Source organism: Plantactinospora sp. GCM10030261, from assembly GCF_042666615.1.
Lineage (GTDB): Bacteria > Actinomycetota > Actinomycetes > Mycobacteriales > Micromonosporaceae > KBS50.
This window is the reverse complement of sequence record NZ_JBHTDD010000011.1, coordinates 1-57,515: the sequence shown is the minus strand read 5'-3', so window position 1 is coordinate 57,515 and position 57,515 is coordinate 1. Positions and strand designations below refer to the sequence as shown.

Below are 57,515 nucleotides of genomic sequence, written 5' to 3'. Positions count from 1 at the left end.
TCGACCAGTCGCAGTCCAAGGTTCGGGGCCATCCGGCGTACCACCGTCCGGATCCGTTGATCAGTGGGTGGTGCGGACGGTGCCGGAGGTGGCCGTGAACCGGAGGCTGACGGCGTCCGCGGTTGGCTGTTCGCGGGTGGGGCGGTCATCCCACGTTCCGCCCGCTGGCCTCTCGACGCGACAACGAGCGATATCGGAATGGAGAGCATGGCCGCCATCCAGCTCACCCGCTCGACCCATCGCCAACCACCCCAGGCGTCCAGGCGGGTCCACGAGGGGAGCAGGTCCTCTCGGAGGAGGACCGCGACGAGCACCAACAGAACTGTGACTGAGCCGGCCATCCACGCAGTCCGGGTAGCCGGACGTCGGGTCCTCATGCGGCCATTATCGGTCGCCCGCGGGCTCGGAGAGAGTAAGCCGTTAGGGTCTCGGCCCGCCGGCAACGGCGCCGGTCACACCCGAGGGTCATCGGATCGCCGCACCGATGCGGGGTGTGATGTATCGCCGAAGCGGCAGTGCGATGATCAGTGCGACCGCCACCAGGAGTCCGCTGACCCACACCGGCCCGACGGCGCCAGCATCGGCGCCGAGCGTCGTAGCCGCCACGGCAGGGCCGCCAGCAGCACCGATGTTGAGCGCCGCGGTCGCATACGACCCTCCCATGGTGCGGGCGTCCGCCGCCTCATAGAGCACCCGGGAGATCAGGGTGCTGCCCACCGCGAAGGCCAGTGTGCCCTGGACGAATACGAGGAGCAGAAGCGCCACCGGTTGGGAAGCCAGGGTCGCCAAAGCGATCCAGCCGAGCAACAGCGACGGGCCACCGACCGCGATCACGATGCCGGGATGATGATCGGAGAGCCGTCCCGCGAGGATGACGCCGACGAAGGACCCCACGCCGAAGAGCACCAGCACGACCGAGACCCACAGTTCACCCAGGCCGGCGGTGTCAGTCACGATCGGTGCCAGGAATGTGAACGTGGCGAAGGTGGCAGCGTTGACAAGGGCACCGAGCAGCATGACAAGGACCAGCCTCGGCCTCGCGAGCTGGGCGATCTCGGCCCGCAGGGAGGACCCTGCCGGAGTGCCCTGATCGGTCCTTCCGGGTGGTGCCGCGATGCCCTTGACGATGCCGACGGCAGCCGGAAGGCAGAGCAGTGCGATCGCCCAGAAGGTTGCTCGCCAGGTGAACAGCGAGCCGAGTACCGCTCCGCCGGGAACCCCAGCGATGGTGGCAACCGTCGTTCCCGAGAGCAGCACCGCCAGCGCACGCCCTTTCTGATTGGGTGGGACGAGGGTGGTCGTCGTGCTCAGTGCCACGGCCAGGAAGCCCGCGTTGGCCAGGGCAGCGATGACCCGGGTGACAAGCAGAACCGTGAAACTCGTCGTAACGGCACCCACGACATGGGCCACGGCGAAGACCAGCACGAAGCTCAGCAGGCTGGCGCGGGCAGGCCACTGGCGCGCGAGTGCCGCCATCAGCGGCGCGCCGACAAGCATTCCGACAGCGAACGCCGAAGTCAGCAGCCCGGCGGCCGCGACCGACACATCGAGGCTTGCGGCGATGTCCGGCACCAGGCCGGCGAGCATGAACTCCGAGGTGCCCATGGCGAAGACCGCCAGGGCAAGCAGATAGAGCGGCAGAGGCATCACGAGCTCCGAGGTGAGGACGAACGAGAAGGAGACGTCTCGTCACCGCGGCCAGCCACTCAAGGCGTGCGCGCATCACCCATGCAGCGGAGACTGCCGGGAGGTGGGCGGAGAACTCAGCGGTTCAGGGGGCTGACGGCGTGACCGAAAGCCCCCACCGTGGATGCCTCAGGGCTCGACATGGCCCGAACGATACTCACACCCGCCGGCTACCCCGCAACCGGTTTCCGGGGTGGGCGTCGTCGAGCGACGCGTCAATCGCGTGCCAGGAGCCGTCACTCACCACACCTCCCGCGACCGACTTCGAGACGCCGCCTACCGCGCCGGGTCGTCGAGGTCACCGGCGAGTTCCGCCGGGGCCCGCATCCGCCACGCGTCGGTGACCAGTTCGCGCAGGCGGTCACCGTCCACCTCCGCCAGCCGCACCATGACCAGGGGCGCCCCGTCGTACGCGGATGTGGTGAAGAACAGCCGGGGCTCGCCGAGGAGCAGCGCCTGCTTCTCGGCCTCGTCGCCGACGTACAACACCGCGATGTCGGTCCGGATGACCCGCGGCCTGCCGGGTCTCCGCTCCGGATAGGACCAGACGAATCCCTTGCCGGCGACCCGGAAGTCGAAGCCGTCGCTGTCGATCTCCACCACGTGTGGCAGCGCCGTCGCCAGCCGGCGGACGTCCTCGGCGTCAGCCATTGGGCACCGGGTCCTGCATGCCGTACAGGTTAGTGCGGTGTCCAGTAAATGCGGAACGTGATAACGGTTGGTGGCCTCCTGTTGTATACCGTGTGTGATGTCTCGTGGGGTGACGGTGGTGGTCTCGGTGTCCTTTGCGCTGCTGTAGCCCACGCAACACCGGAGACCACCTGGTAAGATACCTAACAATCGATGTATGGTGGCTGGCCGGCGTGGTTACCGTGGGTTGCTGTTGCGTGGGCTACAGCAGCGCAAAGGCCGCAGTCGGGTCGCCTCACGAACCTGTTCTCGGTGACTGTGGGTGTCTCCGTCCGCCAGGTCCGGTACACACCGGAACCCGCAAACGTCCATGGACACCGTTCGGCGGGTGGGTTCAGACGGGCAGTGCCGCGACGGCGGCGGCGACGGTCACCAGCAGCGTGGCGGTCGCCGTCGCCGCGAGCCGCTGGTCCTCCCGCACCACCTCGGCGAGTGTGGCGCTGGTGATGATGAACCGGTCCATCAGCCAACTCACCAGGTAGAAGCCGATCATCGCCAGCACCGCGGTGACCGCGAAGCCGACGAGGCTGCTCGCCCATCCCGCGAAGTCACCGGCGATCGCCGTGTGCAGCACGAGGCCGAGCGCCACCGTGAAGCCCGCCGCGATGGTCGCCGCGGCGAGGTTGCCGTGCGCCAGGTGCCGGGTAAGCCGATCGAACTGCGGCACCATGCCGTTGACCCGATACGCCGCGTACAGCGTCAGCAACCCCAGCGCCGTGAAAACGACGGTGGACACGACGCCCTGCCCCAGCGTCGGCGCGTCGCCGGACAGCGCCGCCGCGATCACCGCGCCGCTGGCGACGAAGAACCCGGCGCGTACCAGGCTGAACGCCTGCTCCGCGCGGTCCTGCGGATCCGTCATGTCGCCGTGGCCGATCACCCGGTTGAGCACCGGCCACAGCGCGCCGAGCAGCAGCGCCGCCCAGAGCCCGCCCCCCAGGAGCCAGGCCAGGTCGAACCAGGGCCGGCCGGTCGATCCCAGCAGCGGCCACATCGCGACGCCCTGGCCGATCAGCAGGCCGCAGCGCTGGACCAGGTACGAGCGGTTGTGGCGGACGAACAGTTGCTCGTGATCGTCGAAGTGGGTCAGCACGTTCACCACCGACCACAGTGACGCCACCAGGACGCCGAAGATGACGATCTTGCCGGCGGCGAGGCCGTAGTCGGTCCACGCCGCCGTGGAGAAGTAGTCGCTGACCATGGGTCCTATCCCTGGGCCGTGATGACGTGTGGGACGAAGAAGCTCACGTTGTCGGTGATCGGCCCCCGGCTCTCCCGGAAGCAGAGCCCGGCGGCCTCGTTGTCGATCATCCACACTCCGGTGAGGGCGTGGAAGGGACCGCCGACGCCGTCGAAGACCGGGAGTTCGGCGAACTCCTGCAACACGTGGCCCTCGGCGCCGTACTCGCCGCCGTTGGCGGCGACCACCTCGCCGCCCCGGATCACCGTCACGTTAGCCCCCTCGCGGCCGAACAACGGCTTGCGCACGCAGTTGTCGCGGAATCCCGGTGGCTCCTCTCCCTCGAAGTAGGCCGGCAGCAGGTACCGGCTACGCACCGGGTCGTCGCGGAACATCTCCCACAGCACCGGCAGGATGCCCTTGTTGCTCCACAGCAGTTTGTACGGCGGCTCCACCCACGTCGTGCCGGTGAGCTGCCGCATGCTCCACAGGGCCGTCCGACCGAACCGCTCGTGCAGCATCCACTCCCACGGGTAGAGCTTGAAGACCACCCGCATCGGCTCGCCGTCCTCGTCGAGGAAGTGGCCCATCGGCGCGAGTGTGGTCTCGTCGAGCGTCGCGTACGACTCGTCGAGGGTCTCCAGCCTGACGTCCTCGATGTACTGCATCTTCACCCGGTAACCGGCCTGCTCGGCAGCGGCGGCGACCAGGGCGGTGTTCATCCGGTCCTCGCCGGACGACTCGGCGGCCGTGTGGACGAAGTGGACGAGGTCGACCCGCTGCCCGCGCCCCCGCTGGAACAGTTCGAGGTTACGTTTCCAGGCGGACACCAGCGCCTCGAACGCGTTGTTCCACTGGTCGCCGCGCACGGTCGGGTGGAGCATCAGCCAGTTCCACTGGGCGCCGGTCGACTCCGGGAAGCAGGTCGGGGTGTCGGCGTTGTATTCGAGCAGCTTCGGATGGGCGAGGCGGGGATCCCTGGCCACCAGGGCCGGATCGTTGCCCCACCGCAGGTCCATCCGGCCGTACACGCTGGGGTGGTAGAAGACCGGGTCGTCGTCCTCCCAGCTCTGCACGATGGCCGGCACCGCGAACGGCGGGATTCCCAGCTTGCCGAAGAGGCGCTCCGCGATCACCCGGTCCCCGGCCTCGACCAGCATCGTGGTCAGCTCGTTGCACGCCGCCGCCAGGTCGTCGGTGTCCCGCTCGCTGACCTGGTAGTAGGCGTGCTCCACCCAATACGACATCGTGCCGCCACCCGGAACGCTGGTGTCGGAGTAGACGACCCCGTCCTGCTTGATGATCGCTTCCCAGCCGGTCCGCCCCACGCAGGGGTGCCGCTGCAGCATCAGCTGCCGCCGCTCTTGGTGCCGCTGGTGCCACCGCTGCCGAAGCCACCGCTGCTGACCGTGCTGCCGCCGACCTGGCCGGTCCGCGGCAGGCCGGCCGCGGCCCGCGCCGACTGGTTGGACGGATCGATCCGGGAGGTCTTGTGGTCGCCCGGCACGGCCGCCCCCGTGGTGTAGCGTCGCGCGGCCAGGTAGTACCAGAACGGCGACGCGCCGACCCGGGTGTCGTCGCACCGGTCCGGGTCCACCACCCGACCATTGTCGTCGATGCAGTGGACGTACCGCTGCGACCCGCGGGAACTGTCGTCGTCGTCATTCCCGCAGCCGGCGAGCCCGGTGGCCAGGAAGGCCGAAACCGTCGCCGCGAGGAAGGCCGGCGGCTGCTTCGAACGGTACGGCGGTGACATCGCTTCCCCCATGAATGTGACAACCGTGTTGCAGGGCCTCTTGGTACCACAGCCCATCCACCCACGGAATCGCCCCGACCGGCACGTCGGCGACCACTCGCGTCGGGGCGCTGGATCCGGATGGGTAGGTTGATCCCGGTGCGAGCGGCAGGCGAGAGGAGCGTGGTGGCCGATGGGAGCCGACAGCGTGACGCCGGTGGCAGCGGGCGGGGTCGCACGCGACGCGGGGTGGGTCACCGTGACGGAGGCCGCGGACCCCGACGACGCCTCGGCGTTCGGCGTGGAACTGGTGCTCAACCTCCACGGCTGCGCCCCGGACACCGTCCGCTCCCCCGACCGGCTCGCCGCCTACGTGCGGGACCTCTGCGAGCTGATCGGCATGCGCCGGTACGGCGACCTGTTCGCCGAGCGGTTCGGGCTCAACGAGACGAAGACGACCGGGTACTCGATCGTCCAGCTCATCGAGACCAGCTCGATCACCGGCCACTTCAGCGAGGCGCGAAACGCCGCCTATCTCAACATCTTCTCCTGCAAGGAGTTCGACATCGACGCCGCGACGGCTTTCACGGCCGGGTTCTTCGGCGCCACCTCGGTCGAACGACACGTGCTGACCAGGCGGTGACGGCGTGGACGCCCGACCCGAGGTCTTCATCGAGCGCGCCCTCCCGTACGGCCGTCAGGGGGTGGAGATCGCCATCGCGGTCACCGCGACGGTGTACGACAAACACAGCCGGTACGGACACATCCTGGTGCTCGACACCGAGTTCTTCGGCCGGATCCTGGTGATCGACGGCATCCTACAGACCACGGTGTCCGACGAGTTCGTCTACCACGAGATGCTCGCGCTCGCCGCGGCGGTCCGGCACGGTGCACCGCGCACCGCGCTCATCGTCGGCGGGGGTGACGGCGGCGCGCTGCGACAGGTCCTGCGCATGTCCACGGTGGAATCCGTCGTGCAGGTGGAGATCGACCCGGTCGTCGTCGAGGTGAGCCGGACGTACCTGCCGGAGGTCTCCGGCGGCGGCTACGACGACCCGCGAACCAGCCTGGTGCTCGGGGACGGGGCGGAGTTCGTGGCCCGCACCCGGGACCGGTACGACCTGGTGGTGCTGGACCTGACCGACCCACTTCCGGACAGCCCGGCGGAACGGTTGTTCGAGACGGACTTCCTCGCCCGGTGCCGCGACGTCCTGACGCCGGGCGGCGTGCTGAGCCTGCAGTGCGGCTCCCTGACGTTCCAACCGGACGAGGTGGCGACGATGTACCGGCGGGTCGCCGGCCTGTTCGACCACGTCGCGCTGCACCACGCGGTGGTGCCCGGCTACCAGCTCACCAGCTTCGGGTTCCTGCTGGCGGCGGACCGGGCGCAGCCCGGCGACGCGGCCCTGGCCGCGGCCTTCGACCGGATCGCCGGCACCTCCGGCTACCTGTCACCGGAGACCTACCACAGTTCCCGGGTCCTCCCGCCGTACCTGCGGCACCTCACCGATGGTTGACTCGCCTCCCGTGGCAGGGAGTCGGATGCGGTTGCACGTGGGCTGCGCGATGTGGACGCACAAGTCCTGGCAGGGCCGGTTCCTGGCGCACCCGCTGGCGGCCCAGGAGCGGCTGCGCGCCTACGCCGGCTGGTGCACCGCCGTCGAGGGCAACACCACCTTCTATGCCACGCCGGCCCGGGAGACGGTGGCGTCCTGGGCGCGGCAGACCGAGCCCGGGTTCCGGTTCGTGCTCAAGCTGCCGAGGGCCGTCACGCACGACCACCGGCTCGCCGGTGGCGACACGGACCTGCACGCGTTCCTGGACGCGATCGAACCGCTCGGCCCCCGGGCCCACGCCCTGTGGATCCAGCTTCCGGCCACCTTCGGGCCCACCGACGTACCCGCGCTCGCCCGTTTCCTGGGCGGCCTGCCCACCAGCCACCGGTACGCCGTCGAGGTCCGCCACCCCGCGTTCTTCGACGATCCGGGGGCGGTGGGGATGCTGGAAAGGACGCTCACCCGGTTCGACGCGGAATGGGTCTCCTTCGACACCACCGCCTTCTTCCGCACCCAGCCGGCCAGCGACGCCGAGCGGGAGGCGTGGAGCCGCAAGCCGCGTACGCCACTGCGGACGCGGGCGCTGACCGACCGCCCGATCGTCCGTTACCTTGGCCGGGACGACCCCACCCGGACCGTCGAGGGCTGGCGGCCGTTGCTCGACGTGGTGAGCGGCTGGCTGCGCGAGGGCCGTTCGCCCACCGTGTTCGTGCACACCCCCGACAACGCGGATGCCCCCGCCCTCGCCCGCCGGTTCCACGACGAGGTCCGCGCCCGCCTACCCGGGGTGGCGCCGCTGCCCGAGCCGGCACCGGTCGGCCCGGCGACCCTGTTCTGAGGCCCGGCTGACGCCGGGCCCCGCAGTCCGAGCCGGAAGCGGGGTCACACTCGTCTGCGAAGCCAGCCGACGAGGGCCGTCACCGCGAACAGCACCACTCCGATGACGAAGAGCCAGAACAGGCCCTCCACCACGAGTCCCACGACCACCAGAGCCAGCCACACCAGCAACAGGGCGACGATCAGTGCGATCATTCGCGCCATGTTCCCGTCCCTTGTCTCCACAAACCCTCCCTGACCGGCAGGGCCTGGCTGGGCGGCCGACAGGTCGGCCGGCACCGGCTGCGCAGCCCGGGCGCGGGGACGGCCGCACGGTGGCGCCGGTGTGGGTGTGCTGCCATCATCACCGGCATGCCACTCGCCCGCCGTACGCTGCTCGGCGCCGGTCTGTCCGCCGCGACCGCCGCCCTCACCGGTTGCGGCCAGCGTGACGGTGCCGACGCGCCCGCGCCCGGCGGCGGCGCGACCGACGCCGCCCCTGGGAGCAGCGCCGGGCTCGGCCCAGCGGGGCCGGCGGCGAGTGCGGGCGTTGGCAGCGCCGGCCAGGCCCGCTACGCCCCGGAGTTGACAGCGCTGCTGCGGCGTCACCTGCCGGACGCGCCGCAGACCGTCCGGCACCGCGGCTTCCCCGGCGCCGTCGCGCTGGTTCTGGTCGACGGGGCCACGACCGCGCACACCGCCGTCGGAGAGGCGCTGCGGTACGCGGCCGGGCCGAAGCTCCTGCCGGCGACCCGGCGGGTCCCGATGCGCCCCGATTCGATCTTCGACCTGGCCTCGGTCACCAAGGTCTACACCGCCATCCTGCTTCTCCAGCAGGTCGACAAGGGTCGCGTCGACCTCGCCGCCCCGGTCCGCGACTACCTGCCGGACTTCACCGGCATCGGCAAGGACCGGGTCACGGTCGAGATGCTGCTCACCCACACCAGCGGCCTACCGGTCGGCGCTGCCGTCACCGGCCTGCCGGACAGCGCGTCCCGATGGCGGGCGGTGCTCACCACCCCGCTGATCGCCGGAGCCGTGCCCGGCGACACCTTCCGCTACTCCAGCGTCGGTCTGATGGCTGCCGGCAGGATCGTCGAAAAGGTCACCGGACAGCGTCTCGACGAGGCCCTCAAGGCCAACCTCACCGGGCCACTCGGCCTGCGGGACACCGGCTTCAAGCCCACCTCGTGGCTGTCCGGCGACGGCAGGGTCAGTCGGCTCGTGGCCACCGACGCCCGCTCGTCCCGCGGCCTGCTCCGCGGCACCGTCCACGACGACGTGGCGAACCGGCTCGGCGGCGTCGCCGGCCATGCCGGCATCTTCGCCTCCGCGGCCGACCTCGCCGTCATCGGCCAACTCCTGCTCGGCGGCGGCACCTACCGGGGCACGCGCGTCCTCGCCGCCGGCACCGTGCGCCGGATGCTGACCGACCACAACGCCGGAAAGCGCGCCGTCGACCCCGAACGCCCCAATCGCACCGCCGCCCACGGTCTCGGCGTCGTGCTCGACCAACGCTGGTTCATGGGTGGACTCGCGTCTCCCCGCGCCTTCGGGCACACCGGTTTCGCCGGCCCCTCCCTGCTTGTCGACCCCGACCGGAAACTTGTCCTCGCCCTGCTCACCAACCGGGCCCATCCCAACTGGAGCTGGTCGGATCCCGACCCGGTCCGGGCCGCCGTCGGCGACCTCCTGGCTCGCGCCGTCACCTGACCGACCCGCTTGACCCGGCCGCCGCCCGGCCAGCCTGGGCAGGCCCCGCCGGGCGCACCCGGAGGCCGAACAGATCGGCGGCGTTGCGCCAGGCCACCCGTTCGGCCACCTCGTCGCTGAGATCGGCGGCCAGGACCGCGCCATACGCCGCCGCGGGATCGATCAACGTCGCGTCGGTCCCGAACAGCAGGCGTCGGGTGTCCACCGAGGCGGCCACGGCGGCGAACCGGCCGGCCTCGGTGTGGGAGAAACACGGCTCGAGCCATAGCCGGTCGACCGAGTTGGCCGCGTCGACCGCGTGTCGCCAGCCGTCCGCGCCCATGTGCCCCGCAATGGCTCGCAACCGGGGCAGGTCGGAACACGCCTGCGCCAGGTCCAACGGCGTCGCTCCCCAGGTATGCACGAGTGCCGGCAGGTTGTGTTCGGCGGCGAGAGCCAGTGCCTCCCGGGTCTGCGGCGATGCGATCGGTGATCCTGTGTACTCGGTATGGATCTTGACGCCAACGAACCGTCCGGTGGGTAGCAGCTCCGCGAGATCCCGTTCGGCCTGTGCGAGTCGACGCGGGTTGATCGCCAGGTAGCCGAGCATCCGGTCGGTGCGCCCGAGCACGTCCGCCATCGCCCGGTTCCCGCGCTCCGGGTCGTAGACGATCGCTTCGGTCGCCGAGACGATCGCGAGGTCGATGCCGTACCGGTCCATGACGGCGAGGTTGGTGGCGGCCGCGCCCACGTCCATCGTGAAGAACCACGGACCCCAGTGCGCGTGGACGTCAATGATCACGCGGATCACCCAGGATGCGGCGCGCGTTGCCACCCGCCACGGCGGTCACCCCCGCCGGATCGAGCCCCGAACGGGCCAGCCGCAGCCGTGGCACCGCGGCTTCGTAGAAGGGCGTACGGGAGCCGTAGAGCATCCGGTTGACGCCAAGTTCGGCGGCGACGAGCTCGATCGCGTCGGGCGAGTTGAGCAGACGCGTCGAGGTATGGAAGCCAGGCTCGTCGCGGGCCGCCACGACAAAGTCCCCCAGGTGGTAGAAGTGCGTGTCGAGGAAGACAACCGTGGCGCCGGCCAACGGGCGCCAGAACTGGCGTACGTCCCCACCGGCGAGCAACACGAGGCCGGCTTCGGTCGCTCGCCGGGCGACATGCCGCACGGCCGGATAGTCGGCCGCCACTCCCTGTTCGTCCGGAAACAGGCGAACGGCCCGGACACCGCGGTCGGTGAGCCGGACGATCTCACGCTCGGCACCCAGTGGATCGCGTAGATCCACCACGCCGACCGGCAGCACCGCCGGGCTGTCGAGTCCGGTCACCTCGTCGTTGCCGGTGACCACGTCGAACAGGGCCGCCCGCAGGCTGGCGACCGCCGCCCCGCCGATGCCGTTCGTCCGCAACACCTCCGCCACCTGGCCGGGTGTGCCGGTCGGTCCCGGTCGATCCGGGTATCGGCCGATGAGGACATCGACGTCCAGGGTGATCGCCGGCAGGCTGGCTGCGCTGAACGGGTTGCCGCTCACAGTGCCGCCAACACGCGCAACACCCGCTCGCGATCGTCGGCGGGCAGCGTCGGACCGAAGGGATCCACCGCGTACCGGTCCGGGATGCGCTGCTCCGCGGCCGCGATCCAGAGCATCCGCTGCACATAGCCGTCCATCGGATCCGTGAACGTCACTCCAGCGAGCCGGTCCAGCCGTTCCGAGGCGGTCACGAACTCCGCGTACTCCTTGTCCGCGAACGCCCGCAGCACCGCGGCCGTGACGGGCACGGCGGCGGCGGCGAGGCCGACGAGGGCCGCCTGCGCCCCCCACATCAGGGACGGCCCGAACATGCGGTCCTCGCCGGTGACCGCCAGCCGGCCGGCCCGGTTCGCGGCGGACAGGACGCGCTGGCAGGCCACCGCATCGTGCAGCCGGGCAACCTTCACCCCGGCCACTCCCGGGTGGTCCAGCAGACGGGTGACCACGTCGGCCGGATACGGACGTAGGTAGAGGTCGAAGGCCAGCATCGGGAGGCCGGCGGCTCGCCACACCGCCTCGTGATGGCGGATCGGATCATCGGTCTCGGGGAACACCAGCACACCCGCGGCACCGAGCTCGGCTGCCTGGACGGCCTGCCCGGCCACCTCCTCGGTCCGCTCCCCTGCTCGGCCGCCCACCCCGACGACGACCGGGACCCCGGTGCGGACCGCCTGCCGGATGATGTCGGCGCGCAACGGCTCGGCGAGGAACGGACCGCGTCCGGTGTGGGCGAGCACCGCGAGCGCGTCCGCCCCGTCGGCGACCAGCCGGCGCAGGTACGCTCCGACGACCGTCGGGACGACGGTTCCGGTCGCCGTGCTCGGTGTGGCCGCCGCCGCGACGAGCCGCCAGCGGAGCCGGTCACGCAACGCCACCGCGCGGGCGTCGATCACGACGCCACCGCGGCCCGTACGGCCCGGGCTATCTCGTCGACGTGCGCGTCGGTGTACCGCTCGTTCCAGTCGATGACCACCAGCGTCTGGCGCAGCAACCGTTCCGCCCTCGGTAACGTCCCCCAGCCGTAGGTCGGGAGGCGATCGGCGGGCGGCACCGTCAGTGGATACCGCGAGGTGCCGTACACCGGCGTGTCGGTCAGCGCGGGCGCGCAGTGCAACGGCTCGTCGAGATAGCCGGCGCGGGCCGGCACCCCGGCGGCCGCGAGCTTCCCGGCGACATCCTGGTTGGACAGTGGCGGATCGAGGACGATCGGGAACAGCCACCAGGCGTGGCTCGGGATGTCGACCGGCAGTCGCACGCCGGGAAGATCTTCCAGGGCGGCGACGAGCCGGCCAGCGGTCCGGCGCCGCGCCGCCAGCACGTCCGGCAGTTTGGCCAGTTGCGCTCGGGCGACGGCGCCGGCGAGTTCGGTCATCCGGTAGTTGAGCCCGAGGGCTTCGTGCCGGCGGGCACCGTCACGCGGCCAGCCCTTGTCGGCGAACAGCCGCATCCGGCGGGCAAGGGTCCCGTCCGCGGTGATGACCAGTCCACCGTCCCCGCAGGTGATGTGCTTCCACTGTTGGAGGCTGAAGCAGCCCACGGCGCCTGCGGTGCCGACGAGTTGGCCGTCTGGATAACGGGTGAGCCAGGCCTGGGCGCAGTCCTCGATGAGCGGGATGCCCGCCGAGTGCGCGACGGCACGCAGGTCGGCGGCGGCGCCGAACAGGTGGACGGCCAGGATCGCGCGGGTCCGCGGGCCGATCGCCGCGGCCACCGCGGCGGGGTCGAGGTTTCCGGTGGTCGGATCCACGTCGGCGAAGACCGGGACGGCGTTCTGTGCGAGGATCGGGGCGACCGTCCCGAAGTCGCTGATCGGTGAGGTGATGATCTCGTCACCGGGCTCGGGGGCGACGGCCGCGACCGCCAGGTGGAGGGCCGCGGTGCCGGAACTGCACGCGACCGCGTGGGACACCCCGAAGCACTCGGCCATCTCCCGTTCCAGCGCCCGGACCTCGGTGCCCCAGACGGAGCTGAGCATGCCCGACTGGAGGACCCGGGTGACCGCCGCGATCTCTTCCGGGCCAAGTGTCCGGCCGGTGGAATCGGCCATGCTGGGATACGACACGCACCCCTCCCCAGCGATTGCGAATACCGGCCCTGACCGTAATAGTAGGCTGTCGGTCACGCAACCCCACAGGAGGCTTCGGTGTCCATCGAGATCGGGATCGTCGGTCCGCATGACCTGGTCGACGAGGTCGCGGACACCTGCGAGGAACAGCCGGGGATCATCGCGCGACGGCTGGACTACGACCATGAGACGCAGGCGCCCGCGATCGTCGAGGCGCACGCGGGCCAACTCGTGGCCTGGCTGTTCACTGGTGTGGTGCCGTACACGCTGGCCCGGGAGGCCGATGTGCTGAGCCGACCGGCGGTGTTCGTGGACTACACCGGGGCGACCCTGCTCCAGGCCGCCGTACGGCTGCTGCACGAGGGCCACGACGTGACCCGGATCTCGATCGACACGGTAGCCGTCGGCGACGTCACGACGACCTTCGCGGATGCGGGGTTGCCGGTCGACCGGGTTCGCGTCCTGCCATACCGCAGCGGGCTCGGTTCGGATGACCTGATCGCCTTCCACCGCCGCCACCGACGGTCCGGCACCACCGCCGTGACCTGCTTGAGTTCGGTGCACGAGGCCCTGAGGCAGGAGATGCCGGCCTTCCGGCTCGCGCCGTCGAGCCACGCGGTGCGCACAGCACTGCGTCAGCTCATGCTGCAGGCCAGCAGCCAGGCACAGGAGGACGCGCAGATCGCGCTCGGTCTCGTCGAGCTGCCCGATGCCGACGGGTTGCTGCGGGAGGTGGCCGCCCTCGGCGGCACGCTCGCGGGGTTCGCCCACGGCACGCACCTGATCGTCACCACCCGAGGGCCGTTGCACGAGGCCACTGCCGGCTTCACCACCCTGCCGATGCTGCGACGCCTCGTCGACCGGTACGACACCGTGCGGATCGGCTTCGGGCTCGGCAACAGCGCGGCCGAGGCGGAGAACCTCGCCCGTCGGGCGCTGAGCCGGGCCCGGCGGATCGGCCCGACGGCGGCCGTGCTCGCGCTCCGCGGGGACACGGACATCGTGTTGGACGCCACGGTGCCGATGCCGCCGGCGCGGGAGCAGAATCTCGCCGTCATCGCCCAACGCGTCGGGTTGTCCGTGCCCACGCTGCTGCGGCTGCGTCAGGTCCGCGACGCCACCGGAGTCGAGCCGCTGACCAGCCGCGACGTGGCCCGACATCTCACCATCGCCCAACGCACGGCCCGCCGGATGCTGCACCGGCTGGAACTGGCCGGTCTCGCCGAGCGCACCGGCAACCTCGCCTCGGGCGGCAGCGGACGCCCGTTGACCCTCTACCGGCTGACCCTGTGACCTCGGCTGGCCGCGATCCCGTCAGCGGCCCCGGGTGACCGCGACCGCGGCCCAGTCAGGACCTCGGGTGACCGCGACGGCCCAGTCAGGGCCTCGGGTGACCGCGACCCAGTCAACGACCCGGGTGACCGTGACCCGTCAGCGCAGCCAGTCGTCGAGATGGCCGGCCACGAAATCGTCGTCCCGCAGGTGGGGGTAGGCCCGGTGGATCCGGTCCAGCTCCGCCAGTTGCCCCGAGGACAGCTCCTCGGCGGGATCCAGGCACCAGCGGCCGGCCAGCAGCCCCTGCCGGCGCAGCACCTCGTGGATGCCGGGGATGCAGCCGTGATAACCGTTGGCGGCATCGAAGATGGCGGCGTTCGCGTCGGTGAGGTGACCGTCGAGAGTCAGCAGCCGGCGCAGAGCGGCATCGTCGCCATCGCGGGCCAGCCTGGCCTCGGCGAGCAACGACACCGCGGTACGCACCCACACCGCCCATTGGCCGAGCAGCCCTCCGACGAACTCCACCTCGACCGATGACCCGTCGACCACGACCCGGTGCGGCGCCACCAGGTCGGCCAGGATGTGGTCGTCGTTGCCGGTGTAGAGCGCCAGGTCGCCAACCCGACCCGCGGCGCACACACCGTGCAGCACGTCCAGGGTCCGGTATCGGTCGAACGGCGCCACCTTGATGCCCACCACCGTCTCGACGCTGGCGAGCCGAGCCCAGAACTCGCGGGACAGGTGACGTCCGCCGACGGCCGGCTGGAGGTAGAAACCAATCACCGGAAGCACCTGACCGACCGCCCGGACCCGGTCGATCAACTGGTCCTCGTCCAGATCCGGCGCCGGCGACAGCAACACGAGGTGGTAGCCGAGCGCGGCGGCCAATTCGGCCTCGGCCACCGCCTGGTTGGTCGGGCCGCAGGCGCCGGCCACCAGCACCGGATCCGCTCCGGCCGCGGTCTCGGCGGCCAGTTCGAGCACCGGCCCCAGCAGGCCGACCGCCGGGTCGTGGATGGCGAACTGCGTGGTGTGTACGCCAACCGCGATCCCACCCGCACCGGCGGCCAGGTAGTAGCGGGTCAGCGCTCGTTGCCGCCGTTCGTCGAGGCGCCGCCGCGCGTCGAGGGCGAGCGGGTGCGCCGGGATCACGCATCCGCGCCGGAACCGTTCCAACGCCGAGGCATGGTCCGTGGCACCGGTCACTGAAGCAGTCAACGCGTCGTCTCCCTAGAAGTTGCCGTCGCGGCGCTGGAAGCTGGTGGGCTTGCCGTGGGTGGGCAGTCCGGCGGCGACCCAGTCCGCGGTCAGCGCGACCAGTTCGGCCAAGGGCACGTCTGGGTAGCCGAACAGGCCGTGACAGAGCTGGGCGTTGGACAGCAGCGCGGTGGGCGCCTCGGTGCCGGTGAGGATCGGGTCACGACCCAGCCGGTCCCCGAGCGCGGTCGCGACCTGGCGGATCGAGACCAGTTCGGGCCCGGTCAGGTTGAGCACGAAGGGTGGGTTCGCCGCGTGCCGCAGGGCGCGCAGAGTGACCTCGTTGGCGTATCCCTGCCAGACGACGTTGGCGTGCCCCATGGTGACGTCGATGGGATCCCCCGCCAGCACCGCGCGGGCGAGATCGACCAGGACGCCGTAGCGCATCTCGACGGCGTAGTTGAGCCGGATGAGCGCGGTGGGGGTGCCGTCGCGCTGGGTGAAGTGGGTGAGGATCCGCTCGCGCCCGAGGCAGGACATGGCGTACTCGCCGACCGGACCCACGGGTGTGCGCTCCACGCAACCGCCGCTGACGACCGGCACCAGCGGGTAGACGTTGCCGGTGGACAGGGCCACCATCCGCGAGCCGGCGAACCGCTGCGCCACCCGGCCCGGAAGGTAGGTGTTCGTGGCCCAGGTCGCGTGCTCCCGGCCGGAGGTGCCAAACTTCGAGCCGACGAGGAACACGACGTTGGCGGCGTCCGGCAGGGCGGCCAGCTCGGCGTCGTCGGCGATGTCGGCCTCGACCACCTCGGCGCCCGCGGCGCGCAACGATCCGGCCAGCCCCGGTTCGGAGAACCTGGACACCGCTATGACCCGGCCGCCGGTGCCGGCCGCGGCCACTCCCCGCAGCGCCTGCCGAATCAGGCTCGGCCCCAGCTTGCCGCCGGCGCCGAGGACCAGGATGTCGCCGCCGAGCTCGCGGAGATCGTCAACAAGGGCATCCCGGGGGGCCGACAGTCGGTCCTCCAGATCCTCCACCGACCGCATGCTTCCCACCCTCCCGAGGTAACGGCCATGACCGTAACCGCCCGACGAGAGGGCCGTCAAGACGTCCAACGGACCAGCCGCCGTCCGGAATGGATCGTCAGCGCACCGAGGTGGCGCCGACCTGGGCACGGGCGGCCGACAACACGCCCAGCACCGCCCGGGTCTCCGGCCACGGCACGGGGCTGGTTCCGTGCCGCACCATGCCGATAAACGCCTCGATCGTCGCGCGGTAACCGAGTTCGTCCGCCCCACCGGTCAACGCGACCCGCCGCTCGCCGGCCGGGGTCTGCACGGTCACCTCGTATGATTCGCCGTCGCTCACACCGAGCACCTCGACCGAGCCAGGCACGCCGCTGTCCCACTGCAGGGTCAACAGGCTCGTGTCCTCGGACCGTAGTTGGTGGTGGATCCGGGTGGCCCGGGCAGCCCCCACCAACCGCACGGCCGGACCAAGGAGCGCCACGAGCAGTTCCACGCCGTGCAGGCCCATCATCACCATGATGCCGCCGCCGATCGCCGGGTCGTCCTGCCACGGGTTGTATCCGCTGGCCCACAGGCCCACGTCGTGCCGCACCGTGGCGCGAACCGCCAAGACGTCCTCGCTGGACACGGTGAACGTCGTGAAGGCCGGTGCGAACCGGAGCACCGACGAGGTGAACACCAGGTCCGGCGCGCGGCTCACCACCCGGTCGAGCCGGGCCAGCTGGCCGGCGGTGGCCGCGGCCGGCTTGTTGACGAAGCAGGGCAGGCCCTGGTCGAGCACCCGAGCCAGGGCGTCTGGAACGTCGGGGGTGGGCACGGTGAGCACCACCCCGTCCGGTCGGGTGGCCAGCAACGCGGCGAGGTCCGACGCCATCGCGGCGTCGGGGTGCTCGGCACGGAACCGGGCTAGCCGATCCGAGTCCTGCTCCCAGACCACCAGTTCGGCGTGCTCACGCAGCGTCCGAGCGTCGGTGTAGGGATGGCTGGTGGCCAGTCCGGCCAGGGCGATGCGCATGAACCAGCAGGCTACTCATCCCTTGATGCCGGAGGTGGCGATCCCCTCCGTGAAGTAACGCTGGCCGATCAGATAGGCCATGAAGATCGGGACAAACGCCACGACGGAGCCCGCCAGCAGCATGTTGAGGGCGACGTTCTCCTGTTGCAACGACGCGATGCCGGTGGTCAAGGTACGCATGTCGACGCTCTGGCCCACGATGAGCGGCCAGAGGAAGTCGTTCCAGTGCCAGAGGAACACGAAAACGCCGAGGGTGGCCAGGATCGGTTTGATCAGGGGCAGCACGATCGAGACGTACACGCGCCACTCTGAGCAGCCGTCGATCTGGGCCGCCTCGAACAGCGAGTCGGGCAGGGCCGCGATGAACTGCCGCATCAGGAACACCGCCTGCGCGTTGGCCAAGGTAGGCACGATCATGCCCCAGTAGGTGTCGACACCGTTGAGTTCCGCCACGAGGATGAAGGTCGGGATCATCGTGACGTGGTACGGCACCATGAGCATCGCGAGAAACGACCAGAACAGCGGTTCCTTGCCCGGAAAGCGTTTCTTGGCGAAGGCGTAGCCGGCCAGGGACGACAGCAGCAGCACGCCGACCACCGAAACGACTGAGTAGACCAGCGTGTTGAAAGTCCATCGCAGGATGCTCTTGGCGCCGAACACCGACCCGTACGCCTCGCCGGACACCGGCGAGGGCAGCAGCGCCTCGGGAAAGACCAGCGGTCCGGTTGGCTTGAACGACAGGACAACCATCGCGTAGAACGGGAACAGGGTGACGGCGGCCCCGGCCAGCAACAGCACCGCGCGGACGAGCCGGCCCGCCGGCGTGCCGCGACCGGGCCGGTACGGTCGCCGCCGTCCCGCCCTCCGCGACGGTGGCGCCGCCGTGGTGGCCGGCTCGGTCATCGTGTCGGTCATCTCTCCCTCCCCAGGGTCAGTCGCTGGATCAGTGCCACGACGACGGTCATCACGAACAACACGACCCCGATGGCGCTGGCGTAGCCCAGGTCGAAGTAGCGGAATCCCTGGTCGTAGAGCAGGTAGATGAGGTTGTAACTGGCGCGCACCGGTCCGCCGCCGGTCATCACGAAGATGGTGTCGAAAACCTGGAACGAGACCGTCGTCTCGATGACCGCGAGAAAGAACAGGGCGGGTCGCAGCTGCGGCAGCACGATGTGCCGGAAGCGCTGGCAGGTGGAGGCCCCATCGGTCATCGCAGCCTCCTCCAGCTCGGCGGGAATCTCGTGCAACCGGGCGAGCAGGATCAACATGCCGTACCCGAAGCGGGCCCAGACAGAGACAAGCACCAGTGCGGGGATCACCAGGACCTCGTCGGCGAGCCAGGACTGCGCCGGCAGACCGAGGGCGTTCATGGCCCGGGACCAGGGGCCGCCGTCGGCGAAGATCCAGGTGAAGATGACCCCGGCGAGCACCAGACTGGTGACCACCGGCAGGAAGAAGATGGACCGGAAGACCCGGCTACCTCGGAACGCGCGCCGGGTCAGCAGGGCCATGCCCAACGAGGCGAGCATGGACAGCGGTACGGCCAGGAGGGTGAAGAGCACGGTCACCCGCAGCGCGGACCAGAACGTGGGGTCCTCGACCAGCCGCCGGAAATTCGTCAACCCGGTCCAGCTGGTGTCCCCACCGATGGTGTAGTCCGTGAAGCCAAGCAACACGCCGGCGATCGCCGGTCCGAACCGGAACGCCACGAACAGCAGCAGGCAGGGCAGGATGAAGAGCAGCGCCATGCCGGCCTCCCGGCGGGACGGAGCCCGCGGGCGGCGCGGCGCCCGCGCTGGCGTCGCAACCATCTGACAACCTCCTTCCGGTTCGTGGCGGGCCGCTGCACCGCCACGAACCGGTTTGCCGAACCGATTCTGGTAGGGGTCGGTATCCTGCCCCGCAACTCGCCTGTAGCTTCGCCGGACGACCCCTAGCCGAGCAGGGCGTTCGCCGCCTTCTCCGCGTCCCCGAGGGCCCGATCGACCGGCTTCCGGCCGAGCAGGGCCGCCTGGATCTCCGGCGCCAGGGCGCCCATGATGTCCCGGGACTTCTCGTTCAACGGTCCGACGGTGGTAAGGCCGACGTTCTTCTCCAGCTCACCGAGCACCGGGTCGGCCGGATACAGCGTGCCCACTGACTTCTTCGGCGAGAAGAAACGGGCGGCCAGGTCGTACTCCTTGGCGTTCTCGGGGGCCGTGGCGAAGGAGATCCACTTGCCGGCCGCCGCCTTGTCCTCGGCGCCTCTGAGCATGACCAGGGATCCGACGGTGCCGTACTGGGCCTGCTTCGTCCCGGTCAACGGGGCGAGCGCCTGGATGTTGTCCTTGCCCCAGACGGGTTCCACGGCGGCCGGCTCCAGGTGCCACACGCAGCCCACCTTGCCCTGCCCGATGCGGGTCTGCTCGATCGGCGGCAGCGCGGTGATCAGGCTCTTGTCGACATATCCGCCGTCTACCAGTTGCTTGAGGAAGGTCAATGCCTTCCGCCCAGCGTCGCTGTTGAACGCGGCCGAGGTGCCGTCCGATCCGAACACGTCGCCACCGGCCTGCCAGAGCAGCGGATAGAACGTCAGGTTGAGGGTCTGCTTGGGGTCGCCCGGATAGGCGGTCATGTCGAAGCCCTTGGCCTTGAAAGCGGGTGCCATGGCGAGCAGCTCGTCCCAGGTCTTCGGGTACGTGGTCTGACCGACCGCCGCGAAGACCTTCTTGTTGCACAGCAGCCCCTGGGCGCTGGTGAGGATCGGGGCACCCATCATCTTGCCGTCGATGGTGACCGACTCCTTGACGTTGTCCAGGTAGTCGTCCTTGGCTGCGGCGTCGAGGTACGTGTCGACAGGCTCGATGTTGCGGGCGTACTTGGGAAGCTGGTCGGGGATGAGGTAGACAACATCCGGGCCCTTGTTGCCGGCCAGCGCGGTGGACAGCGACTGGTCCCGGTTGGCCCACGGGAAGATCTCCACCTTGACATCGATCCCGGAGTTCTCGGCCTTGAAGGCCGCCACCTTGTCGTCCCAGAACGCCCGGTGCTGCGCTTCGTCGGAGATCACCGGATATACCCACATGCTCACTGATGTGGTGGCGCCATCGGAGCCGCCGGATCCGCCACAGCCGGTGACGGCCAGCGCGCTCGCCAGCAGTCCCGCCATGGCGGCCAAGCCCTTTCGCACACGCATTTGGCATCCTTCCCGGGAAGAGTTCGCCGTAATCTAGCTTACGGTCTGGGCCGATACCAGGTTCTCGGGATACCGACCTGATATCGAACACCTAGTCAGTCACCCGGACCATATGGGTCCGGGCCGTAATATCGAACGCGACAAACGACCAGAGGGGTTCGGTCGGGCCGTCGGCAGCCGCCACCGGACCCATGGACCCGGTGGCGGCTCGCCGTGCCCGGGGTGCGGGTTCCGGACGGGACCTCCGGAACCCGCACCCCGAGTCCCCTTACCGGGAGCGGGCTGCCGCGGCGATCAGAGCCGCTCCCTCGGCGGCGCTGATCGCGCCGGCGGCCCGCAGATCCTTGACCACCCGCGTCACCGCCACCACGAACGCCCCGTGATCGGGCCAACCCGCGTCAACATCGGGAAGCGCGTCACCCACCGTGCACCCGTGGGACACGAAGCGGTTCCGCACGCCACTGTCCATATCAGCCACCGACACCGTGGCCCGCAGGTCCGAGCTGGGACACGGGTCCTCGGCCGGCCGGTAGCTGGCCAGATTCGTGTAATTCGACCAGCCCTCCGGACGCAACAACAGATACATCGTGCCGTCCGGGGTCCGCGTCAACCGGTTGACACCGCCCGCGCGCAGGACGTGAGCCGTGCCGTCCAGCGAGTCGACCAGGAACAACCGGCCACCCGCGGCGCCATAGAGGTAACCGTCCCGCCACTGCAAGGACCCGTCCTGGGCGCCCGTGTGCCCCTGAAACACCGGAACACGGCGGACCACGGTACGGGTCTCCGGGTCGAAGACGAACACCGTTCCGTCCGCCAGACCCCAGATCCGGCCGTCCGGTCCACGGCTCAGCTCGTTGATGCTGTGCGCACCGGGAACCGGGGTGTACTCGGCCGTCTTGGCACCGGTAGCCGGGTCGTAGACGAACAACCGCGCCTCCGTCGCCCGGGGCCCGGGGGTGCCCTGTCCGCCCTCCACACTGGATCCGCCGAACACCACATCACCGAGCGGCAACAGGGCGGCGATCGGCTGGTCCGGGACGATGTCGCGGTGCACCTCGAACGTGTCAGAGGTGATGTCGTACTCGGTGAGCGCCCCACCGTACAACCCGTAGCCCGGCGTGGTGCCGAGGTAGACGGTGTCGCCGTCCGGCACCACAGCGACCGGCCGATTCTGGTGGTGGCTGGCCTCCAGACTGAACAGCTGCCGCGGGTTGGTCGAGCTGGTCGGTGTTCGCGGGTCCCACACGGTCAGCGTGCCGGCCGGGTAGCTCCCCGCGTACAACTTCCCGTCGGCCCAGTTCCACCCCTCCACCTGGCCCAGCCTCGGCGCGGTGGCGGTGCGACCGGTGGCCGGATCGTAGACTCCGGTGGTGCCGTTGAGGAACGCGTTGACGACAACGGTGCCGTCCGCGGGGTTACCAATGGCGTGCATCAGATTGACCGGAACGTACTGGAACGGTGACGACCACTGGGACAGCGAGTTGTCCAGCGGGTCGAACCGGAACGTGCCACCGGAGTAGTTGCCGGCCAGGCCGTACAGCACCGGCCGTTGGTTCTCGGTGACCCAGCCGTACCCGATCGCCACCCCGCGGGTCAGCACCACCGGACCTCCGGCGCGCGTCACCGTGCTCACCGTGTTGCTGGCCAGGTCGTAGCGGGCCAGCACCGCCCCGGTGGTGGTGAAGTAGATGGCGCCGTCGGCGGCGGCGGACACCCCGCGCGCCGCCAGGGGATACCGCTGCACCCGGGTCCCGGTGGCCGCGTCCGTGAACGCCAACTGCTCGCCGGTGGCCGCGTCGAAGACCACGAGCTGGCCGTCCACGTTGCCGAACACCCGGCCGTCGGCGTAGTCGAGGTCGCTGAAGCCGGCCCCGGTGAAGCCGGGCGGGGTGATCTCGCGTCGCTCGCCGGAGGCCACGTCGATGCGGAACAACCGGGCCTTCGGGGTGGCCAGCCCCACGAACAGCGCGTTGTGGTCCGGATCGTGGACGGCCGCCCGGGCGTACTGTTGTACCGCGTCGAGGCTGCCGTAGTCGGTGACGCCGGTCGCGGGGTGGTAGCGGAACGCGTGCGCGTGCGGATAGGTCCCGCCGTAGACGGATCCGTCCGGGCCGGCGCTCAATCCGTAGACGTACGTCTCCCCGGGAACGGGCTGTCCGAGGTCGGTCACGGCCTCGTCTCCCGGCCGGTAGCGGTAGAGGTGACCGTTGTCGTACGAGCCGACGTAGACGGTGCCGTCCGGAACCACCGTGATGGCCCAGGCCCCGGAGGCCCCCGGCAGCGGGACGGTGCGTTCGCGCGTGCGGGTGGTCAGGTCGATGACGTTGAGGGCGGCGTTCTCGCCCGCCGGCACGGCGTAGATGACCGGTGATCCGTCGGAGTCCCGACCGAAGGCACCCTCCATGATGGTAAGCGCCGTGAGCGGCGTACCGAGATCGGTGAACACGCCGCCGTCGACGGGGTCCGCGCTTGCCCGACCCGGCTGGGCGTCGGCCGGGGTAGGGACCAGCCCGAGCAGGGCCGCGGCCAGTGCCGCCGCGACGGCGGCGATCCGGCGTCGGTTCGCGGTCGGCGGCCGCCCGCCGGCCGGGCGCACGTGGGTCGGTCCATCCATGCTGCTCCCCCTTGGGACTGTGCCGATTCGTGGATCGGGTGTCACCGCACGGCCGCTCACGCGAGCGTGACCCGGTAGACGGTGGGTCCGTCGGCCAGGAACACCCGACCGTCCGGGTGGACGGCGAGGATGTCGGCCGGGTGCTGGAGCACCGTACGGACGGTCAGGTCGGTACGGGAGACGCTGGCCAGCGTGCCCCCGGCCAGCACGTAGAACATGTCACTGGCCGCGTGGTAACCGAGCCGGCCGGTGCCGGCCGGGACGGTGACCCGCCGGACCACAGCACGGGTGGCGACGTCGAACGCGCACAACTGGCCGCCGGCCAGCAACCAGACCCCGCCGTCCCGGTCGGTGACCAGCCCGCTGACCTGGGTGGCGCCGGAGACCGGCACGACCTCGAAGATCTTGGCGTCGGTCGCCGGATCGAAACCGAAGATCGCGGCCTCGGTCTGGGTAGGTGGTGGCACCGAGTATCCACCATGGATCGACGTCCCGCCGATCACCAGGCCGGATGCATGAGTCAACGTGATGATGGACTGATCGGTCACCACCGGCCGGTGCACCCGGCTCGTCCCGGTGGCCTTGTCCACGACGACCAGGGCGCCGCCCAACTCGACGTTGGGCATCGTGCCGTACGCCACCCATCGACCCGCGTCGGTGCTGGCCCGGGCCCGAACCTGGTCGACCGCCTTGAGGTCGACCACCTTCACCGGATTCTCCGCGGTGCCGGGCGGTCCGGGTGAGTACTCGGTGCTGTTCCACGGGGCGGCCGGGTCGTAGCGGTAGAGCCGGGCGTCCGGGTACGCGCCGAGCCAGACCGTGTCGCCGAGGTCGAGCACGCTCTCGGTCTGCGAGAAGCGGTTGAACTGTGCCGCACCGGTGTCCGGGTCGACCTGCGCGACTCCCCCGTTGAGATAACCCCCCGCCCACATCCGTCCGCTCTCCGCGATGCTGAGGCAGGACAACGGAATCGGCTCACCGGGTATGTCGGTCTGGGTAATGTCGGAGCGCCCGGTCAGTGGGTTGTAACGGAACATCGCCCCCCGCCACAGCAACCCGACAAGGGTGCGCCCCGGCCAGTTCCGCTCGGCCAGCGTGACCCAGCCGATACCGCGGTTGTTCACCACCCGGCCGGTGAACTCCAGGCCCGTGTCGGTCTCCACGCCGGTCCTCGGGTTGAGACCGGTGAGGCGTCCGTTGCGGGTGTAGTAGACCAGGCCGCGCCGGCCCGGCTCACTGACATCGAGGCCCGCGACGTTGTCCCGCAACGGCTGCCAACGCTGGTGGGCGACCTCCCAGATGCCCAGCCGTCCGCTGGTCGCACCACCGAAGCGGGCGTACACACGGCCCTCGTGGGCGTTGAGGTCGTACACGTTGATCCCGGTGCCCGGTCCCAGGTCGGGCGGGAGCGGCAGCTCGCGCATGGCGCCGCTGGCGGCGTCGATCTCGAAGAGATGGGCGTCGGGCTGGCTGCCGGCATAGATCTTGCCGTTCCACACGGCGATGCTGCGTACGTACTTGTTGCCGGCCAGGATCGGGCCGTAGTCCCGGACCGCACCCGTGCTCGGGTCGTAGCGGAACACCTTGCCGCCCAGCGAGGTCCCGCCGTAGATGAGTCCGGCCTTGTCGACGGCGAGCCGCCAGATGTAGGTCTCCCCCGGCAGCGGCGTGCCGAGGTTCTCGATCGGGCTGTTCCGGCCCGGCCGGCGGCGGTACAACGATCCTGACTCGTACGTGCCGACATAGACGGACCCGTCCGGGGCGACGACCACCGCGTAGGAGCCCGGCGAGCCCTCGAGTGGCTGGTACGAGATGGTCTGGCCGGTACGCGGATCGACCGCGGCGAGATGGGCTGGGTTGCCGGTGACCGCCGACCAGATCACGGCACGTCCGTCGGGACCTGGCCCGACGGCGCCGCCGATCAGCAGCACGTCGCGCAGCGGAGCACCGAGGTTGTCCACGGTGGTGGCCGCCGCTCGGGCGGGTTGGGTGCTGGTCGCCGAGCCGACCAGGCCGACGGCCATCCCGCCGGCGAGTCCGGACATCAGGTTTCTTCGAGTTAGAGGCACCGGGACGACTCCTGCCGTTGACACGGATCGCGGATTACGGTCCAGGATGAAATTGATATGAACGGCAGGCTAGCCACTCAGCTCGGGATCGGTCAATGGACGTTCCACGTATCGTGTGGAATACGGTCGCGCCCGTATCGACAACGAGCGGCTGGGCTTCACCGGCTGGCGTGCCGTCTCCGGGTGGTGCTCGACCACGATCCGCTCACCGCCCAAGGCATGCTCCGGACCAGGGCGAACGGCCCTGGCGCGGGGACCGACCGCACGGTGGCGCGGACTCGGGCGTGCTGCCATCATCTCCGGCATGCCACTCGCCCGCCGTACCCTGCATGAGACCGGCCTGTCCGCCGCGGCCGCCATCGTCGCCGGCTGCGGCGAGACCGGCCGGGCCGGCGCGCCACCGCAGGTCGGATAGCCCGGTGGCCGACGATCGAACCGTCCTGCGCCTGTTGACGTTCAACACCCTGTTCAAGGGCGACGTGCGGGCCCGGCTACGCGCCCTCGGCGCGATCCTCGACCGCGAGCGGTACGACGTCGTGTGCCTGCAGGAGGTGATGTACCGCCGGAACGCCGATCTGCTGCGTCGGTTGGCCCGGTCCTGTCCGCACCACGCGTACCGGGGTGCCGTGCTCCTGCACGGCGGTCTGGTCCTGCTGTCCCGGTGGCCCGTCAGACAACACCGGTGGGTGCGCTTCCCCGCGCTGCGTCCGATCCGGCCCGAGCTGCTCATGCGCAAGGGTGCACAGGTGGCGACGCTGGGCGTCCCGGGCGGCGGGCTCGCCGTGGTGAACACCCATCTGTCGGCCAACCTGGACGACGACTGGTCACCGGAGAACAGGTACACGCGCATCGAACGGGCCGAGCTGACCCGTCTCGCCGGCGCGCTCTCGACGCTCGACCCCGCGCTGCCGGTGGTGGTGGCCGGCGACTTCAACCTGCCGCGCGGCTCGGCGCCGCTGCACGAGTTCGCGGCGGCGACCGGCCTGCGTGACGTTCTCGCCGCTGACACCGAGCCGACGTACCGTCCCACGCCGTCGTGGCCGGCACCGCCCGCGCTCGACCACGTGCTGGTCCGCTCCGCGGCCGGCCGGACGGTGACCGCGCGGGCGCGGCTGGTCCTCCGCGAGGCGGAGCCGCTCGCGGACGGCCGGCGGGCGTACCTGTCCGATCACTTCGGCATCGAGACCGAGTTGACCCTGTCCGGCGGTTACCAGGCCGGCGGTGACAAGCGTCCCGGATGATCGTGGAGAGCGGCCTGTTCCAACGGGATGACCCACCGGGAACAGGTCCGCCGACGGCACCGGTGGCGGATCTGGGACCGCGTCGACGGCGTCAACCAGGTCTGGCGTCTCCCCTGGGCGGCGAGGAAGGACCCCCTGTCACCGACAAGGGGTCCTTCCGTCCACCATCAGCTTGCGCTGCAGGAGACCGACGGCCAGGTCCAGTTGCCGTTGTGCTGGATCGTCACCCCCCAGTTGTTGCCGTTGCCGTTCGGCCGGGCCGTCAGCACCTGGGCGCTGGGGTAACTCGCGCTGATGTTCCAGGTGGCGATGGCCTTCGCCGGGGACGGGATGTTCATCGTCACGGTCCAGTTGTTGGACCCGGAGACCGCGACGTTCAGGTTGTAGCGGTCGCCCCACTGCTGACCCGCCGAGAGGGTCGCGGTGCAGCCCCCGCCGGACGGCGGCGGTGGTGACGACGGCGGTGGCGTACCTCCACCGGAGCCGATCGTGATGTTGGAGTTCCCACTGCTCTGGTAGCCCTCGGTCGCCATGATCATGTAGTCGTGGCTGCCCAGGTTCATCCCGTTACGGGCCCAGGCGTCGAAGTGGTTGCCGGAGGTGATGGTGCCGCCGGTCTTCTTCGACTGCCGGACGCTCCAGTACTGGTTGAAGGTCCTGGTCCCCTCGATGGACGGGGCGTTGTACCGCGTCGTCTGGTAGATGTCGTACGTGCCGCCGTCGCTGGTCACCGTGCCCTTGTAGGTTCCGGTGGGCCGATAGGTGCCCCAGTTGTCGACGATGTAGTACTCCACGAGCGGGTTCCGGGTCCATCCGTACAGCGTCAGGTAGGCGTTGCCGGACGGGTTGAAGCTGCCGGAGTAGCTCACGCTCCGGCGACCACCGGTGCTCCAGCCCTTGCCGGCGACGAAGTTCCCGGTGTTGCGCCACGAGGTGCTGTAGTTGCCACCGGAGCCGAGTTCCATGGAGACCGTGCCCTGGCTGTCGGTCCAGAACGAGTAGAAGTAGCCGTCGTGGTTGCCCGTCTGGTTCGAGGTCACCGCGGCGTTGGCGATGCCGGGCAGCATCAGGCTGGCCGCGACCACGACGGCGCAGGCGCCGCCGACGAGCCGGGCGAGGCCGCCGAGCCCGCGGCGCCTCGGGTGGGTGGGGGTGTCGTTCATGTGCGCGCTTCCTCCTCATGAACGGGGGGTGGGACGCCCGGGCCGCGTGATCCGACCCGACGAGGCTGCCGATGGCCGGGCGGCAGCCACCGCGCGTCGATACGCGGCGAGGGTGCCGGTCGTCGAAGCCGATGACCGGCTGGCCAGGTCGCGATGGGGCGCCTGGATCGACAGTTGTCGAGATCTGTCGATGGCGAGAAGTATGCGAATCGACCCGTTCGACTGTCAACATTTTCCGGAAACATTTCGGAAATATGATCTTTGCGAACCGACCCTCCCCCGGCGACCTTTAGCCTGGTCAGCATCGATGATGGATCGGACGATTCCCGACACCGCCTCGTGACGTACCGCAGTGGAGATCGATGTTCGGAATCGAATCGCCGAAACTTCCGGAAGCCGTTGATCGACGCGCGGCCCGCGAAGGCCGCCCAATCCGATTGTTTCGCCGACCAAACCCCGGGTAGGGGCTGAATGCACCAGTCGTAACCGGTTGATGGAGGTATGGATCCGGTGGATTCCAGCAAGCCCGCCAAGGCGGTCAAGAACGTGGTGGAGACCGCCGCGGAGAAGGTGTCCGACGTCCTGACCAACGACGTACCCGGCGAGCCGGGCAGCGCCCCGCCGCCCATCGAGGAACCGACCACCCCGCACGATCCGCTGCCGCCCAAGAAGGAGCAGGGCGCACCGGAGACCCGCACACCCACCGGCGCCCGCACCGGTGCGCCGGCGACCGCGAACGGCCAGCAGGGCGCGTACCTCACCACCGCGCAGGGAGCGAGGCTGCGGGACACCGACCACTCCCTGAAGGCCGGTCCGCGCGGACCGACCCTGCTGCAGGACCACCACCTCCGCGAGAAGATCATGCACTTCGATCACGAGCGGATCCCGGAGCGGGTGGTGCACGCGCGGGGAACCGGCGCCCACGGCGTCTTCACCGGATACGGCAACGCCGAGGAACTCACCAGGGCCGGCTTCCTGCACAGGGGCAAGGAAACACCGGTCTTCGTCCGGTTCTCCACCGTCCTCGGTTCCCGCGGCTCCGCCGACACCGTTCGGGACACCCGCGGCTTCGCCACCAAGTTCTACACCGACGAGGGCACCTTCGACCTGGTCGGCAACAACATCCCGGTCTTCTTCATCCAGGACGCCATCAAGTTCCCCGACGTCATCCACGCCGGCAAGCCACACCCGGACCGGGAGATCCCCCAGGCACAGAGCGCGCACGACACGTTCTGGGACTTCGTCTCCCTGCACACCGAGGCGCAGCACCACACCATGTGGAACATGTCCGACCGGGGCATCCCCCGCTCGTACCGGACGATGGAGGGCTTCGGCGTCCACACGTTCCGCCTGGTCAACGCCGCCGGAGAAACGGTGCTGGCGAAGTTCCACTGGAAGCCGAAGCTGGGCGTGCACTCCCTGACCTGGGAAGAGGCGCAGCTGCTCAACGGCATCGACCCGGACTTCCACCGGCGGGACCTGTACGACGCGATCGAGGCCGGCGCGTACCCGGAATGGGAACTCGGCCTCCAGGTCTTCCCCGACACTCCGGAGGAAACCTTCGCCGGGATCGACCTGTTGGACCCGACGAAGATCGTGCCGGAGGAACTCGCCCCGGTCCAACCCGTCGGCAAGCTGGTGCTCAACCGGACGCCGACGAACTTCTTCGCCGAGACCGAACAGGTCGCCTTCCACGTGGGCCACCTGCCCCCCGGAATCGACGTCACGAACGACCCGCTGCTGCAGGGCCGGTTGTTCTCGTACCTCGACACCCAGCTGACCCGGCTGGCCGGCCCGAACTTCCCGCAGATCCCGATCAACCGGCCGCACGCCCCGGTCAACGACATGCTCCGCGACGGCTTCCACCAGCAGGCCGTCCACGCGGGCGTGGCGCCGTACCGACCGAACTCGCTCGACGGCGGCAACCCGTTCCCGGCCGGCGACGACGAGCACGCGTTCCTCGACGTACCGGTCACGGTGGCACAGGCGCCGAAGGTACGGGCGAACCCGGCCTCGTTCGACGACCACTACAGCCAGGCCCGCCTCTTCTGGCTCAGCATGTCGCCGGTCGAGCGGGAGCACATCATCCGCGCCTACACCTTCGAGCTTGGCAAGTGCTACCACCAGGCGATCAAGGAACGGCAGCTGCGGGCCCTCGCCAACATCGACCCGGTGCTGTGCGAGCAGGTCGCCACCGGGCTGGGACTGCCGGCACCGGAACCGACGCTGCCGCTGGCCGACGTCGCGCCCAGCCCGGCGCTGTCGCAGGTCGGCAGAACGTGGCCGGGTGACGGTCGCATGGTCGGCATCGTCGTCGACGCCGACAGCGACCTCGACGGGGTCGGCACGGTGCGTCGGGCGATTTTCTCCGCCGGAATGGTGCCGCTGCTCATCGCCGCGCACGGCGGAACGGTGGGCGGTGAGACGGTGCAGCGGACCTTCGCCACCGGACGGTCCGTCGAGTTCGACGCGCTCCTGCTGGCCGGCGCGCCCGCCCCCGCGCCGGACGCGATTCCCGCCCGGGACGCCAAGGCGGGTGCCGCCGACTCCGTCGCGGTGGATCCACGCGTGCTGCTACTGGTCGAGGAGTGCTGGCGACACGCCAAGGCGATCGGCGCCTGGGGCGCCGGCACCGCCGTACTGCGACAGGTGGGAGTGGCCGGCTCCCCCGGTGTCGTCGAGCGGGAATCCGCGGCCGACACCTTCACCGAAGTGCAGCGGCTGATGTCCGCGCACCGGGTCTGGGAACGGTTCCCCGCCTCGGTCGGCTGATTCGACGGTCACGACGACGGGCCGCCCGCTCCGGCCGGAGCGGGCGGCCCGTCGTCGGAGCGGACCCGGGCAGCGGCTCAAGCACGGCCGCGACGACGGCGGCGTCTGGTGCGCCCGGCGCGGGACTTGTATGCTTCCCGGCGATGAACACCTCTCACAGAAGATTGGGGGCCCCGTTCCACCAAGGTGAGTGCTGATGCACCCTTGGCCTCCGAACGGGAATCCCCGCCTATCCCTCTGGCTGCGCGTGCGCCGTTTCGCCGTGCCGCCATCAATGATCGCCACCGCGACCGCCCGCCGCATCGCCGGGGACGGGGCCGGGGCGTGCGCCGCCGCCCGTGTCGACGTCGACCTGGACCTCGGCCGCGTCGCCCGTGACCACGGCCACCGGCTCGCTGCCCAGATTCGGGACGACGTACGGCACCTGGCCCCGGACCTGCTGCGGTGGCACCTGCCGAGGACCGCACCGGACGGGTTGCTGCGCGCCGGTCTGACCGTCTCCCTGGCCCGCTATCACCGGCCGGGCGGTGGCACGCTGCACCTGGTGGCCCGGACCCCACCGGCCTGGGCGGACGGCGGCCAGCGGTTCAGCCTCGCCCTGTGGGACGGTCCGCGGTCCGGGCAGCGGACACACCCGCATCCCCGCCCCGACCGTCGGTTCCGCCTCGACCTGCACCGTCACCTGTGGGACGTCCGCCGCACCGGTGACCTGCGGACCCGGTCGGCGGTGGACCCGCCGCCCGGCGGGGACCAGGGCGACCCGGACGTGGTGGCGCTGCGTGGGCACGGCTACGCCGTGGACCGGTGGGTCGCAGAGGCGCGGATCCTGCTCCGCGCCGACAGCCGGGGCCACGGGCCGGTCGCCGTACGGCTCGGGTCCCGACGCCACCTGCTGCTGGACGTGGCGGCGGACGACCCCGCCGCGCCACTGATCCCCCCGTACGCCATCGGTCGGGGCAGCCCGCCACCGACGTTGCCGGTGCTGCCGGACGCGGCGACGTGGGTGCAGCCGGATCTGGACCTGCTGCGGACCGGGCTGATCGAGGCGGACCAGTTGCACCCGCTGGTCGCCTCGGCTCTGGCGCCGGATCATCGGCCGGCCGACGCCCAGCGGGCCACCGACGTCGTGCCCAGCAGCTGGACCATCGCGTGCCAGGGCGCACAGCACCGGATCGCACCGGTGGACGGCGTGCTCGTCCCGCTGGACCACGACCCGGCCGAGATCCGCCGCGAAGAGCTGCTGGCCGCGTTCACCGGCACCCCGCTGCCCTGCCTGCAGGCGATCGACGAGGCGCACCGCCACCCGGAGTGCCTCGACGATGTCCGCGCCCGGTTGGACCACGGCGACGTCGACGGGGCCCTGGCCATCGTCGAGAGCCTGTTGGGAGCCAACGCGTCACTGCGCGACGGTCCCCTGCGCGAGGAACTGGCGACGGCGGCGCTGCGCCAAGTCACGTACGGGCTGTTCCGCGCCGGTCTGGTCGACCGCTTGTGTGGACCGCCCGCTCGCCCGGACCGTCGTCCCCGGCACCACCGGACGCGCCCCCGCCACACCATTGCCCGCTGACCAGCCGGTCCCGGTCAGTCCTCTCCCGCATCCGGCGCGGCCCCGCCGCGTCCAGACCACCCGAGGTGATCACCATGCCGACCCTGCCCGCGTCCACCACCACCCACCGCCCCTCCGGTCCATTGGACGGGTCCCAACTCGACATCGCCGCCGACCTGCTGGCACTGCTGCGGGACACCGCCACCGAACCGCGCCCCGACGAGCAATTGGCGGCTCTGACCCTGGCCGTTGCCGCCGACCTGCCGGTACTGCTGTGGGGCGAACCGGGGATCGGCAAGACCGCCGCCCTGACCCAGCTCGCCGACGCCCTGGACCTGCCGTTGACCACCGTGATCGCCAGCGTGCACGAGCCGTCCGACTTCTCCGGGCTGCCGGTCGTCGGTGACGACCCGGCCGTTCAGGGCGTGCCGATGGCCCCGCCGGACTGGGCCGTACGGCTGGCGCGGGCCGGTCGTGGGCTGCTGTTCCTGGACGAGTTGTCCACCGCGCCGCCGGCCGTCCAGGCCGCCCTGCTTCGCCTCGTGCTCGAACGGAGGGTCGGTGCCCTGCGGCTGCCGGCCGGCGTCCGAATCGTGGCCGCCGCGAACCCGCGCGCCTCCGCCGCCGACGGTTGGGAACTCAGTGCGCCCCTGGCCAACCGGTTCGTCCACCTGCGGTGGACCCACGACCATGAGGTGGTGGTACGCGGCCTCGGCGGGACCTGGCCCACCGCGACGCTGCCGCGGCTGGACCCGCGGCGCCTTCCCGACGCCGTCGCATTCGCCCGCCGCGCTGTGTGCGGGCTGCTCACCACCCGCCCCGAGCTCGTGCACCAGCTCCCGACCACCGAAGCCCGCCGGGGCGGTCCCTGGCCATCGCCGCGCAGCTGGGAGATGGCGCTGCGGCTGACCGCGTTCGCCACCGCCGCCGGCACCTCCCGGGAGGTGCTGTCCATGCTGGTACGAGGTGCCGTCGGCGACGGCCCCGGGCTGGAGCTGCTGGCCAGACTGGACCGGATGGACCTTCCGGATCCCGAGACGCTGCTGGCCGACCCGGTCACCGCCGACCTGCCGGAGCGGGGCGACCTGCGTCAGACCGTCCTCGAAGGCGTGGTGGAGGCAGTCCGGAACCGCCCGGACCGGTCCCGTTGGGACGCGGCGTGGACCCTGCTGGTCCGGGCACTGGAGACCGGCGCCCCGGACCTGGTGGTCGCGCCGGCGACCAGCCTGGCCGGGTTGCGCCGGACCGACTGGGACGTGCCGGTTGCCATCGAACGGCTGGCCGGGGCGGTGTCCCTGGCCAGGCACGCAGACCGGGCAACCGCCACCATCCCTGCCGGGGCCGGCCGGTGACGCCCGGGTTGGCGCTCGACGTCGAGAAGCTCTACGCCGCCCGGCTGCACGCCGCCCGGGTTCGGCCCTACCTGGCCACGGCGCTGTTCGCGCTGCACGTGGTGCCGTCGCGGCGGGTGCCGACGATGGCTGTCGACCCCCACTGGCGCTGCTACGTCTCCCCGGCGTTCGTCGCCCGCAGCCCACTGCGGGAGCTGGCCGGGGTGTGGGTGCACGAGGTCTCCCACCTGCTGCGGGACCACCACGGGCGCGGCGACCGGTTCGCCGACCGGCACGGCCTGACCGGCGCGGGTGAACGGCTGCGGATGAACATCGCCGCCGACTGCGAGATCAACGACGACGTGTACGGCGACGGGCTGGACCGGCCCCACGGGGCCGTCGTCCCGGAGGCGCTGCGGCTGCGCGCTGGTGAGTTGATGGAGGACTATCTTCGGCAGTTCCGGCTCGGCCCGTACACGCAGGGCCTGTCCTGGCTGGACTGCGGCAGCGGCGCCGACGGGCTGACCCGGGAGTGGGACCTGGGCCCCGACGGTGCGCACGGGCTCAGCCCCCAGGAACGCGACGCGGTACGGTTCCGGATCGCGCGGGGCATCGTCGGGCACCCAGGGGACGCACCCGGGGGTTGGCGACGATGGGCGGAGGAGGCGTTCCACCCCCCTCAGCCATGGCGGGAACTACTGGGCGCCGCGGTCCGCTCGGCGGCCTCCGGAGCCGGCGCGGGCGACGACTACCGCTACGGCCGGCCGGCACGACGCGCCGCCGGCCTGCCCGGCGTCGTCCTACCCAGCCTGCGCCGCCGACCACCCCGGGTATCGGTGGTCATCGACACCTCCGGTTCGGTAAGCGACGCCGAACTGGGCAGCGCGCTGCTCGAGGTGGTCGCGATCACCCGGGCGGTGGGCGGTCGACGGGACCTGGTGACCGTGCTGTCGTGCGACACGGCGGCCCGGGTGGCGGGCCCGATCTGCCGGGCCGAGGGGATACCGCTGGTCGGCGGCGGTGGGACGGACCTGCGTACCGGATTCGCTGCGGCGCTGCGCACCTGCCCCCGCCCGGACGTCGTCGTGGCCCTGACCGACGGGCAGACACCGTGGCCGGACGCTCAACCACCGTGCCGGACCGTTGTGGGGCTGTTTCCCAGGCCGGTCGACGGAACGCGGGCCGAGCAGGACCCTGACTACCGACCGGAGAGCCCGCCGCGGTGGGCGCGGGTCGTCACCATCGGATCCGTGCCCGCCAGCAGGTGAGCCGCCCTCGGAGGTGATCTCGGCCATCTCGCCGATCCGGTCTTCCTCGTACGCCGCAGTAACAGGCGTTCCGTGGTTAGGTACATCGTTGTTGCCGGCTCGTCGCCCAGGACAAGCACCTGCTGCCGACCTATGGCGACCACGCCGACGTAGTTGTCGACCGCGCACGCCCGGCCGTAGTCCCCCAGCTCTTCACGGGACCATCCGTGCTATCCGCACCGGGCCACAGCGACAGCACCGATTGCGGAGCGACGAGCAGCGGTCCGCCAGCCAACCAAATCCATTTGTACTGCAATGACTCTTACCTCCCGCAGCGATCTTGCCAGGCCCTGGCGTCCAGAGGTGCCCGGCCATCTCCACTGCTGTCTACGGGGTAGAGAACCGGGTTGATCGCAGCAAGGGTGCCCGACAAACGAGCGGCTCCTTGACGAATGCCTGGATCAGGCTCTTCGAGCAACGCGTCGCACATCCGCACCGCAGCGTCACGTTCGCTGGCGTAGATCATGTACACGTTCTGGACTGCGGTAAAGATCCAGTCTGCATGGTTGTCGTCGGCGTCCGCCAGCGCTCGCGCGACCAGCGCCAAACCGGCCGGGTCTTTCCGACGAAGCAGCGCATCCGCAGTCACGAGGGTGACGAACGTGTCGTCAGCGTCAAGCAGAAGCCGGCGCAACTGCTGTGCCGACTCCGGCATCTCCGCGAAACTCGCCAGGGCCCGGCCGGCATCCGCCCGATCCTGGTAGGCGCCGCTGCCGGCCAGCCTCAGCAGCGCCACAACCACGGCCCGTCGAGCGTCCATGTCCATGCCCGTCATCATCGATGACGTCCGTGCGCGTTTCAGCCCCAGGGGCCCCCGGCTGTCGTTAGGTGATGCCGAGGAGGGCCAGTGTCCGACTGCTGCCTCGGGCGTGGTGCCGGTTGGCGGCGACGAGGTTGGTGACTCCGGCGAGGCGTAGGGCGCCGATGGCGGCGCAGACACGGTCAGAGCCGGCGCAAAGGACAACGACGAGATCAGCGATGATGGCCGTTCGGGCATGACCCACTTCGGATCGATCACCGTGCCGTAGGAACCTTGATGATCTCTTGAGCTGCTCATGCCCGAAGGCCAGAGTCAGACGACCCCGAAGGCCGCGACCCCGACCAAACCCGGACGGCATAGACCGGCGTGGGATCGGGGGCCAGCGCGCTTGCCGGCCCGGCCGCGCCGAACCTGATCGCCCCGGACCGTTACCCAGGGGTTTACGGGGGCAAGTTAAAACTACATAGATAGACGTTAAGGCCCTGGCCAGCGTCTTGCTGGTCAGGGCCTAGTTCTGTGCGCCGCCAGGGACTCGAACCCCGAACCCGCGGATTAAGAGTCCGCGGGTCCGCCGTCGGCACGTCGCCCACCTGAGGATGGCTGGTCACCCTCTCCGCGACCGCGTATGGAGGGCGTCTCTGCAAACAACGGCAACACATTGACGTTCGCCTAATAACCTCTCTACGCTCATTCCAGGAAAGCGCTTTCCTCACGGTGTCTCCGGGCGACGCCGCGCGGTGGACCTTGTCCACGGAACGGTTCTCAGCACCGGCGGCGGCTCCCGCGCCAGGTCAGCCGTCACCTCCCGGGGTGGCGCGGCGGCCGGGAGCCCTGACCGGGTTCACGTCCAGGCCGGCACGGGCAGCCCGCCGAAAAAGGCCAACCCGAGAACCAGCAGCAGCGACTCCAGCATCTTCGAGGAAAAGGTGAGACGACGATGAGACGACCAGTCGCACGGGGACTCCAGGCGGCGTTGGCCACCCTGGCCATCGGGGCCACAGCCGTGTTGGCGCTGCCGACACCTCAGGCGTCGGCGGCGACCGGCAGTGTCACCGGTTACGCGACCCGTAACGGTGGGACCACCGGCGGGGCGGGCGGGCAGGTGGTCCGGGCCACCACCGGGACCGCGATCCACGCCGCCCTGTGTGGTCGGGCCAGCAGCAGCACCCCGATCACCATCCAGGTCGAGGGGACCATCAACCACGGCAACACCAGCAAGGTCTCAGGCGGCAGCTGCAGCACCGCCGACGGCGTGATCGAGCTGAAGCAGATCAGCAACGTCACGATCATCGGCGTCGGTGGCGGAGCCGTCTTCGACCAGCTCGGCATCCACATCCGCGAGGCCAGCAACATCATCATCCAGAACGTGACGGTCCGGAACGTCAAGAAGTCGGGCTCGCCCACCTCCAACGGCGGCGACGCCATCGGCATGGAGAGCAGCGTCCGCAACGTCTGGGTCGACCACGTCACCCTGGAGGCCTCGGGCGGTGAGTCGGAGGGCTTCGACGGCCTCTTCGACATGAAGAACAACACCCAGTACGTGACCCTGTCGTACAGCATCCTGCGCAACTCCGGCCGCGGTGGCTTGATCGGATCGAGCGAGAGCGACACCTCCAACGGCTACGTCACGTTCCACCACAACCTGTACGAGAACATCGACTCACGTACGCCCCTGCTCCGTGGCGGCACCGCGCACATCTACAACAACCACTACGTGAGCCTGCACGAGTCCGGCATCAACTCCCGGGCGGGAGCCTCCGCCAAGGTGGAGAACAACTACTTCCGCAACTCCAAGGACGTGCTGGGCACCTTCTACACGAACGAGCGCGGTTACTGGCAGGCCAGTGGCAACATCCTCGACAACGTGACCTGGTCCAGCGCCGGCAGCGAGAACTACCCCGCCGGCCCCGGCATGCCGTCCAACACCAGCGTCAGCATCCCGTACGCCTACAGCCTCGACGGGGCCAACTGTGTGCCGGACGTCGTGCGGCAGACGGCGGGCGCCAACAAGGGCCTCCAGGTGTCGGACGGCAACTGCTCGCCGACCAACCCGTCGCCGACACCCACCAGTCCGACGCCGACGCCCACCACACCCACCCCGACGCCCAGCAATCCCGGCGGGACGAACCTGAGCATCGGGGCCGGCTCCGACGGGTCCAGCAAGGCGAGCGGGACGAGCTACGGCAACGTACGCGACGGCGACCTGAACACCTACTGGTCACCGGCCGGCTCGACCGGCTCCATCTCCATCAAGTGGGGTTCGCCCACCACGGTGTCCCGGATCGTCATCCGGGAGGCGGCCGGCGCCGTCGGCAACATCGGCTCCTGGCGGGTCGTCAACCACACCACCGGTGCCGTCCTGACCTCGGGCAACGGGGCCGGCACCATCACCTTCTCCCCCACCACACTATCCAAGATCACCTTCGACATCACCAGTTCGACCGGCACACCAAGGGTCGCCGAGTACGAGACGTACGCCGGCTAGCCCGTCGCACCACTTCCGCGGGACCGGCAGGGTGGGGTCCGTTCAATGCCGGCGGACCCCGCCCGCCACCACGCGTCCGGCCGCGAGTTGCGGGATCACCACCGTACCGACGTCAGCCACCGACGGGCGCGGTGACGCACGCGACAGTGCCGATCGCATCCCACGCTTTCCTGTCGGCGGATGGCGGGTACTGACCAGAAGGCGCCGGATTTTCCGGCGACACTCCACCACCCGTCCCGCAAAGAGCATCGTCCGACTGAGGAGCAACCACATCATGCGTGTGCACGCCTACGCGGCACCCGGCGCGTCCGAGCCGCTGGTCCCGACGACCATCGAGCGCCGGGAGGTCGGACCCACCGACGTTCTCATCGACATCACGCACGCCGGAATCTGCCATTCCGACATCCACACCGTTCGTGGTGACTGGGGACCCCAGCCGTATCCGCTGGTCCCGGGTCACGAGATCGTCGGCGTCGTCGCCGAGGTCGGCTCCGACGTCACCCGGCACCGCGTCGGTGACCGGGTCGGTGTAGGCTGCATGGTCAACTCCTGCCGGGGGTGCGTCAACTGCCGCAACGGCGACGAGCAGTACTGCCGCAACGGCATGGTGGGCACCTACGGCGCTCCCGACCGGGACGGCACCACCACCCAGGGCGGCTACGCCAGCCACGTCGTCGTCGACGCCGACTTCGTCCTGTCGGTGCCCGCCGGGATCGACTCCGCGGCCGCCGCGCCGCTGCTGTGCGCGGGCATCACCACATACTCGCCCTTGCGCCACTGGGGTGCCGGGCCCGGCAGGACGGTCGCAGTCGTCGGTCTCGGCGGGTTGGGACACATGGCGGTCAAGCTCGCCCACGCCATGGGTGCCGAGGTGACCGTCCTGTCCCAGTCGCTGAAGAAGCAGGAGGACGGGCTCCGGCTGGGCGCCGACCACTACCACGCGACCAGTGACCCGCAGACGTTCGACGAACTCGCTGGCCGGTTCGACCTCATCATCAACACGGTGAGCGCCAGCATCGACGTCGACGCCTACCTCGGCCTGCTGGCGGTCGACGGCACCCTGGTCAATGTCGGCGCCCCCGCCGAGCCGCTGAGCCTCAACGCCTTCTCCCTCATCGGCGCCCGACGCTCGTACGCCGGCTCGATGATCGGCGGCATCCGCGAAACCCAGGAGATGCTCGACTTCTGCGGTGAGCACCAGATCGGCGCCGACATCGAACTCATCCCCGCCAACAAGATCAACGAGGCGTACGACCGGGTCCTCGCCTCCGACGTTCGCTACCGGTTCGTCATCGACACCGCCACGCTCGGCTGACCCGGCACCGCTGACCAGACCCGCCCGGCCACCCTCCGCGGCCGGGCGGGTCACCGCCGCCGGTTCACCCGCGGGCGGCGGCGGTTGACCGGGCAGGGATGCCGCGACGCCGCCCCGATCCCCGGTTGAGGTCTCCCGCAGCGCCGGGCCGCGCCTGATCTACAGTCGGGACGCACGAACGGTCGAGGCACACATCGACTCATCCCCACCGTGGGCACCGCTTGGTGTCCACAGCGCGGTCGGTGTCCGCGGCCACCGGCCCGACCCGGAAGGAGCGCCGACGGTGCGGCGATCCCCCACCCCTGCCCTGGCCGGTCAGGACCCACGACGGTTACGCGCCGCACGGACCGGGGTGGCGGTGGTGTTCGGCCTCAACGGGCTGGCCGTCGCCACCTGGTTCGCCCGGATCCCGACCGCCCGCGACGACTTGTCGATAAGCGCCGGACGGCTCGGTCTGGTGCTGCTCGCCATGTCGGCCGGCGCCGTCCTGGCGATGTCGACCGCGGGCGCCGCCGTGCACCGCCTCGGCCCGGCCCGGGTGGTGGTCGGCTCGACGGCGCTGGTGGCCGCCGGGCTCACCGTCACCGGACTGGGCGTCGGTGCCTGGGCGTCGATCCCGGTGACAGCGGCCGGGCTGTTCGCCCTCGGCTACGGCTCCGGCAGCTGTGACGTGGCGATGAACGTCGAGGCGGCCGCCGTCGAGCGCAAGCTCGCCCGTACCGTGATGCCACGATTCCACGCGGCCTGGAGCCTGGGTACGGTCGCGGGCGGCGGACTCGGCGCGGCCAGCGCGCACGCCGGAATGTCGATCGCGGCGCACCTGCCGGTCATCGCTGTGGTGGTGCTCATCGGCACGGTGCTCGGCGCGCGCGCGTTCCTACCCACGCCGGCCGACGCCACCCCGGCCGGCCGCACCCCGGCCGACGCCACCCACGGCGACGCGGGCGGCGGCAGCGGCGTCCTCGCCGCCTGGCGCGAACCACGGACCCTGCTGGTCGGCCTGTTCGTGCTGGTGATGGCCTTCACCGAAGGCACCGCCAACGACTGGATCGGTGTCGCCTTCGTCGACGGATACGGGTTCAGCGAGGCGGCCGGCGCCGCCGTCTTCGGGCTGTTCGTCGGCGCGATGACGCTCGGCCGGCTGTTCGGCACCGTCGCGCTGGACCGGTGGGGCCGGGTGCCGGTGCTCACCGCCACGATCGGGCTGGCCGTCGGCGGCGTGCTGCTCGCCGTGCTCGCCGGCTCCGGTTTGCTGGGCCTGATCGGCGTCGCCCTGTGGGGAGTCGGCGCGTCGCTGGGCTTCCCGGTCGGGATGAGCGCGGCCGCCGACGACGAGGATCGGGCCGCGGCCCGGGTCAGCGTCGTCGCGATGATCGGCTACACCGCGTTCCTCGCCGGCCCGCCGCTGGTCGGACTGCTCGGCGACCGGTTCGGCACCCTGCGGGCGCTGCTGATCGTCCCGGTCCTGCTGCTCGCCGCGCTGCTCCTGGTGCCGGCCATCCGCCGGCCGGCGCCCGATGACGGTCCGTGACCCCGCGCTCAGTCGAGCCCGGACAGGCCGAGCAGGTCCCGCAGCGCCGCCGCGCCGGGCGGGGTGAGCCGTACCGCCCGACCGGACCCGATCCGCGTCACCCAGCCCTGCTCGAAGAACCTGGCGCACAGCCCGGCCCCGGCCGACCCGGCGAGGTGCTGCCGACGCTCGGTCCAGTCGAGGCACCCCCGCGCCAGCGGTCGCCGGCCGGACCGCAGCTCCTCCGCCCGCACCCCGAGCGTGTCGGTCAACCAGGCCAGCCCGGCCGGCGTCAGCGCGAAGCCGCCACTCTGATCCAGCAGACCCGCTCTCGTCATCGCATCGGTCACCCCGACCCCGAGCCGCCCGGCGAGGTGGTCGTAGCAGGTCCGACCGCGTCGCAGGGCCGCGTCGACCGTCGCCGCCCGCAACCCCACCGGCGGGGCGGCGCGGTCCTCGACGCGGCCCGCCAGGGTTTCGATCAGATCCGCCACTGAGGAGTCCGCGAGCTGGACGTACCGGTGCCGCCCCTGGCGCCGTTCGACGAGCAGCCCGCCGTCGATCAGGCGATGCAGGTGCGCGGTCGCGGTGGAGGGGGCGACCCGCGCGTGGGTCGCCAGCTCGCCCGCCGTCCACGCGCGCCCGTCGAGCAGCGCGAGACACATGGTGGCCCGGGTGGTATCGGCCAGCAGAGCCGCGAGCGACGCCAGGTTCGAGGCGGGGGTCACCGGCCCACCCTACGGGCCGCACACTTCGGTCCGGACCGAACGTTCCCGGCCGTAGCGTCGCCGCATGCAGCAGGTAACCGATCCCGACACCGCCATGGCGGTGCTGACCGACCCCGCCTTCGTGGTGCCGCCCGTCCCGCCCGGGACGGCGGGTGTCGCCTGGCTCCGCGCCACGGTCGGCCGGTTCAGCACCGGCGCGGCCCACCAGCGCCGCCGCGCGTTGTCCGTCGCCGTCCTGGACGCGATCCCGCCTGCGGCGCTGCGGGCCCACGACCCGGCGCATCCGGTGGCCATCCTCGCCCGCGAGATGGGCGTCGAGGGCCGGGTGGTCGACCTGGTCCGGGACATCGCCCAGGCGTATCAACCGGGCACGGGTGACGAATCCCGCGCGGACGTGGCGGTCGACCGGCTGGTGGCGATGCTCGGTGGCGCCTTCGACGAGCCAACCGCGGCCCGGATCGGCGTGCTGGTGCAGGCGTGCGACGCCACCGTCACCCTCACCGAACGAGCCCGGCACCGCCCCGTCGAGGACGTGCTGCGCGACGACCCACCGGTCCCGGCGACGAAACGACAGGCGCTCGTCGCCACCACCGTCGGCGGCGTCGCCGTCGCGGCCGGCGAGGTGGTGCGGGTGCGCCTCGCCGGGGACCTGGCGTTCGGCGCCGGTGCCCGCCGCTGCCCCGGCCGCGCGCACGCCCTCGCGCTCGTCGAGGCGGGCCTCGGATGACGGACTTCGCTGCCCTGCACCGCGCCGGTTCCCCGCTCGTCCTGCCAAACGCGTGGGACGTCGCCTCCGCCCGTACGCTGGTCGAGGCCGGCTTCGGCGCCATCGGCACCACAAGTCTCGGCGTCGCGGCGGCGGCCGGACGGCCCGACGGCGCGGGTGCCGCGGACCCGGAGACCCTGCGCCTCACCCGCCGGCTGGCCACCCTCCCGGCGCACCTGACCGTCGACATCGAGACCGGATCGGTCGAGACCGCGGTGGCCGTCGCGGAGGCCGGCGCCGCCGGCGTCAACCTGGAGGACGCGATGCGCCCGGACGCCGAGCACGCGTCGCTCATCCGGTCGGTGAAACGGGAGGTGCCCGGGCTGTTCGTCAACGCCCGGACCGACACCCACTGGCAGCGCCCGGGTGACCTGGCCGAGACCCGGCGCCGGGTACGGCGCTACGCCGACGCGGGCGCCGACGGGGTGTTCGTACCGGGCCTCGCCGAGCCGGCCGACATCGCCGCCGTCGTGGCGGCGGTCGACCTGCCGGTCAACGTTCTGTTCCTGCCCGGGCGGCACACCGTCGCCGCCCTGGCCGACCTCGGGGTGCGCCGGATCAGCACCGGTTCGCTGTTGTTCCGCGCGGCCCTGGCCGCGCTTGTGGACACGGCGGGCGCGGTCCGGGACGGCCACCCGGTGCGGCCTGACCTGCCGTCCTATGGGCAGGTCAACGCCTTGTCGTCCGGGTGATGCCGCGGGCAGCACCGTCCGCGGGGCAGTACCGTCCGCCGCTCGGTGGTGCGGTGGGCGCGGTACGCCGTGTCACCGCCCGCACGGCATCCTAGGAGGCTGGGTTTTCAACGGTTGCGTGAGGGCTGATGTGACGGTGCTGGGGAGGTGCCGCACGGATCTCGTGCGGACGGCCCCGTCTGGCGGGGCACCGCCCTAGCGTCGCAGCCATGCGGAGCGTGGATGTCCTTGTCGTGGGGGCGGGTCTGGCTGGCCTGCACACCGCTCGCCTGCTCGCGGAACGAGGCCTCGACGTCCTGGTCACCGAGCGCCGGAGGGCGCTGGGGACGGGAATCCGCACCACGGGGATCTTCGTACGCCGTACCCTGGACGACTTCGACCTGCCGGACCATGTGCTCGGGCCAGGCATCCGGGACGTACTGCTGTACCCGCCGTCGCGGCGGGCACCGGTCCGGCTCACCAGCGACCGGGACGAGTACCGGGTGGCCGACATGGCGGCCGTCTACGCACACGCGCGCCGGGCGGCCGAGGCGGCCGGCGCGCGGGTCCGCCTGGGCGTGCGGTATGTCGGCGCGGCGGCGGGTGTGGCGCGGTTCGCGGGCGCGGAACCGGTGCCGGCCCGGTTCATCGTCGGCGCCGACGGCGCCCGTTCCCGGGTGGCCCGCGACCTCGGCCTCGACGTCAACCGCCGTTTCCTCGTCGGCGCCGAACTCGTTTACCCGATCACCTCGGACAGCACCCCGGCGTTCCACTGTGTCCTGGATCCCCGGGTCGCCCCCGGCTACCTCGGCTGGGTCGTCGACGACGGCCGGCACGCGCACGTCGGAGTCGCCGGATATCCGGAGGTGATGCGCTCGGGGGTACGGCACCTGCTGGACACGTTCGCCACGGACGCCCCCGGTCGACCGGCGCCGGCCGGTCCGATCGCCCGCCGGGGTGGTCCGATCCCGGTCGGCGGCGTCCTGCGGCGCCTGGCGTGCCCCGGCGGACTGCTCGTCGGCGACGCGGCCGGCGCCGTGTCGCCACTGACCGCCGGTGGGCTGGACCCCTGCCTGCGCATGTCCGAGCTGGCCGCAGCCGTCGCCGACGGTTACCTGCGGACCGGGGACGAGAAGGTGCTGCGAAGGTACGACGGGAACGCCGTGCGGGCCCGGTTCCGCGGTCGGCTGCTGCTGCGTCGGGTATTCGCCGGCATCCGCTCCCCCGCTGCCGCGGAGGCGGCGGTGACCGCGTTACGCGGTCGCGCCGGGCGCACCCTGGCGGCGCGGATCCTGTTCGGCGACGGCTCGTTCCCCGACATCGTCGACACGGACATCGCCGTGGCCGCCTGGATCTGAGGGCGCCGATACCGGTCGTCGACAACGGTCACACCCGGGGGATCGCCCGCTCGTTGTCCCATCGAGTGGGACGGCACCCGTGGGAGCGCTTCCATAGTCCGGGACATCAGTGGATGCACACCCGCCCGAGCCGGGACATTGACATCCACAGCGATTGGAGTCGATATGCCGACTGGCCGTACGGGTGCGTTGACAGTCCTCGCCGGACTCGTGGTGGCGGCCGGAGCGTTCGCGCCCCCCGCCATCCCGGCGCGCTCCGCGCCGAGCACCACCGCCGCGCCGGCCGGCAGCGCAGCGCCACACGGAAGCACCGACCCGGGATCCGTTGCCGCCGTGCCGCTGGACCGGTTGGCCGTCAGCACCACCCAGGTCGCCTCGGGCCTGCGCCGACCCACCGCCATCCACGCACCGGACGACGGCAGCGACCGGCTGTTCGTCACCGAGAAGGCCGGCACCGTGCGGGTCTACCACGAGGCCACGGGAATTTCGGCCACCCCGTTGCTGGACATCACGGACCGGGTCTCCACGGCGGGCAACGAACGTGGCCTGCTCGGCATCGTCACCTCACCGGACTTCACCACCAGCCGGGCCATCTACCTCGCCTACACGGCGCTGCCGGACGGAGCGGTCACCCTCTCCCGGTTTGTCCTCGACAGCGCCGGCCAGGACCCCGTCCCGGCGGCCCGGGAGGAGATCCTGCTCAGCCAGCCACACGCGGAGTTCGGCAACCACAACGGGGGGCAACTCGCCTTCGGACCCGACGGCCACCTCTACTGGAGCATCGGCGACGGCGGCGGCGCCGACGACACGCTCGACACCGGGCAGAACCTGGGCACCCTGCTCGGCAAGATCCTCCGCCTGGACGTCTCCCGGGGCTGCGACGGCCGGCCGTACTGCGTTCCGGCGGACAACCCGTTCGTGGGCACCGCCGGCGCGCGGGCCGAGATCTGGGCGTACGGGCTGCGCAACCCCTGGCGGTTCTCGTTCGACCCGGCCGACGGTTCGCTGTGGATCGCCGACGTCGGTCAGGGCACCTACGAGGAGGTCGACCACCTCACCACCAACCAGCGGGGAGCCAATCTGGGCTGGTCCTGCCGGGAAGGGCCGCAGGTGTTCAACCCCGAGCGGTGCGTGGCCGGCGCCCGTTACGTCGAGCCGGTGTACCACTACCAGACCTCTGTGGACGGCTGTGCCATCATCGGCGGTCACGTCTACCGCGGGACCCGGTACGCCGACATCGCGGCCGGCACCTACCTGGCGACCGACTACTGCTCGGGTACCGCGTTCGTGATCCGCCCGGACGGCGCCGGCGGTTACACCACCCGCAAGCTCGGCGAACTGACAATCCAGCCGACCAGCCTGGGCCTCTCCGCCGACGGTGAGATCTACCTGGTCAACGACCTGCCCGGGCAGCTGCACCGGGTGTCGTTCGCGGCCACCCAGCCGCCGGCGACCTGCACGGTCGACTACCGGGTGGACAGCCAGTGGGGCACCGGGTTCACGGTCACCGTGACGATGACCAACACCGGCACCGCCGCCGTCGACGGCTGGACGCTCGGGTGGACGTACGCCGGGAACCAGCGGGTGACCAGCGGGTGGAACGCCGAGGTCAACCAGCAGGGTGCCGACGTGACCGCCCGCAACGCCTCGTGGAACCCGACCATCGCCCCGGGCGCGACGGTAAGCTTCGGGCTCCTCGGCAGCTACTCGGGGACGAATCCGCCGCCGACCTCGTTCACCCTCAATGGTGCTCCCTGCGCCTGAACCGCGGCTCGGCTCCGTCGCCGCGTTGCGGCACGTTCGCCATCACCCGGCACGTTCGCCATCACCCGGCCCGTTCACCCACACCTGAGCACCCGCTACTCCGGGCGTGGCGGAGCGACCGCCCGCCGGGAGCGGCGTTCGGGCGGCGGCGGGTGCGCCAGCACCCGCAGCGGTGCCATCAACCGGTGGAGCGGGCCGGGGCGGGGCACCGCGCCGACCCGCTGCCGCAGTAGTGCGACACCGTCCCCGTCGAGGTCGGCGAACGCCGCCGACCGGCCTGCCATGCCGAGCACCAGGGCGTCGGCCCGCCCGGCCACAAGGGCACCGCGTCCGTACGCCCAACCCGTGTCGGTGGCCCGCAACCGCAGACCGGCCAGCCGCCCGCCCATCGCGAAGCCCGGCGACGGCGCGACCGCGAGGTGGTGGAACGCCACCCGCAGCCGCTCCTCAGGAGTGTCGCGGGGGATGCCGAGCGGAACCCGGATGTCCAGGTCGTGCAGCAGCAGATCGGTGAGCACGGGGTCGTACCCCGATCGCGGGATCGTCGTCCGGGCGGCGGCCTGCCGGCGCAGTCGTGCGATGATCTCGTCGCTGCCGATCCGGGCCGCCCGGCGGGTCAGCGCCACGTTGAAGCGGTCGAAGTCCGCCCCGGTGGCGACGATCGCGAAGAGGATCTTGGCTTGGCCGTAACGCAGGTAGGTCACGAGGTGGGCGGCCACGTCGTGCACCGTCCATCCCGCGCACAGGCTCCGCTGGCGCAGTTGCTCCTCGGTCAACCCGGCCAACAGGTCCGCCATCCGTCGCCGCTCGTCGACAACCATGTCGTACACCAGCACCCGACCGACCATATCGACGGCTCGGGCCACCCTCCCACTTCCAGGGTGCGCTGCGCTCCGGCCCGCCCCGGGCGGACTGGGCGGACCGGAGCGGCCAGCGGATCAGCTATTCGCAGGCGTTCTTCAGCTTGATACCCGCGTTGCCGAGCGCCTGCGCGTCGGGCATCTGCCCGGCGGACGCCTTCTTGCCGAGATCCTCCATCGCCGCGGCGATGTCGTTCGCCGCGTCCTCGACGTCACCACCGGCGTCCTTGCCGTAGCCGCGGATCTTCTCCGCGCCGTCGGAGTACGTCTTGGACAGCGCAGCCGGATCGCTGGTCTGCTGCATCCCGGTCGACGTGATGTTTGTCATTTCCTGCTGGATGCTGTCGCAGGCCGCCTTGGTGTCACCGCCGCCGCAAGCGGTGCCGACGACGGCCACCGCCGCCGCGAGCGTGACGGTGGACAGGAGACGAGTGATCGTGCGTGGCACGGAGGTACCGACCTTCCACTGGGATCAGGAGAACGGAATCGCCGGCACGCTATCAGGATCCCGCCGGGTCGCGTGGCCCCCGCCAGGCGCCCTGGTCCCGCCGGCGGGACGAGACGACCGGGAGTCGCTACGGCAGCCGGCGCCGGCCGGCGAAGCCGAGATCGACGCGGTGGTACCAGCCCAGTTCGACCTCGCCCTCCAACCAGCACAGCAGCACCGGCACGCCATCCAGATCGGACGGAAAGTCCACCAACAGGGGCGCGAGGCTCTTGAGGTCCGCCCCGGTCCGCTGCACCTCGCTCATCAGCTCGTCCAGCCGGGCGGCGGCGGCCTTCCACTCCGGCAGCCCGCCGAGCGGGGTCGGCGTCCCGCCGGGCGCCATCGCGGCGGCGAGTTCGGCCGCGTCGGCACGCATCACAACCAGCTCGTCGAGCACCGGCCGCAGCCTCGCCAGCTCAGCCCGCGCCTGCGTCACGGTGAACAGTCCCATGCCACAAGCCTGACATCCGGCCGTCGGCGCGGTCGGCCGAGGGCCGCTCCAACCTCGCCGTCGCCACCCGCCTGCGCCTCGCCGCGACTGCCGGCAGGCCATGCCGTCACGGTTGCCCCCGGAGAACACGCTCCCGGCGGGATCTGCCGCGCAGGACGTGGGCAATCGCGAGGCCGACGACCACCGTCAACAGCATCAGCAGCGGCCCGGCGGCTTCCGACAGTCGCACCCAGAGCGGCGACTGGTTCGGCGCCTCCGCCCCGGAGAGGCCGAGGTGCTGGTCGCGGACCAGACCGGTGGCGGCCGCCAGCCACCAGAGCGGGGCCTGCCCACGCGGCGCGGCCTGCGGACTGAACCCCACCAGCACGAACCCGATCACCGCCGCGTGCAGCGCGAGGAGTCCACCCAGCACGGCCGTCGCGGTCCCGGACGCCCGCGGCAGCCGTGCCGCGGCGAGCATGGTGAGGACGAGCACGCCGGCGCCGGCCAGGAAGCCGACCACGGACTCGACCAACCGGCCCGACGCGGCGCCGACCAGCACCACCACCAGCCCCGCCGCCGGCAGCACCACGGCGAGCAGCCGTGGCGGGGAGGTCCGGACCCGACCCAGCCGCACCCCGACCAGCGCGCCGATCCCGACCAACACCAGCTGGATCGAGATGGCGACCAGCGCCTCCTCGATTCTCGTCGACGACATCCCCGTCCGTCCTCTCCCGTCGCACCGGTCGCCGCGACGCCGTCGCACCGGTCACCGCGGCCTTCGGCGAGCGCCTCGCGCCACCTGCCGTACTCCACGGGCCGTCGCACCGGCCGCGCGTCCCGGCAGTATGCGGCAGCGACAACGGACTGTCGATCACACCGTGGTCAGCATCGCGGCCGGGGGCACGGCCAGGCCCGACCCGAAGACGTTGTCCGGGTCGTACGTCGACTTGACCCGGCGCAGCGCCGCCCAGTTCGCGGTGGTGAACGCCGACTCGGTCCGGGACGCGTCGACCAGGAAGTTGAGGAAACCGCTGCCCCGGCCGTGACGGCGCAGGGCGGCCGCCGTCTGGGTCGACGGCACGGTGTCGAGGACGACCGACAGCGGCAGGTCCCGGTGGGCCGCGGCACCGGAGCCGGCCGCGATCCGGCCGCCCCAGTGGCGGATCTCGACGCCTGCGTCCGCCTCGGCGACCAGGCCGGCGACGAGGTCGTCGTCGAGCGTGCCGACCTGGTCGAAGGTACGGGCGAAGGTGCCGCCCATCGCCGCCTGCGCGTAGGGCACCACCCGCATGCCGTTCTCACGGACGGGCCCGGCGACTGTCCACAGCGGCTCCAGTAGGGCCCGTCCCCGGTCCGGGTCCCCGGCGTACATGGCCTTGACGACGAGCGTCCCGTCGCGGGTGAGCAGCACCGCCGTGCTCAACGCGTCCGGCACCCGTTCGATCCACCGCCGGTAGTACGCAAGCGTCTCGGCGGCCCGTTCCCGGCCGAAGGTGACCGCGCCGGCGTACACCCGGTCGACCGGGTAGAGCCGGAACTCGAGCGCGGTCACCACGCCGAACGAGCCGCCACCGCCACACAGCGCCCAGAACAGGTCGGGGTGGTGGTCGGCGTCGACTGTCGTCGCCGTGCCGTCGGCCAGGACGACCCGGGCGCGCAGCACGCTGTCGGCCGCCAGGCCGTGTTCGCGGGCCAGCCAGCCCAGGCCGCCGCCCAGGGTGTAACCGGTGACGCCGACGTCCGGCGACGAGCCGGACAGCGCCGCGAGGCCGAACTGCTCGGCCGCCCGCAGCACGTCGCCCCAGCGCGCCCCGGGACCGACCCGGGCGATCCGCCGATCCGGGTCGATCAACACCGACGCCATCGCCCCGGTGTTCACCAGCAGCGCGCCGTCATGGGCGACGTGCGTGCCGTGCCCGGTGGCCTGCACGGCCAGCGGTACGGCGTGGCGGCGGGCGGCCAGCACGGCCCGCCGGACGTCGGTCGCGCCGGTGGCTCGGACCACCGCCGCCGGGTGCGGGTCGAGCGTCGGATCGAGAGGTTGGCGGTACGCGTCATAGCCCTCGTCGCCGGGCAGGAAAACGGAACCGGCGAGCCGTGACCGCCCGACCCGCAGGGTGTGGTGAAGGTTCATGTCGATCCAGACCGGTCGGGTCCGCGTGATTCATCGGCACGGCAGCGATGAGTTTCGCGCCGCCGACCGGTCCTGTTCAGGTGGCGCCCGATGAGACGACCGTCGTCCTCCCCGCGACGGTGACCCGCGCGGACATTCCGGACCTGTGCGCCCGCGCCGCCGATCTGCTGCGCGACGCCGGCCGTGGCACCGTGCTCTGCGAGGTGTCCGGGGTGGCCCGGCCGGACGTGGTCACGGTCGAGGCGCTGGCCCGGCTGCGGCTGACCGCACGACGGTACGGCCGGCGGTTGCTCGTGTGCGGGGCCGGACCGGACCTGCTGCGGATCATCGCCCTGCTGGGCCTGGCCGACGCCTTACCGGAGCGGTCAGTCCAGCCGGGCGGGCAGCCCGAACAGCGGGAACAACCGGGCGGTGTCGAGGAAGTTGTTCACCATCGCGATCCGTCCAGCGGATAGCTCCAGCACGATCAGGGCCCACGCGTCGTGTCCCGAGCCGGTCGGGCTCGGCCGGTACTGCCCGAATGCCGGCATGCCGTTGGCCACCACCGGGACCAGGCGGGAGCCCCGGCAGCCCGCGCCCGTGCCGCTCATCCAGGCGTGGATGTCGGCCGGGCCGCGCAGCCACAACGGCAGCGGCGGCATCGCCAGCGTCGCGTCGTCGTGCAGCAACGTCGTGAGCGCCCCGAGGTCGTACGCCTCGAAGGCCCGCACGTAGCGAGCGAGCAGTTCCTTCTGTTCGTCGTCCAGCGGCTTGTGCACGTCGGCGCGGAGGTCGGCGGCGGCGATCGTGGCCCGGGCCCGCTGCAGTGCGCTGTTGACGCTGGGGACGGTGGTGCCGAGCAGGTCGGCGACCTCCTGCGCGGACCAGGCCAGCACCTCGCGCAGGATGAGCACGGCCCGCTGGCGCGGCGGCAGGTGTTGCAGGGCGGCGACGAACGCCAACCGGACGGACTCGCGGCCCGCGACCACCTCGGCCGGGTCGGTCCGCTCCGGCAGCACCCGCCCGTCCGGCACCGGTCCGACCCAGATCTCGTCGGGACGCGGCTCGCCCGCGGCGGTGGCGTGGCCGGACCCGGCAGGCCCCAGATCCATCGGTCGGACGCGGCGTTGGGCGCTGCCGAGCATGTCCAGGCAGACGTTCGTCGCTATCCGGTAGAGCCAGGGTCGCAGCGCGGCCCGCTCGTCGAGCCGGTCGAAGCCGCGCCAGGCCCGGACGAAGGCGTCCTGCACGGCGTCCTCGGCCTCGAAGAAGGACCCCAGCATCCGGTAGCAGTAGCCGGTCAACTCGGACCGGTGGGTCTCCAGTTGACCCTCGATCGACGCGTCGGTCCCCACATCACGCACGCCCACAAACCTAACCGAAGGCGGTGACCCCGGCGCCAACCCGGTCGACGGCGCGAAGCTGCAGATCTGGGACTGCAACATCACCGCCGCCCAGCAGTGGACATTCGCCTCCGACGGCACCATCCGGGCGATGGGCAATCTGCATGGATCCCGCCTGGGCCGGCACCGCGAACGGCACCGAGGTCAACCTCGTCACCTGCAACGGCAATCCGGCGCAGCGCTTCACCCTCACCACCGCCGGTGACCTGGTGAACCTAAGCGCCAACCGGTGCGTCGACGTCCGGGACCGGGTGACCGGCAACGGCGGCAAGCTCCAGCTGTGGGACTGCACAGGCGCCGCCAACCAGAAATGGTCCCGCTACTGACCCCGGCGCGGCCACCGGAGCCGGCGGCGGTCACTCGACGGCTCCGGGCCACCGGCCGCGCCGTCGCCCCGGTTCCAGCACCGGATCGGCGCCGTCGCACACCGGACCGACCCCACGATCGACCACACCGACGGGGTACCGCCGACCGTCCAGGAGGGAGCGCTCCGACGGCCGCAGCACGCCCTCGCACCAGCGCACCGCGCCACTGACCACGAAATCCGATTGTCCCTCACTGTCCAGCATGAAGATCAACCCGGCGGCCTCCGGCAACGACGGCGGCACCACCATGTCCCGCGCCTCGTGCCGTCGGGCCAGCCGGACGACCAGGCCGCGATAGACATGGCGGAGTTTGAAGGCCGAGACCGGTCCGAACGCCACCTCGATCCTGGTGACGCACCGACGGCCGTCGACACCCAGGCCGGCCTCGCTGGTCAGCAGCAGGTGGCGCGCCACGACATCGTACGCGGCGATCGCGAACCGGCGATCGCTGCGCAGCACCTCCCGCCCGCCATCACGGGCATGGACCGCCACGACGCCGCCGGACACACTCTCCACCGGCTCGCCGGACGCACCACCACGCTCCGGTGGGCGCGCACCGCCGGATGTGGTCCGCACGAGAGGAGCGACCACGTCAACGGTCCCGGTCCAACCGGTCCAGGAACCGCCGGAAGTCGGCCGGCCGGATGGGATCGATCGCCCCACCGTGCCGGCTCCACCAGGTGGGTGCCGGCGGCACGTAGTCGTCCTCCAACCGGGTGAGGTCGAAGTCGTCACCCGGCCGGGGCAGCAGCATGACCAGGGGCTTGAGCCGCTCGCCGCCGGGACGGTCGCTGGCCTCGGCGAGCGCCTCGCGCCACCTGGCGTACTCCACGAGATCCAGCCGCCGACCGGCGTCGGCGATCCAGCCCCGCATGTCCTTCCACCGCAACCGATGGTCGCTGATCAGGTGGAAGCACCGTCCGTACGCGTCGGTCCGGCCGGAGATCTCGACGATGCCGGCCGCCACCCGGTCGACCGGGGTCAACGTCATGGCGTAGTCGGTGTCGGGTGCGCTGCCGAGAATGAGGCAGGCGGTCAGGATCCGGGTGAACTGGTCGACCGGGTTGGCGACCCCGGTGACCGTCTCCCAGGACACCTTCGCCATCCGGTAGATCGTGGTCGGCAGGCCGCGACCGGCCGCCTCGCGGACCAGGTTCTCGGCCACCCACTTGCTCTGGCCGTACCCGCTGGAATGGGTAGCGGGCGGTGTCTCCTGCACGCTGTCCTCGTCGACGGACGTGGTGTCGAGAGTGTCCAGGGTGAACACCGACATCGTCGACACGTGGTGCAGCGGAGTCGACGGCCCCGTACAGGCCAGCCGGATGATCTCCCGGGTGCCCTCGACGTTGACGGCCCGCATCGCGGCGTACGGGTAGACCGCGTTGACGTCGGCGCCGCAGTGGTAGATCGCCGCCACCGACTCGGCGAGTGCGTGCCAGCGATCCGCGGCCAGTCCCAGAGCGGGCCTGCCCAGGTCACCGACCACCACCTCCACCCGGTCGGGCACCGCCGGGTGGAACGCCTCCCACCGCCGCAGCGCGTCGTACAGCCGTCGCCGCGCGTCGTCCGAGGAGGAACCCCGCACCAGGCAGACCACCCGGTTGCTCGTCCGGTCGAGCAGCTCCCGCAGCAGGAACGCGCCGAGGAAACCGGTCGCGCCGGTCAGCAGCAGCGGCCCGGCCGGATCGGCGACCCGCGATCCGGCCGGCCGGATCGCCTCGTCGAGCACCGAGTCCTGGACCAGGGTGCGGGTCAGATCCTCGGTGTCGCCGCCCAGCAGGTGACGTGCGAGTCCGGCAATTGTGGTGTGCGCGACCGCGTCGGCCGGGGACATCGCCAGACCGAGTTCGGCGGTGGCCGCCGCCATCCGCAGCCGGCTCAGCGAGTCGGCCCCCAGCTCGCGCAGGTCGTCGTCCATACCGATGCGGTCCACCCCGAGGATCTGCTCCCAGATCTCGGCCAGCCGACGCTCCGTGGCATTGCGCGGGGCGACGTACGGGACGCTCGTGTCGGACGGGGTCTCCGGCGACGGCAACGCCAGACGATCTATCTTGCCCGCGGCGCCGCGCGGCAGGGCCTCCAGAACGACCAGGACGGCAGGCACCATGTACTCGGGCAGGCTCGCCCGCAGGTACCCCCGAAGCGCGGCCCCGGCGGGCCGATCCGGACCCGGGCAGCCAAGGTAGCCCACCAGCTGCGGGTCCCCGGCCCCGGAGGGGCGCGCGACGACGACCGCCTCCGCCACCTCGGGATGGCCGAGCAACCGGGCCTCGATCTCCGCCGGCTCGATCCGATACCCGTGGATCTTGACCTGGTCGTCGACCCGACCAAGAAACTCCAGCTCACCGCCCGCGCGGTGGCGGACCACGTCACCGGTGCGGTAGAGCCGCCCACCGGCCGGACCGAAGGGGTCGGGCACGAACCGTTCGGCCGTCAGGTCCGCCCGAGCCCGGTATCCGCGGGCGACACCCGCACCACCGATGTAGAGCTCGCCCCGGACACCGACCGGCACCGGTTGCAGGTGACGGTCCAACACGTACACCCGGGTGTTGGCGATCGGACGTCCGATGGCGACCGGCACCGGCTGCCGTGGATCGTCGGGCACCTCGTGGACGACGCAACCCACCACCGTCTCGGTGGGGCCGTACTCGTTGACCACCCGGATCCCCGGCGCGAGGTTGTGCCAGCCGAGCACGGTCTCCAGCGGAAGCTGCTCCCCGCCGACCACGAGCGTGCCCACCGAATCCACCACCGTGGGCGGCGGCATCAGGTCGTTGAGCACATCCAGGTGGCCGGGGGTCAGCTTGACCAGGTCGAGCGAACCGGCGCCGCGAAGCAGGTCCGCGACCGCCTGGATCTCACCACCCACCGGCAACAGCCGCACCGGACGGCCGGCGACCAGCGGCACGAGCAGGTTCGTCACGGTGAGGTCGAACGCGATCGACCCGAGCAGCGGCGCGCCGGTGCCGCCCGGACGGGTGTACGCGCCGACCGCCCAGCGCAGGTAGTTCACCAGCCCCCGGTGGGTGATCATGACGCCCTTGGGTCGCCCGGTCGACCCGGACGTGTAGATCCCGTACACCAGGTTGTCGGGGTGCACCCGACGCGGAACCGGGCCGTCGGGCTGGCCGTTGATCGCCGGCCAGTCACCGTCCAGGTAGATGACCTCGATCGGCACCGGGGGCAGTCGGCCGTCGAGGCCGTCCTGGGTGAGCACGACGGTGGCACCCGCGTCCCGCATCGCGTACGCCAATCGCTCGGCCGGATGCGACGGGTCGAGGGGCAGGTACGCGCCGCCGGCCTTGACCACCCCGAGCAGGCCGACGAGCAGTTCCGGACCGGGTTCGAGGTGGAGGCCGACGAAATCGTCCGGCCCCACGCCGCAGGTACGCAGGTAGTGGGCGAGCTGGTTGGCGCGCCGGTCGAGGTCGCGGAAGGTCAGCTCACCGCCGTCCGCGAGCAGCACGGCCACCGCGTCCGGGGTGGCCGCGACCTGCCGCTCGAAGACGCCGGGCAGGTCGGCGGGCGGCATGTCGACGGCGGTGTCGTTCCAGTCCGCCACCAGGCGGCGACGCTCGTCGGCGGGCAGGTAGGTGGCCAGCGCGTCCCCGTCCGCATCCGCCGCCATGTCGACCAGGACCAGCCGGTACATGGCGGCGAGCCGCTCGCCGTTGGCCCGGCTGAGCGTCGCGGGATGCATCCGCAGACTGATCAGGCCCTGCCGGAAGACGGTCGTGGCGAGCTGGAACTCGATCTGCGAGTCGTCGATGCTGGCGGCGAAGTCCACCAGCTCGGTGTCGACGGTGCGAAAATCCAGGTAGTTGAACATGACGTCGACGAGCCGGCGACCGGGCGACAACTCCCGCTGCAGGGCCGCCATCGGGTACCGGCGGTGCGGCCACAACTCGATCTCCTGGGCGAACACCTCCTTAACGAGCTGACGCCAGGTCGGGGCGGTGAGGCTGAACGGGAAGGGCACCGTGTTGAGGAACAACCCGTACAGCCGGTCGGCGCCGGCCACCTCCGGCCGGGTGTCGCACACCAGCCCGTCGAAGAACCGCGGCTCGTCGGTCAGCATGCTCAACACCTTCAGGTGCGCGGCGTGCAGGACCGCCTTGAGCGGCACCTCCGCCGTCCGGGCCAGCTCCCGCAACCCGTCCTCGAGGTCGGCGAACATCACCTCGACCCGGATCGGGTCCCGGCGACCCGCCGCGGAGCCCCAACCGGACGGCAACGCGAAGGGGGTGGACCCGGACACCACGCGGTGCCAGTACCCGCGGGTCTCCGGCGACTCGATCGCGCCCTGCTCGGCGGCGATGAAGTCGGCGAAGCGGACCCCGAGCCGCGCGGCCGGCTGCACCGGCAGACCGTCACGAAGCTGCCGGTAGTAGGTGAGCAGCTCCATCAGCAGCATGTGGTAACTCCACCCCTCCATGATGGGGTGGCATTCCGTGATGATGAGCGACCAGTGGGTGTCGGACCGGAGGACGACGTGCAGCCGCAGCAGCGACGGCACGGCGAGGTCGAACAGGCGGGCCCGCTCGGCCGCCATCCGGCGCCGCACCACCTCGTCCTGATCGGCCGCCGGCAGGTGGCGTACGTCCTCGACGCTTGTGGGCAGGTGCGCGGTGCGGTGGATCAGCTGCACCGGCTGGGAGAGGCCCGTCATGTCGAAACCGGTCCGCAGCACCTCCTGACGCTCGACCAACAGCGCCACGGCCGCCTCGAACGCGGGCGCCACGAAAGGCGCGTCGTCGCGCATCTGGTAGGTGGTCGCGTTGTGGTAGTAGTTGACCTCGCCACCGCTGAGCATCTCGACGACCATGCCGGCCTGCAACATGGAGACCGGGAACGCGTCCTCCACGCCGTCGGGCAGCCGGGCCCGGTCCCGGGCGGAGATGAGCGCGAACGGCCGCACCCCCGGCGCCGCGCCGGTGACGGGGGCCCGCTGCCCGGCCAGCTCGGCGAGCTTCGCCACGGTCGGCTGGGCGAAGACGTCGTCGACCGCGAGGTCGAAGCCGGCATCCCGGAGATCACCGACGAGCGCCACCGCGCTGAGCGAATCGCCGCCGAGGTCGAAGAAGTCGTCGTCGACGCCGACCGTGGGGATGTTCAACGTGCGGCGCAGGACCGCGGCGATCTGCTCCTCGGCGGGGGTCCGCGGCGCGACCAGCTCGGCGGTGGCGGCGGTGGCGGTGCGGTCCGGATCGGGCAGCGCCGCGAGGTCGGTCTTCCCGTTGCTGGTCAGTGGCAGCTCGGTAAGCGCGACCACGTAGCCGGGCACCATGTAGTCCGGCAGCGCCTCGGCGACGAACGACCGCACGCCGTCGGCCGGCAGCGCGTCCGGGTTGGTGGTGACGACGTACGCGACGAGGGCCCGCACCCCGCCGCTCGTCGCCCGCAGCGTGACGACGGCCTCCCGGATGCCCGGATGGCGGCGCAACACCGCCACCACCTCGCCGGCCTCGACCCGGTGGCCGCGAACCTTGATCTGGTCGTCGGTGCGGCCGAGGAACTCGATGTCGCCGCCGGTCAGCACCCGGGCCCGGTCGCCGGTGCGGTAGAGCCGCCCGCCCGGCGCGCCGTACGGGTCGGGAACGAACCGCTCGGCGGTGACCCCTTCGGCATGTCCGTCCTGGACATCGCCCTCGGTGCGAGGGTGGCCCGGATCGCCGAGGAGCGCGGGCTCGGCCTGCGCATCCCCCGCTAGTGCCGTGACCACCAACGTTCATGGTGTTGGGTGACACGCCGTATGGCCTGTCGGCCGGGCGGCGTGGTGGCGGTCAGGCTGTGGCGGTGGCA

At 71.2% G+C, this 57,515-nt stretch carries 50 protein-coding genes and 1 tRNA gene (1 of these 51 running past the window's edge); 19 read left to right on the top strand and 32 right to left on the bottom strand.

The annotated features are described in order from the left end of the window. The 6 genes from ACFQUZ_RS15280 to ACFQUZ_RS15255 form a co-directional block, all read right to left on the bottom strand. Positions 1-32, bottom strand: partial view of a hypothetical protein gene (locus ACFQUZ_RS15280; protein WP_377442534.1) — the 5' end (the start) only. Its footprint begins 430 nt before the window's first position; only the first 32 of its 462 coding nucleotides appear in the window; the start codon lies at positions 30-32; the stop codon falls past the left edge of the window. A 433-nt stretch (positions 33-465) separates the two neighbouring features. Continuing rightward, positions 466-1,647 (bottom strand): Cmx/CmrA family chloramphenicol efflux MFS transporter, encoded by a 1,182-nt coding sequence (locus tag ACFQUZ_RS15275; RefSeq protein ID WP_377442532.1) that lies wholly within the window; start codon positions 1,645-1,647, stop codon positions 466-468. A gap of 315 nt (positions 1,648-1,962) precedes the next feature. Further along, the gene (locus tag ACFQUZ_RS15270) at positions 1,963-2,337 is read right to left on the bottom strand and encodes an MmcQ/YjbR family DNA-binding protein (RefSeq protein WP_377442530.1); all 375 of its coding nucleotides are present in this window, start codon (positions 2,335-2,337) and stop codon (positions 1,963-1,965) included. A 373-nt stretch (positions 2,338-2,710) separates the two neighbouring features. Further along, positions 2,711-3,577, bottom strand: coding sequence for a hypothetical protein (locus ACFQUZ_RS15265; RefSeq protein ID WP_377442528.1), 867 nt, complete (start codon positions 3,575-3,577; stop codon positions 2,711-2,713). A gap of 5 nt (positions 3,578-3,582) precedes the next feature. Then, the gene (locus ACFQUZ_RS15260; protein ID WP_377442527.1) at positions 3,583-4,905 is read right to left on the bottom strand and encodes a glutathionylspermidine synthase family protein; all 1,323 of its coding nucleotides are present in this window, start codon (positions 4,903-4,905) and stop codon (positions 3,583-3,585) included. Beyond that, a complete protein-coding gene (locus ACFQUZ_RS15255; protein ID WP_377442525.1) occupies positions 4,905-5,312 on the bottom strand; it encodes a hypothetical protein in 408 nt (135 codons plus the stop codon). Before ACFQUZ_RS15255 ends, ACFQUZ_RS15260 begins: the two co-directional genes overlap by 1 nt. A 172-nt stretch (positions 5,313-5,484) precedes the next feature. Between ACFQUZ_RS15255 and ACFQUZ_RS15250 the strand changes: the two genes are divergently transcribed. The 3 genes from ACFQUZ_RS15250 to ACFQUZ_RS15240 are packed head-to-tail and all read left to right on the top strand — an operon-like array spanning position 5,485 to position 7,685. Beyond that, positions 5,485-5,934, top strand: a complete 450-nt coding sequence (locus ACFQUZ_RS15250) for an S-adenosylmethionine decarboxylase family protein (RefSeq protein WP_377442524.1) — start codon at positions 5,485-5,487, stop codon at positions 5,932-5,934. A gap of 4 nt (positions 5,935-5,938) precedes the next feature. Continuing rightward, positions 5,939-6,808, top strand: a complete 870-nt coding sequence (speE, locus tag ACFQUZ_RS15245) for a polyamine aminopropyltransferase (protein ID WP_377442522.1) — start codon at positions 5,939-5,941, stop codon at positions 6,806-6,808. 49 nt (positions 6,809-6,857) lie between these two features. Then, the gene (locus tag ACFQUZ_RS15240) at positions 6,858-7,685 is read left to right on the top strand and encodes a DUF72 domain-containing protein (protein WP_377442767.1); all 828 of its coding nucleotides are present in this window, start codon (positions 6,858-6,860) and stop codon (positions 7,683-7,685) included. Positions 7,686-7,729: 44 nt separating this feature from the next. Here the strand turns inward: ACFQUZ_RS15240 and ACFQUZ_RS15235 are convergent, their stop codons facing one another. Further along, positions 7,730-7,888: a hypothetical protein gene (locus ACFQUZ_RS15235; RefSeq protein WP_377442520.1), complete on the bottom strand. Its 159-nt coding sequence runs from the start codon at positions 7,886-7,888 to the stop codon at positions 7,730-7,732. A gap of 147 nt (positions 7,889-8,035) precedes the next feature. Here ACFQUZ_RS15235 and ACFQUZ_RS15230 point away from each other — a divergent pair, with 147 nt between their 5' ends. Beyond that, complete coding sequence (locus ACFQUZ_RS15230; protein WP_377442518.1) at positions 8,036-9,376, top strand: serine hydrolase domain-containing protein; 1,341 nt, start codon at positions 8,036-8,038, stop codon at positions 9,374-9,376. Here the strand turns inward: ACFQUZ_RS15230 and ACFQUZ_RS15225 are convergent. From ACFQUZ_RS15225 to ACFQUZ_RS15210, 4 genes are read right to left on the bottom strand one after another with little or no spacing between them, the layout of a single operon-like run. Further along, positions 9,369-10,157, bottom strand: a complete 789-nt coding sequence (locus tag ACFQUZ_RS15225; RefSeq protein WP_377442516.1) for an amidohydrolase family protein — start codon at positions 10,155-10,157, stop codon at positions 9,369-9,371. The two genes, ACFQUZ_RS15230 and ACFQUZ_RS15225, sit on opposite strands and share 8 nt — an antisense overlap. Further along, positions 10,147-10,893, bottom strand: a complete 747-nt coding sequence (locus ACFQUZ_RS15220; protein WP_377442514.1) for an amidohydrolase family protein — start codon at positions 10,891-10,893, stop codon at positions 10,147-10,149. Before ACFQUZ_RS15220 ends, ACFQUZ_RS15225 begins: the two co-directional genes overlap by 11 nt. Then, entirely contained in the window at positions 10,890-11,786 is an 897-nt protein-coding gene (locus ACFQUZ_RS15215; protein ID WP_377442512.1) for a dihydrodipicolinate synthase family protein, read from the bottom strand. Before ACFQUZ_RS15215 ends, ACFQUZ_RS15220 begins: the two co-directional genes overlap by 4 nt. Continuing rightward, the gene (locus ACFQUZ_RS15210) at positions 11,783-12,955 is read right to left on the bottom strand and encodes a DegT/DnrJ/EryC1/StrS family aminotransferase (protein ID WP_377442510.1); all 1,173 of its coding nucleotides are present in this window, start codon (positions 12,953-12,955) and stop codon (positions 11,783-11,785) included. Before ACFQUZ_RS15210 ends, ACFQUZ_RS15215 begins: the two co-directional genes overlap by 4 nt. A gap of 81 nt (positions 12,956-13,036) precedes the next feature. On the opposite strand from ACFQUZ_RS15210, the gene ACFQUZ_RS15205 reads away from it, so the two are divergent. Continuing rightward, positions 13,037-14,251, top strand: a complete 1,215-nt coding sequence (locus tag ACFQUZ_RS15205; protein ID WP_377442508.1) for a hypothetical protein — start codon at positions 13,037-13,039, stop codon at positions 14,249-14,251. Positions 14,252-14,389: 138 nt separating this feature from the next. On the opposite strand, the gene ACFQUZ_RS15200 is transcribed toward ACFQUZ_RS15205, so the two are convergent. The 8 genes from ACFQUZ_RS15200 to ACFQUZ_RS15165 form a co-directional block, all read right to left on the bottom strand. Then, entirely contained in the window at positions 14,390-15,451 is a 1,062-nt protein-coding gene (locus ACFQUZ_RS15200; protein ID WP_377442506.1) for a dihydrodipicolinate synthase family protein, read from the bottom strand. 12 nt (positions 15,452-15,463) lie between these two features. Continuing rightward, complete coding sequence (locus ACFQUZ_RS15195; RefSeq protein ID WP_377442504.1) at positions 15,464-16,480, bottom strand: NAD-dependent epimerase/dehydratase family protein; 1,017 nt, start codon at positions 16,478-16,480, stop codon at positions 15,464-15,466. Between the two features lie 97 nt (positions 16,481-16,577). After that, a complete protein-coding gene (locus tag ACFQUZ_RS15190; RefSeq protein WP_377442503.1) occupies positions 16,578-17,477 on the bottom strand; it encodes a Gfo/Idh/MocA family protein in 900 nt (299 codons plus the stop codon). Positions 17,478-17,492: 15 nt separating this feature from the next. Then, positions 17,493-18,392: a carbohydrate ABC transporter permease gene (locus ACFQUZ_RS15185; protein WP_377442501.1), complete on the bottom strand. Its 900-nt coding sequence runs from the start codon at positions 18,390-18,392 to the stop codon at positions 17,493-17,495. After that, positions 18,389-19,288: a carbohydrate ABC transporter permease gene (locus tag ACFQUZ_RS15180; protein WP_377442499.1), complete on the bottom strand. Its 900-nt coding sequence runs from the start codon at positions 19,286-19,288 to the stop codon at positions 18,389-18,391. The genes ACFQUZ_RS15185 and ACFQUZ_RS15180 overlap by 4 nt, the downstream gene beginning before the upstream one ends. Before the next feature lie 122 nt (positions 19,289-19,410). Beyond that, entirely contained in the window at positions 19,411-20,652 is a 1,242-nt protein-coding gene (locus tag ACFQUZ_RS15175) for an ABC transporter substrate-binding protein (RefSeq protein WP_377442497.1), read from the bottom strand. Positions 20,653-20,920: 268 nt separating this feature from the next. Beyond that, the gene (locus ACFQUZ_RS15170) at positions 20,921-23,266 is read right to left on the bottom strand and encodes a hypothetical protein (protein WP_377442495.1); all 2,346 of its coding nucleotides are present in this window, start codon (positions 23,264-23,266) and stop codon (positions 20,921-20,923) included. Positions 23,267-23,322: 56 nt separating this feature from the next. Beyond that, entirely contained in the window at positions 23,323-25,311 is a 1,989-nt protein-coding gene (locus tag ACFQUZ_RS15165) for a hypothetical protein (RefSeq protein ID WP_377442493.1), read from the bottom strand. Between the two features lie 443 nt (positions 25,312-25,754). Between ACFQUZ_RS15165 and ACFQUZ_RS15160 the strand changes: the two genes are divergently transcribed. After that, on the top strand, positions 25,755-26,576 hold the full coding sequence (locus tag ACFQUZ_RS15160; RefSeq protein ID WP_377442491.1) for an endonuclease/exonuclease/phosphatase family protein: 822 nt from the start codon (positions 25,755-25,757) through the stop codon (positions 26,574-26,576). Between the two features lie 167 nt (positions 26,577-26,743). On the opposite strand, the gene ACFQUZ_RS15155 is transcribed toward ACFQUZ_RS15160, so the two are convergent. Then, on the bottom strand, positions 26,744-27,739 hold the full coding sequence (locus tag ACFQUZ_RS15155; RefSeq protein ID WP_377442489.1) for a glycoside hydrolase family 11 protein: 996 nt from the start codon (positions 27,737-27,739) through the stop codon (positions 26,744-26,746). A gap of 510 nt (positions 27,740-28,249) precedes the next feature. Here ACFQUZ_RS15155 and ACFQUZ_RS15150 point away from each other — a divergent pair. The 4 genes from ACFQUZ_RS15150 to ACFQUZ_RS15135 all read left to right on the top strand — a co-directional run bounded on the left by ACFQUZ_RS15150 (position 28,250) and on the right by ACFQUZ_RS15135 (position 34,656). After that, positions 28,250-30,511: a catalase gene (locus tag ACFQUZ_RS15150; protein ID WP_377442487.1), complete on the top strand. Its 2,262-nt coding sequence runs from the start codon at positions 28,250-28,252 to the stop codon at positions 30,509-30,511. 196 nt (positions 30,512-30,707) lie between these two features. Continuing rightward, positions 30,708-32,078 (top strand): hypothetical protein, encoded by a 1,371-nt coding sequence (locus ACFQUZ_RS15145; protein ID WP_377442486.1) that lies wholly within the window; start codon positions 30,708-30,710, stop codon positions 32,076-32,078. A gap of 74 nt (positions 32,079-32,152) precedes the next feature. Next, positions 32,153-33,409 (top strand): AAA family ATPase, encoded by a 1,257-nt coding sequence (locus tag ACFQUZ_RS15140; protein WP_377442483.1) that lies wholly within the window; start codon positions 32,153-32,155, stop codon positions 33,407-33,409. Continuing rightward, complete coding sequence (locus tag ACFQUZ_RS15135) at positions 33,406-34,656, top strand: VWA-like domain-containing protein (protein WP_377442481.1); 1,251 nt, start codon at positions 33,406-33,408, stop codon at positions 34,654-34,656. The genes ACFQUZ_RS15140 and ACFQUZ_RS15135 overlap by 4 nt, the downstream gene beginning before the upstream one ends. Here the strand turns inward: ACFQUZ_RS15135 and ACFQUZ_RS15130 are convergent. The 3 genes from ACFQUZ_RS15130 to ACFQUZ_RS15120 all read right to left on the bottom strand — a co-directional run bounded on the left by ACFQUZ_RS15130 (position 34,587) and on the right by ACFQUZ_RS15120 (position 36,041). Continuing rightward, positions 34,587-34,799 (bottom strand): hypothetical protein, encoded by a 213-nt coding sequence (locus ACFQUZ_RS15130; RefSeq protein ID WP_377442479.1) that lies wholly within the window; start codon positions 34,797-34,799, stop codon positions 34,587-34,589. The two genes, ACFQUZ_RS15135 and ACFQUZ_RS15130, sit on opposite strands and share 70 nt — an antisense overlap. A gap of 158 nt (positions 34,800-34,957) precedes the next feature. After that, positions 34,958-35,752 (bottom strand): hypothetical protein, encoded by a 795-nt coding sequence (locus ACFQUZ_RS15125; protein WP_377442477.1) that lies wholly within the window; start codon positions 35,750-35,752, stop codon positions 34,958-34,960. 220 nt (positions 35,753-35,972) lie between these two features. Further along, positions 35,973-36,041: transfer RNA gene (locus tag ACFQUZ_RS15120), tRNA-Lys, on the bottom strand. Between the two features lie 351 nt (positions 36,042-36,392). Here ACFQUZ_RS15120 and ACFQUZ_RS15115 point away from each other — a divergent pair. The 3 genes from ACFQUZ_RS15115 (at position 36,393) to ACFQUZ_RS15105 (ending at position 40,786) form a co-directional block, all read left to right on the top strand. Further along, positions 36,393-37,940: a polysaccharide lyase family 1 protein gene (locus tag ACFQUZ_RS15115; RefSeq protein ID WP_377442475.1), complete on the top strand. Its 1,548-nt coding sequence runs from the start codon at positions 36,393-36,395 to the stop codon at positions 37,938-37,940. A 274-nt stretch (positions 37,941-38,214) separates the two neighbouring features. Continuing rightward, positions 38,215-39,255 (top strand): NAD(P)-dependent alcohol dehydrogenase, encoded by a 1,041-nt coding sequence (locus tag ACFQUZ_RS15110; RefSeq protein ID WP_377442473.1) that lies wholly within the window; start codon positions 38,215-38,217, stop codon positions 39,253-39,255. Between the two features lie 283 nt (positions 39,256-39,538). Then, on the top strand, positions 39,539-40,786 hold the full coding sequence (locus tag ACFQUZ_RS15105) for an MFS transporter (RefSeq protein ID WP_377442471.1): 1,248 nt from the start codon (positions 39,539-39,541) through the stop codon (positions 40,784-40,786). Between the two features lie 8 nt (positions 40,787-40,794). Here ACFQUZ_RS15105 and ACFQUZ_RS15100 read toward each other — a convergent pair whose 3' ends face one another. Continuing rightward, the gene (locus ACFQUZ_RS15100) at positions 40,795-41,493 is read right to left on the bottom strand and encodes an ArsR/SmtB family transcription factor (RefSeq protein ID WP_377442469.1); all 699 of its coding nucleotides are present in this window, start codon (positions 41,491-41,493) and stop codon (positions 40,795-40,797) included. Positions 41,494-41,557: 64 nt separating this feature from the next. On the opposite strand from ACFQUZ_RS15100, the gene ACFQUZ_RS15095 reads away from it, so the two are divergent. The 4 genes from ACFQUZ_RS15095 to ACFQUZ_RS15080 all read left to right on the top strand — a co-directional run bounded on the left by ACFQUZ_RS15095 (position 41,558) and on the right by ACFQUZ_RS15080 (position 46,052). Then, a complete protein-coding gene (locus ACFQUZ_RS15095) occupies positions 41,558-42,220 on the top strand; it encodes a hypothetical protein (protein WP_377442467.1) in 663 nt (220 codons plus the stop codon). Further along, positions 42,217-42,951 carry an isocitrate lyase/phosphoenolpyruvate mutase family protein gene (locus ACFQUZ_RS15090; protein WP_377442465.1) on the top strand — a complete coding sequence of 245 codons (735 nt, stop codon included), beginning with the start codon at positions 42,217-42,219 and terminating at the stop codon, positions 42,949-42,951. Before ACFQUZ_RS15095 ends, ACFQUZ_RS15090 begins: the two co-directional genes overlap by 4 nt. Positions 42,952-43,160: 209 nt before the next feature. After that, entirely contained in the window at positions 43,161-44,288 is a 1,128-nt protein-coding gene (locus tag ACFQUZ_RS15085) for an FAD-dependent oxidoreductase (RefSeq protein ID WP_377442463.1), read from the top strand. 165 nt (positions 44,289-44,453) lie between these two features. Beyond that, the gene (locus tag ACFQUZ_RS15080) at positions 44,454-46,052 is read left to right on the top strand and encodes a PQQ-dependent sugar dehydrogenase (RefSeq protein ID WP_377442461.1); all 1,599 of its coding nucleotides are present in this window, start codon (positions 44,454-44,456) and stop codon (positions 46,050-46,052) included. Positions 46,053-46,147: 95 nt separating this feature from the next. Here ACFQUZ_RS15080 and ACFQUZ_RS15075 read toward each other — a convergent pair whose 3' ends face one another. The 5 genes from ACFQUZ_RS15075 to ACFQUZ_RS15055 form a co-directional block, all read right to left on the bottom strand. Beyond that, positions 46,148-46,888, bottom strand: a complete 741-nt coding sequence (locus ACFQUZ_RS15075; RefSeq protein ID WP_377442459.1) for a maleylpyruvate isomerase family mycothiol-dependent enzyme — start codon at positions 46,886-46,888, stop codon at positions 46,148-46,150. Positions 46,889-46,994: 106 nt separating this feature from the next. After that, positions 46,995-47,360 carry a hypothetical protein gene (locus tag ACFQUZ_RS15070; RefSeq protein WP_377442457.1) on the bottom strand — a complete coding sequence of 122 codons (366 nt, stop codon included), beginning with the start codon at positions 47,358-47,360 and terminating at the stop codon, positions 46,995-46,997. Between the two features lie 127 nt (positions 47,361-47,487). Further along, complete coding sequence (locus tag ACFQUZ_RS15065) at positions 47,488-47,850, bottom strand: DUF2203 domain-containing protein (protein ID WP_377442455.1); 363 nt, start codon at positions 47,848-47,850, stop codon at positions 47,488-47,490. 106 nt (positions 47,851-47,956) lie between these two features. Continuing rightward, positions 47,957-48,547, bottom strand: a complete 591-nt coding sequence (locus ACFQUZ_RS15060) for a hypothetical protein (RefSeq protein WP_377442453.1) — start codon at positions 48,545-48,547, stop codon at positions 47,957-47,959. 156 nt (positions 48,548-48,703) lie between these two features. Then, the gene (locus tag ACFQUZ_RS15055; protein WP_377442451.1) at positions 48,704-49,966 is read right to left on the bottom strand and encodes an FAD-binding oxidoreductase; all 1,263 of its coding nucleotides are present in this window, start codon (positions 49,964-49,966) and stop codon (positions 48,704-48,706) included. Between the two features lie 80 nt (positions 49,967-50,046). On the opposite strand from ACFQUZ_RS15055, the gene ACFQUZ_RS15050 reads away from it, so the two are divergent. After that, a complete protein-coding gene (locus ACFQUZ_RS15050) occupies positions 50,047-50,421 on the top strand; it encodes an STAS domain-containing protein (protein ID WP_377442449.1) in 375 nt (124 codons plus the stop codon). Here ACFQUZ_RS15050 and ACFQUZ_RS15045 read toward each other — a convergent pair. After that, positions 50,332-51,309, bottom strand: coding sequence for a sigma-70 family RNA polymerase sigma factor (locus ACFQUZ_RS15045; protein ID WP_377442447.1), 978 nt, complete (start codon positions 51,307-51,309; stop codon positions 50,332-50,334). The genes ACFQUZ_RS15050 and ACFQUZ_RS15045 overlap by 90 nt on opposite strands. A gap of 143 nt (positions 51,310-51,452) precedes the next feature. Here ACFQUZ_RS15045 and ACFQUZ_RS15040 point away from each other — a divergent pair, with 143 nt between their 5' ends. Then, positions 51,453-51,674, top strand: a complete 222-nt coding sequence (locus tag ACFQUZ_RS15040; protein ID WP_377442445.1) for a ricin-type beta-trefoil lectin domain protein — start codon at positions 51,453-51,455, stop codon at positions 51,672-51,674. A gap of 30 nt (positions 51,675-51,704) precedes the next feature. Here the strand turns inward: ACFQUZ_RS15040 and ACFQUZ_RS15035 are convergent, their stop codons facing one another. Both ACFQUZ_RS15035 and ACFQUZ_RS15030 read right to left on the bottom strand, forming a co-directional pair. After that, a complete protein-coding gene (locus ACFQUZ_RS15035) occupies positions 51,705-52,304 on the bottom strand; it encodes a hypothetical protein (protein ID WP_377442442.1) in 600 nt (199 codons plus the stop codon). Position 52,305: 1 nt separating this feature from the next. Then, positions 52,306-57,435 (bottom strand): amino acid adenylation domain-containing protein, encoded by a 5,130-nt coding sequence (locus ACFQUZ_RS15030; RefSeq protein WP_377442439.1) that lies wholly within the window; start codon positions 57,433-57,435, stop codon positions 52,306-52,308. Positions 57,436-57,515: the final 80 nt, after the last annotated feature.

Excerpts from the sequence above, each read along its gene's own strand:
- ACFQUZ_RS15095 (WP_377442467.1), top strand. The coding sequence starts at position 41,558 with ATGCAGCAGGTAACCGATCCCGACACCGCCATGGCGGTGCTGACCGAC.
- ACFQUZ_RS15170 (WP_377442495.1), bottom strand. The coding sequence starts at position 23,266 with ATGGATGGACCGACCCACGTGCGCCCGGCCGGCGGGCGGCCGCCGACC.
- ACFQUZ_RS15080 (WP_377442461.1), top strand. The coding sequence starts at position 44,454 with ATGCCGACTGGCCGTACGGGTGCGTTGACAGTCCTCGCCGGACTCGTG.
- ACFQUZ_RS15240 (WP_377442767.1), top strand. The coding sequence starts at position 6,858 with ATGTGGACGCACAAGTCCTGGCAGGGCCGGTTCCTGGCGCACCCGCTG.
- ACFQUZ_RS15260 (WP_377442527.1), bottom strand. The coding sequence starts at position 4,905 with ATGCTGCAGCGGCACCCCTGCGTGGGGCGGACCGGCTGGGAAGCGATC.
- ACFQUZ_RS15065 (WP_377442455.1), bottom strand. The coding sequence starts at position 47,850 with ATGGGACTGTTCACCGTGACGCAGGCGCGGGCTGAGCTGGCGAGGCTG.
- ACFQUZ_RS15230 (WP_377442518.1), top strand. The coding sequence starts at position 8,036 with ATGCCACTCGCCCGCCGTACGCTGCTCGGCGCCGGTCTGTCCGCCGCG.
- ACFQUZ_RS15115 (WP_377442475.1), top strand. The coding sequence starts at position 36,393 with ATGAGACGACCAGTCGCACGGGGACTCCAGGCGGCGTTGGCCACCCTG.
- ACFQUZ_RS15265 (WP_377442528.1), bottom strand. The coding sequence starts at position 3,577 with ATGGTCAGCGACTACTTCTCCACGGCGGCGTGGACCGACTACGGCCTC.
- ACFQUZ_RS15250 (WP_377442524.1), top strand. The coding sequence starts at position 5,485 with ATGGGAGCCGACAGCGTGACGCCGGTGGCAGCGGGCGGGGTCGCACGC.
- ACFQUZ_RS15165 (WP_377442493.1), bottom strand. The coding sequence starts at position 25,311 with ATGTCCGGACTCGCCGGCGGGATGGCCGTCGGCCTGGTCGGCTCGGCG.
- ACFQUZ_RS15185 (WP_377442501.1), bottom strand. The coding sequence starts at position 18,392 with ATGACCGACACGATGACCGAGCCGGCCACCACGGCGGCGCCACCGTCG.
- ACFQUZ_RS15140 (WP_377442483.1), top strand. The coding sequence starts at position 32,153 with ATGCCGACCCTGCCCGCGTCCACCACCACCCACCGCCCCTCCGGTCCA.
- ACFQUZ_RS15055 (WP_377442451.1), bottom strand. The coding sequence starts at position 49,966 with ATGAACCTTCACCACACCCTGCGGGTCGGGCGGTCACGGCTCGCCGGT.
- ACFQUZ_RS15175 (WP_377442497.1), bottom strand. The coding sequence starts at position 20,652 with ATGCGTGTGCGAAAGGGCTTGGCCGCCATGGCGGGACTGCTGGCGAGC.
- ACFQUZ_RS15085 (WP_377442463.1), top strand. The coding sequence starts at position 43,161 with ATGCGGAGCGTGGATGTCCTTGTCGTGGGGGCGGGTCTGGCTGGCCTG.
- ACFQUZ_RS15180 (WP_377442499.1), bottom strand. The coding sequence starts at position 19,288 with ATGGTTGCGACGCCAGCGCGGGCGCCGCGCCGCCCGCGGGCTCCGTCC.
- ACFQUZ_RS15270 (WP_377442530.1), bottom strand. The coding sequence starts at position 2,337 with ATGGCTGACGCCGAGGACGTCCGCCGGCTGGCGACGGCGCTGCCACAC.
- ACFQUZ_RS15195 (WP_377442504.1), bottom strand. The coding sequence starts at position 16,480 with ATGCGGTCGGTGGAGGATCTGGAGGACCGACTGTCGGCCCCCCGGGAT.
- ACFQUZ_RS15110 (WP_377442473.1), top strand. The coding sequence starts at position 38,215 with ATGCGTGTGCACGCCTACGCGGCACCCGGCGCGTCCGAGCCGCTGGTC.
- ACFQUZ_RS15125 (WP_377442477.1), bottom strand. The coding sequence starts at position 35,752 with ATGAGCAGCTCAAGAGATCATCAAGGTTCCTACGGCACGGTGATCGAT.
- ACFQUZ_RS15255 (WP_377442525.1), bottom strand. The coding sequence starts at position 5,312 with ATGTCACCGCCGTACCGTTCGAAGCAGCCGCCGGCCTTCCTCGCGGCG.
- ACFQUZ_RS15090 (WP_377442465.1), top strand. The coding sequence starts at position 42,217 with ATGACGGACTTCGCTGCCCTGCACCGCGCCGGTTCCCCGCTCGTCCTG.
- ACFQUZ_RS15155 (WP_377442489.1), bottom strand. The coding sequence starts at position 27,739 with ATGAACGACACCCCCACCCACCCGAGGCGCCGCGGGCTCGGCGGCCTC.
- ACFQUZ_RS15060 (WP_377442453.1), bottom strand. The coding sequence starts at position 48,547 with ATGTCGTCGACGAGAATCGAGGAGGCGCTGGTCGCCATCTCGATCCAG.
- ACFQUZ_RS15145 (WP_377442486.1), top strand. The coding sequence starts at position 30,708 with ATGCACCCTTGGCCTCCGAACGGGAATCCCCGCCTATCCCTCTGGCTG.
- ACFQUZ_RS15235 (WP_377442520.1), bottom strand. The coding sequence starts at position 7,888 with ATGGCGCGAATGATCGCACTGATCGTCGCCCTGTTGCTGGTGTGGCTG.
- ACFQUZ_RS15190 (WP_377442503.1), bottom strand. The coding sequence starts at position 17,477 with ATGCGCATCGCCCTGGCCGGACTGGCCACCAGCCATCCCTACACCGAC.
- ACFQUZ_RS15275 (WP_377442532.1), bottom strand. The coding sequence starts at position 1,647 with ATGCCTCTGCCGCTCTATCTGCTTGCCCTGGCGGTCTTCGCCATGGGC.
- ACFQUZ_RS15040 (WP_377442445.1), top strand. The coding sequence starts at position 51,453 with ATGGATCCCGCCTGGGCCGGCACCGCGAACGGCACCGAGGTCAACCTC.